Origin of the sequence: Bacillus sp. DB-2 (assembly GCF_003315125.1) — a bacterium.
In the GTDB taxonomy this organism is placed as follows: domain Bacteria; phylum Bacillota; class Bacilli; order Bacillales; family Bacillaceae_G; genus Bacillus_A; species Bacillus_A mycoides.
On sequence record NZ_QNRN01000021.1, the window covers coordinates 1 to 57,671 of the forward strand.

Sequence of the window (57,671 nt, forward strand, 5' to 3'; positions counted from 1 at the left end):
TGAACTTTCTCCGATCCCAATTTTCTCTCATTATACAAGAAATACCCTATAGAATAGACTTTTTTTTCAGTGTCTATTCTATAGGGTACATTTTAATATGCCCTTCCTCTTTTCCAAACTCAATTATTATAAAAATATTAATTAAGAATTCTTCACAGGTTTCTTTCTAAAGAAAATAAACGCCGCTGTCACCATTAATAACAAACCAACTACTGTGAATAAAACTGTTCCTATACCACCTGTTTGTGGGATAATCCAGCCGCTTTTATTGTTCTCTACTTGTAGCTCTATTTTTTGATGTTTTTCATCAATCTTAATCTCAATCGGATCTCTTAATTTTTGATATTGCTCTACTGCGCCATCTTCATCTATATACTTTGGTGCTTCTGTTTCAACAATTTGGTATTCACCGTAAGGGATTTCATTCCATGTAATAATACCATTATCATCCGTTACACCCTTTATTTCTGTTTTGTTTACTTTTATTACATTTCCCTTTTTATCTTGTAATTCGAACTTCGCACCTTGTAATTTAAGTTTGTTATCCTTACCATCGATTTTTTCAATTTTAATACTTCCCATTGTTGGTGTAACCACTACTTCATTAGATGGTTTTCCATCTTTTTCTGATGAAACATCATCTTTGTTTACAAAATCAAGTACTGCTTTGTTCGGAATTTCCACTCCAGATTGAACATCCCCTTTAATTTTCGCAGTAATTTGCAAGTGTAATTCTTTCCCTGTTACTTTCGAAAAATCTTCCACTGAAGCAATAACCTTTTGTCCAGCAACAATTACATTTACAATACTCTCATCAACTTTTTTACCATCAATCATTACAATTGGTGTTCCAACAACCTCTAAACGATCATCTAAAGCATCGGTTACAACATAATTTTGATACGTTTGAATATCCTCAGGAAGCAATGTTTTAATATCATACGTATACTCTGTTTCACGATTTATTCCCGCGTTCTTTGAACTGTCGTTAATCGTTTTTTCAATTGTAGGCTCTTTATAGTTCTTTACATCTTTTTCTAACTTAACTAGTTTACCAGTTTCTTTAATAGCAAAAGGATATTCTTCTTTACTTGTTAAATAACCTTTTGGAGCCTTTTCCTCTATAAAATAATAGCTTCCATACTCTAAAGAATCTACACTAATTTTACCATCTAATCCTGTTACTAGTGGAAGTGGTGTTTTTACTTGTGTGTTTGTGCCATCTTCATTTTTTTTGAATAAATGGAATTCCGCACCTGGTAACACACTGTCCCCTTCACCTTTTTTTATTAATTCTACTGAACCACGTTTCGTTTCATTCTTTGGATAAATATGAACATCGTAGTTTAAATCTTTACCGTCTGCACTTGTCATTGGAATATCAACAATAAAAGTACTCTTATCTAATTCAATATGGTCTGGACCTTTAACAGCTTTTACTTCATAACGTCCTAATGGAAGATTATTAAAGACTGCCATTCCATTTGCGTCTGTCACTTTTGTAATAACGCTATCCGTTACTTTATTAATATTTTCTTTTACTATTTTCCCATCAGAAGTTTGTTCAAATGATGCAATACGTTTAATTTCAAATGTTACATCTTTTAAAGGCTTTGCCCCCTCTGGAACACTTTGTCCTTCTTTGCCATTGCCCTCTACACCAGGCTTCGCATCCTTACCTTGCTCATACTTATGAATCGTTAAAGTACCTGTATTTTTTGATTCAGCACTAACCGTCATATTCATTAATGTCGAAAAAGCTAAAATACATATTAGAAATGTGCTAAAAATCTTTTTCATCAAATTCCACTCCCCTATTGTGTATACCATTTTTGCAAACTACTAATCTATTTCATAATTTTTCTTTTTCTAAAGAAGAAGAAAGATGTAATGAACATCAATATTCCACCAATTACATAAAAAATAATTGTTCCTATACCACCCGTTTCCGGGATAATCCATTCATTTTTATGATTTTCTATCTTTATTTTCTGTGCAGATGTTTCTTGCGTCACATCGATTTCAACTGGCTCTTTCAAAAGCATGTAGCCATTTGGGGCTTGTACTTCTTTCAGCGTATATTTCCCTACTAATAATGCATTAGAAATCGCTATACCATCTTTATTCGTTGTTAATTCAGACACTACAGTTCCAGCTTGATTTATCACTTGAAATACTGCACCTTCTAATTTGAGATTTTCATCCTTCGCATCTACTTTCTGAATCTCAATTTTCCCAAAAGATGGTGGTATGATTAATGCTTCATTCGATACAATTTTCTTTTGATCAAATAGTAACTCCGCTTTATTTCGTATACCACCCTTTGCAGTATAAGTTTCTAAAATATCCACACCCATACTCATATCTAGCTTTGATTTAATATGCATCGTATACGATTGATTCATAAGATATTCGTAACTGCCATCTCGCTTCGGTAGTTCAATTTTCACCTTTTTCGACTGCTCATCGACTTCTGGTATAACTTGTATCTCTTCACCATTTGCATTTACAAGTCTTACTTGTACTACTTTTAAAATATCTTCTAAATCATCTTGTAATACTATTTTTTCAACATTTGCTACGTCATTTCCAAAATTATAGTTTACATGCCATGTAAACTCTTCATTCTCACTTTGCAATGTTGCCTTTTCTACCTCTGTTTCATCTGCATCAGAAACTGTCTTTATAACCTTTGGTTCCTTCGCTTCCACTTTCGTTTTTACAGTTGGCTTTTCTGGTGGTAAATCTTCACCATCTGGTGTTTTCCCTTCCACAATCGCTATATTTTCTATTTCTTTTGTTTTTAGCGATTCCTTTGTAACTTTCACCTTGAAAGTTACAATTCTTTCTTCTGTATCAAGTACATCACCAAAGTTTACTTTAACTGTATTGTCCTCATATGATCCTGCATCTTCATCCACATTATCTGTCAATGAATTACCGTTCATTTTCAAACTACCTGCTATATACTCCACTCCGCTAGGAAGCTTATCAACAATGCGAACATCTTTTATGAGTCCATTTTCAACTTTATTTTGAAGTTTAATTTTATATTCAAGTTCATCATCTACGTGTACTTTTCCATCTACCCCACCAGTTACTTCTTTCTTTGATTCTAGTTGTCCATACAACCGATCAACCAATGTTTCGACTTCTGGCTTCTTTTGATCTGGTACACTAATAGATTCAACAACTGCTATATTTTTTATTTTCTTATTTGCCATTTCCTGTTTTATAACTACTTCAAACGTAATAACCTTCTCTTCTTCACTTTTAAGGTCACCGAAATGAGCAAATATCGTTCCATCTTTTATATGTGCCTGATCATCATCTTCTACATCCGTTTGTTCCTTTCCGTCTATCTTGATCGTATTCGGAACATATTCTACACCTTCAGGAAGTTTATCTGTAATTTTCACAGATTTTAAGATAAAATTTTGCACACTGTTTTTAGCTTTAACAGTATACTCTAGTTTTTCTCCTACTTTAAGAGTTCCACCATTTATATCTCTAGCTAATTTTTCTACTGCCAATTTTCCTTTTTGATCTATATCAGGTTTTCGGTCTGGTTTTACTTTTACGACTACTTTATTAGAATCATTCGCTTCAATACGACTCCCTGTTAACTTATCAATCCCTTGAACAACAGCGGTATTAGGAATTTCACTTTCTATTTTTTCTCCCTTTAATTTCGCTTTAAATTCAACAATTGTTTCAGGCGTTTTATCAGTATAAATTCCGCCTTTTGTGGCATTAGCACCTTCACCAATTCTTATTGTTAATTTTCTTGTCTTTACATCATAATCAACTTGATCATCCATCACTAACTCTGTTTGATCCCCCACGTTCGGGCCAGAAATAATCTTCACTGATCCAGGTATAAACTGTAAACGACGGTCTAAAACATCTTCAATTTTTGTATCAATTGAAGTTGAATTCGGCTCAACATTTTTTACATGTAAACGATATATAACCTCATCATCGGATTCATACTTTTCTTTCGGATTTAATACTTCCTTATTAATGACAAGCTCTGGCGCTGTTGCATTTACTGCAAAAGCTAGTGTATTTAATACATAATCATCACCAGATGTAGCAGCTTTTAATCGTATTTCTTTTTGTTCTGGTTTAATATATCCTGCTGGTAGCCTAATTAAATCTGCATCAATTCCTAAATTATTTTTATAATCTGGAGCAAAAGTACCTGGATACTTATCTCGCATATGCTCCTCATATTCAGAAATAGTCGAATTGAATATATTACCAGTTGGATTTAATTTATCCGTAACTTCTTTCCATGCATTATCTGTATGCACAAACAGTTTATCACCTTGCCAATATCTATCTCCTTGAACAGCGAAAACAGAAACTTTCGGATCTAGATCCCCAGCTTTTGAAGCGACAAAATTTTTCACTGTGAATTCTTTTTCACCAGAACCAGTTGCTCTTTTTAATCCACCATCATACACAGTAAACGCTTTTCTTGTTTTTGACTTATCCTTTGTGATAACTAACATGTACCATCCAGCAAAAGAATAGTATCCAGAATTATATGCAAGCTTTGTATTCGGATAAGGTATATTTGCTACAGTATAGCTTCCTCCTTTTGAATTAGAAGAATTTAAAAGCTCTGTAACATCTGCATAGTTAGAAAAATAAGTACCATCAATACCGAAACCATAAAGTAAGCCACCTCCGTAATACGTATTACTTGGTGATACTTGAAAGCTCTTCCCTACAGGAGTGGTCAACTTAACTGGTGCTACATACTGCTGTTGTGTTAATTCGTAACGTGTTGAACTCCAATATAATCCAGCCCACTCAATTTCAGCATCCTCCGGAACAGGAATATATGCCTTAGATGAATTTGTAGTCGTTGGGTCATCATCCACATCAATTAGTTCCCGTGTATAACCATTCGGTGTTGTCCCATAAATATATGTTATATCCGAATACAATGCCGTTTTCTTCTGAGCTTCAGTGGCTTTAATACCTAAATTCACATTACCGGTAGAATACATATCACCTTTATGAATAGATTGATAAGTTGGCGTATCAAAACCTTCTTCCTCTGTGATTTCTGCCTTTACCTCATCAATTGGACTCAAAAACTGTAACTGCGATAATAGTAAAAATAAACTCATAACAACTGCAAATGTATTTAATATTTTTCTATTTCCTTTCATCCTATTGTGCAAAGAGTTTACCTCCTTAATTACAGTTTTTTAGTATATTATTCGAATATACCTTATATGTATTATTCTAATATAAATCCCGCTATTTGTTAACAAAATATGTGATAAATTACTAATTTATACATTTTTATATAGAGATTTTTAGATTTATTAATCGTTAAATTGCGAATATAAAATAGAAACTTCATACCTTTTCTCTCATTTATGATGTTCTATATTACGGAAAGAAGTGCCATTGTCCGATTTCAAAAAACTACTTACAATTGACCAAATTATACAAGTAATAATGAGGGAACGTAATATTCAAAAGAAGAAAGCGCAAGTATGCTGGATTAAAATTTACAGCCTAAAAAGAAAAGAAGCCCCATGCTTCTTTTTATTACGTGCTAAAATAATTATTAAAGGGGGAAATTACATGGGAAATGCTCCACAAAAAACGAATCATTATTATGCAGTTATATTCACTTCAAATCTATCCAATGATACAACAGACTATAGTACCGTTGCTGAAAAAATGGAAGACCTTGCGAAACAGCAACCTGGATTTTTAGGTGTCGAAAGTGCACGTGATAATTCGGGACTCGGAATTACAATTTCTTATTGGGAGTCACTTGAAGCAATTGAAAATTGGAAAAGGAACGCCTTACATAAAGAAGCGAAAAAAAGAGGCCGTGAGCAATGGTATGAAAATTTCCACCTGCGCATCTGCCTTGTTGAGAAAGAATATAAGTTCCAGAGAGAAATCTTGTAAAGGAGTTTCATATGCCACTAACATTACTATTACTCATATTCATAATAATTCCCTTCATTTCAGCATTAGCTCTCATTTTTATGACGGTTAAAAAAGGAACTTTTCTAAACCGACCACACTTACAATCATTCATCGTATGCACTCTATTCTTTGCGAATTGGATATTATATTTAACAAATTTTTATTCATTACTACCTGAGAAAGTTAGTCAATTTATATTCCTACCCATTTGGTTTTTCCTTTGCGTTTTAGGTTTAATCGTTTTCACACGCGAATGGAAAAACAATCGTGTTTTTTCCATATCTATCGGTTTTCTTTCTTTTATTAGTCTTCTATTTGGATTATTGTTGTTAGTTCTTTCGGGAATGTAATTGTTGTAAAGAGGAGAAAACACCTCTTTACAACAATTTTTTTCGTTCCATAACTAAAGGAATTATTAAATAGAAAGCATAAGCAATAACCATCCAAATGGTAAATGATATGATCTGCTGTGAGGATAATTGTGAAAATATATTAGAAGAGTTATACAAGATGTAAGAATCTAAGGTTAAACCAATTACTGTACCACATATACCTAACTTAATAACTGCATATTTCGAAGTGTCCAGTTTTTGATATAGCCACATTACAAAGTATAAAGCTATAGCTGTTCCTAATTCGAGAAACGTCATTTGTAGAAAAAATTCATTTGAAGTGTATTCTAATAAAACTGAAGATCCGAAAACAATAAAAAATACTGAGGCAAAAAACCATATCCCAATAGAAAATAAAATAGTGAGCCACAGTTTATTATTCACTCCCATTACCTCCCTCTTGTAGCGCTATAAACTTTTCCATAAGCATGTGCAAATCACCATATACTTTATCTGTAGAAAAAGATGGATTGAATAAGGCTTGTAATGCCAGCCCATCAATTAATGCATTACATAAAATGCTACACGTTTCAGTTGAAATTTGTGATGTGATTGCATCCGCTATTTTTGTATCTAAAGCTCCTTTTAACTCTTGATTTTCATAATGTAACAGTTCGCCAATTTTTTCTTTCATCGCATCATTTTGTAGCCCACTAGCTACTAATTGAAAAAACAAATGATGATACATTGAATCTTTCACACATCTACTTTTAGCAGATTGTAAAGCATTTTCTAGCTGTACATCCTTTCCTATCTGTTCCCACGACTCTTTACAAAACGATTCAGTCACTTCAAGCAATAATTGATCCTTCGTTTTAAAATGATAATATACGGTACCTTGTGTAACTTTAGCATTTTCTGCGACTGCTTTTAACGTTAATTTTTCCATTCCATGCTCTGTAATACTTTCTTTTGCTGCTTCTAGTAACTTCTGCTTGTTCACAACATTCGGCTTTGCCATTTATATCACCACCTTTTAAGTTAGTTGAATAACTAACTTAAATTATACAGAAAAATCAGATAAAAAAGGAAGAAAAGCCAATATTCAACTTTTCTTCCTTCTATGTTTACCTTTAGATTTCACTGTCACTGATTCACAAGGTGTGTAATAAATTTGAGGTGTCGCCTTATCCACAAACATCATAAACGTAATAAAGCCGATAATAAAAAAAATAAACAACGTTAACAATATTGCTCCTATCGTTAAAAGTATCATAACACCACCCCTATATATTTCATGTTATTACACCTTTCGCTATTATATGAGCTGAATCCTTTTTAGAAAAATAAACGTAACAAAATAATTACAATGACTCCTGTTAATACTGTTCCTAATAAACTACGAGTATATATCGCTACGAAAAATGTAGGAATTGCCGCAATGATATAATCCCACTGCACTGTCTCATGCATAAATAATACTTGTGCTAAAAGTGCTGCTAATATCGCAATTGGTATGTAATTTAACCATTTTAAACCCCAGTCTGGAATTTGTAGTTTACTAAATACGAGAAGAGGTAAAATACGTGGTACGAGTGTGACAGCTCCGGCTGCTAGTAAAAGTAATAATACGTCCACTCTTACTTCCATTTTTCAATCACCACCCCGATTGTCGCAGCTAAAAGTGTTGCGATAATAACTGCTATACTATCTGGCATAAATAAGTGTGAAACGTATGCGATAATAATTGCTACAATTGCTACACTTAGATGAATGGCTAGTTTCGGTTTACTACTTATTAGCTGAAGTACAAATAATCCGATAAACATCGCTGGTAACGCATAATCCATTCCGTACGTATGAGGATCTGGTATCCACTCTCCAAAAAGCCCTCCGAGAACTGTAGCTAAAATCCAATTTAAATATGCTGTTACATTAAGTCCCATCATCCATTTCTCGCCTAAATGGCCTTTTTGTGCTGCTTGTTGCACTGCAACGCCGAAAGTTTCATCTGTAATTTGCGAACCAATTATTAAATTTTTAAAAAGAGGTATCTTGGTGAAGTAAGGTGCGAGTGCAGCACTCATTAATAAGTGACGTAAATTAACAAAGAACACAGTAAAAATAATTGCCGAAGCTGGGGCACCCGCTGCATACATACCCGCTAATATAAACTGAGCAGAACCTGCGTAAATTAATGTGGACATAAAAGCAATTTCTATGATCGAGAAACCTGCTGTTTTCGCAATAACACCAGCCGCTATACCGATGCTCAAATATCCAAATACAGTTGGTAAACAATCCTTTACACCTTGCTGAAATGAATCATCGCTCTGCAGTGTCATATGTGCTTGAGCTTTATTCACCATTATCTCCCTCCATTTCTTCTATAGTACGTTTTCCTGTTACGACATGAACTAAATCTATGTTTTCACGCCATAATGTATCTAATTTATCAGCTCCAAACTCCTTCGTAATCTCTTCCACCATAATGTCGTGCCGAACATATTCTGTAGCGACGAGAACTAAAGCTGGATCATACGTTGTAACGGCCCATGAAGTGCTATCATTTGAAAAGTTAGCAATTAATACTTCTTCCCCATCACGCGCGATAACAGTTAAATGACCACCCATTCTCTTTTCAACGACGTGAGGTGTCATATAATTATGGTGAAATGTCGCTCCTATTTTTGTTTCTGGAGCACCAAATAAAATTGAAAAAATATGTACGCCTTCCGCTTCCTTTTGATGAATGAATGGCTCAATCTCGTGCACTTGATCCTCCCATACAGAAATCCATAACTCTTCTTTTGCTCTATTAATTATATTGCATATTTCTTTCAAAACACGATCATTTGAGCGAATATGCGAAATTACATCAATTTGTCGCTCTTGTTCTAAACAATTTAATTTTCGGTCTAAAAATTCAAAGGACTTTTCAAAATCTTTTCGCATTCGATCCATTAATTCCGTAGCTGGCACTGGTACATATTTCACTGGTTCAGAAGGAACGATATGCACCGCTCCTTTATCCATCAACTTGCCAAGTACTTCATAAATCATTGAACGGGGTACGCCTGTTTGTTTACTCACTTCATAACCTGTTACTGGATAATGTTTTAATAGTCCAATATACGCTTTACATTCGTACTGGGAAAAACCTAACTTTTGTAACTCCTTTATTATTTCATCCATCGCTAACCCCTCACAATTTATATAGCTCTAATTTCAAAACGACGATTTCACTTTCCATTAGTAGTTATTGCTATACCTACTAATATAAAAAAGAAGCCTCTACAAGTCAACTGATAATTCCGAATTTTTATTCGAAATAAAAAGCCTTCTTTTGAAAGGCTTTTTGTGCATAATGAATTATTTCAGCTGTAGAGCATTTGATATATTACCCTCCAAATGCTCACGTAAAGTTGAACCTGTATACTCTTCTCTAAATACACCTGCTCTCACGAATAAAGGAATGACTTCACTAAAGAATAAATCCAATGATTTTGGAGGACCGCCTGGAATTGCAATAAATCCATCTAGTGTCCCTGCTTCAAATCTTTCCATAATTTGCTTACAAACATCTTGTGGTGTGCCAATAGCGACCCAATGAGCAGAACCAACAACTTCTGGTCGTTCTAGTATTTGCTCAACAGTTGGTTCATTTTTTATGATGAAATTCCGTAATAATTCGGCATGTGTTTTACTGCGTACAGCTTGATTTCTACTTGGTAGCATATGTTCAGTAACCTTACTTTCTAATGGCATCCCTCTAACGTCTAATCCGAGAACCATTTCGAGTAAAGCGTACCTCTTCTCTTTTGTAAGATGTTGATGAGCTTGCCTGTGCATTTCTAGTGCTTCTTCATATGAATCACCAATAAAGAAATATAAACCAGGCAATACACGTATATCATCTTGCTTTCGGCCATGCTTTTCTGCTCTTCTTCTTAAATCTTGACGAAGTTCGATTCCTGATTCTACATCTGGCATTGCGGCAAAAATCGCATCCGCAACAGAAGCAGCGAAATTCCGGCCTGACTCTGAAGCACCCGCTTGAAATAAAGGCATTTCCCCAGAAATATGTTGCGGAACATTAAGTGGACCTTTCACCTCAAAGTATTCATCACTATGCTCAATTGGCTGTACCATTTCTCTAATTACATCTGCGTTGTCTTCTTTCAAAACTTCATAAGGATGGCTCCTCCAAAGTTTTCTTACTAACTCTGTACATTCTGCCGCTTTCGCGTATCGTTCCTCAGATGGTGGCATCCCTGTCTCACCAAAGTTTTCAGCACCATCAATTGATGTGACAATGTTCCAACCTACTCGGCCGTTACTAATCCAATTTAAAGATTGTAGTTGCCTCGCTAGTATATATGGTGGATAAAATGATGTTGAAGCGGTCGTAACGACTCCAATTTTTTCTGTCGCATACGCAATAGCCGTAAACAATAATGTCGGATCTAAAATTACATTCCCCTTATTACGTGCAATTAAATCTGGATGTGCCACTAAATAATCCGCTTTAAAAACAAAATCTAACTTCGATTTTTCTGCTTGCTTCGCTAACTCTACTTGCTCATCAATTCCCGAATCAAATATACAATCTTCTTTCTTTCTAGAAATTAAACATAATCCAATACAAAGTTGTTTCTTTGTAGACATACACACCATCCCCTTATTTTTAATTTACCTAATTAAGCAATGTTGCTATCATTATGAAATTCCATTCTTATGAAAAAGGATAAAATGATATTGATAATCATTATCATTTTATGATGTAACTGTAATAAAAGCAATAATAAAAAAGACTTCCGCTATGGGAAGTCTCTTATCTCAATATTTCATTCGCTTCTTTTTCATAAATTTTATCAAACGAAGTCATGATGCGCTGCGATGCTTGAATCATTTTTTGATTCGTCATAAGGTCAGCCATTTCTTTCGTCATATCCACATTTGAATTTTCTAGCATATGATTACGTACTGCCCCTGTTCCATTCGGTAAATCAGCGAGGTTACCTTCTGCTAGTGTAAAACTTTTATTTTCACGTTGTACGAGGCGAGCGTTCGTTTCTACGTCTACTGTTTTCGTTTGCAGACGGGCAATATTATTTTGTGTTACTTCATCGTATAATGTACCGTCTGCTTGTACAGCTACCTTTGCTCCTTCTGGAATACGAATACGTTCATTATTCTCACCCATTACGAAAGCACCAGATGCTGTTTGTAAATAACGATCACTATTTAATGTAAAGCTACCGTCTCTCGTTAAAAATGTTTCATCATTTTTAGATGTAACGAAAAATGATGATGTGCCAGCCGCACCGTCGTCTAAAAAGAAATCTGTAGCACTATTTGTCATTTGTACATTTCCTTGTACTAAGTTCACATGCGTCGCAGCTGGTACGACAGCGTAATCGACCGAGCCGATATTTGTCGCCGATCCGTCTCCGCGGCGATATGTGTCTTGCACATCAAATACTTTAGACGTCATGTTTTCTGCTTTAAATCCTGTCGTTTGGGCATTTGCGACGTTATTCGAATGAACATTAATATGCTGCATGTAATTCATCATACCCATAGAACCTATATAAAGACCGTTCATACTCGTTTGAATAAGGCAAGTGCCTTATTCTTCACCTCTTTTCTTACGATGTTTGTAACATTTGTTTTGCTAAATGTTCAGCTGTAGCGATATGTATATGTTGCTTCACGTCTTGTCCATCTGTCATTAATACAATTGGAGCTGATGATACAGCTGGAATTTTCAACAATTCACCGCTACTCGCTGTTTCATCAAATTTCGTAAACACGATACCATCAATATGAATATCTTTAAAGTTCGTAATGATTTCAATCATGTCTTTACTTTTCATAGAAGCTGATAATGTTAAACAAATATAATCTGGCTCTACTTGTCCCATCGTCTCAATCATTTCTTCAACCGTTTCTGACGTACGATAATTCTTCCCGGCTGTATCTATTAATATATAATCGACGCGCGCTTCTTCTTTAAAATAACTGAGTGCCCTTGTCATAGCTGCTTCATCTCGCACAGCGATTACTTCTGACCCAATTGTTTTTACGTAATCTTGTAATTGCTGCACTGTTCCAATGCGAGAGTGGTCCGTCGTAATAAAACCAACTGTTTTTCTCTTAGCGTGAAACTGCCATGCCATTTTCGCAAGTGTCGTCGTTTTTCCAACGCCAGTTGGACCTATTAATGCAATCGTTTGTACTTCTTTTTCAAATACGTTTTCAGTATTGAAATGAGATCTCATATCTTCCAATATGTATCCGATGACTTCCTCTTCTGTAATCATCGTTGCATTCTCAAACTTCACTTTTAATTTTTCAGCATATGCATGAATGAAATATTGTTCCACATCGTTTTGTTCTAACATCCGAATTACTTTTTGAATAATAAATGGCACAGATTCCTGCTTTTCTTTTTTAACAACTACTTCTTCTTTCTTTACAGGAACAGCTTGTTTCACAGCAGGCTGTTTTTTCGTTACTTTCGTCGCCTCCGTATGTTTCACAACGACAATCCCTTTTTCAAACAGTTGTAATAGTTTCTCTTTTTTTCTTGCCCATTCTTCACTATTTCCTGTTTGCATCGCTGCGTACGGCATAGAAGTCGTTACGTTTTCTAAATTGTGCAGTACCGATTGAATTCCATTTGCCTTCACAATTTCTTCTGAAGGTTCATTTACAACATCCATTAATTGTTCATGAAATTGAGTTACGCCTTCGTTACTTTCTTCCTGTTTATCTTCAGGAAAAGCGACTAACATTTCATAATTCTTCTTCCAAAAAAACGGGATGTTTCGTTTTACACTTTCATCGACAACGTAGTAATAATCTGTACCATATTGGTCAAATAACTTTCGATACAATTCATTTTTCGAAGCTGCTTTTATTCGCATTAACGCTTCTTTTTTTTCTGTACTTTCCATTACTTCACCTCCTACTATTCAATATAAGCAATTTGATCTACAACAATTTCTGGTGCCAATTCACTAATACATAATACTTTAGCTTCTATTTGATAACGTTCAAGAAGTCTCACAATCGCAAACCTGAAATCTTTTCTGCGTGTTAATAATACTGGCTCTCTTCCCATTAAACGAGCTTGTTTGAAAACGCGTTGTACTTGCTCTACTACTCGCGTTTCTAAATCTAAATCCCAGTTTAATAAATAGCCTTGGTATGAATTATTAACAACATCTGCATCTAACTCGATTGAATCAGCGAAAAGTGCTGCATAAATTTTCCCATCAGGATTTTTCGCACTCTCACAAATAACTTTTGAAATACATTCACGTACAAATGCAGTGACACCATCAACATGGTTTTGATAAATTTCTTTCCCGTCAATAATACCTTCAATAATTGTCGGTAAATCACGAATTGAAATTCCTTCTTTTAGCAGTTGTTTAATAACATTTTGCACGAGTGATAAATCAATTTCTTTCTTCTTAATCTCTTCTAATAAAACGCCATTATCAGTTTCAAGCGAGTGAATCAAGTCTTTCACATGTTGACGCTGAATTAACTCATGAAGATTACGTCTAACGACAACATCTAAATGCGTAATTAATATGCTGAGTGGCTCTAACACTTGATAGCCTTTCATTTGTGCATCTTGTACCATATGCTCCAAAATCCAATATCCATCTTCGCCGAAAATTGGATCTTTCGCTGGCTCTGCATCTAAATCAGCCATTACGTTCGGTGTTTTCAGTGCTAATAAATAACCTGATTTTAAAACACCTTCAGCCGCCTTCGCACCTTTAATACGAATAATGTAACGTCCGCGTGGTCTAAAGCTCGTATTATCTTTAAAGTTAATTCCAGGAACGTTAATACCAAGGTCGGTAATAATCGACTTCCTCATTAGAACAACTTTATCACGAGCTGTTTCCCCGTTAATCTTCTGCTTTACAAGTGCCGCTAAATCTAAACCGAGCTCTACGATAATTGGATATTTATCTGTAAAGACTCCGAATGAATCTTCCACTTGCTGTAATTGCTCATCCTCGCCTTGAATCATTTCTAATTCTTTTTGAAGCTCGTCTTCTTTTTCTTTCTTTATTCGCTTTTTATTGCGAATTCCTAAGAAGATAATTGTTCCACCAACGAGAGCAAATGGTAGAAATGGTAGCGGGGTAAAAACACCCATTGCGATAAATAAACCACCGAGTGCATATACAACAACTTCATGCGCTAATAACTCTTTAAAGATTCCTTCAGTTACTGTATCTGCTGAACCGTCAAATACACGCGTTACGATAATACCTGTTGAAATCGCAAGCATTAACGAACCGATTTGGTTTACAATTCCGTCACCGACAGTTAACTGTGTATAGTGAATAGCCGCATCTGCAAAGCTCATTCCTTGTTGCATCATACCGACAATTAAACCGAAAATAATGTTTACGAATAAAATGACAATCCCGAAAATAACGTCCCCTTTAATGAACTTTCCGGCACCATCCATCGCTCCGTAAAACTCTGTTTCCATATTTAATTTTTTTCGTTTCGCCTGTGCATCTTTTTCTGTAATAAGACGCTGATTCAAGTCAGCATCGATAGACATTTGTTTCCCTGGTAAAGAATCAAGTGTAAAACGAGCTGCTACTTCAGCTGTACGAGACGCACCGTTTGCAACGATAAACTGGAATATGATTAAAACTATAAAAATAACGATACCAATTAATAAGTTCCCGCCAATTACGAACTGACCGAACTCTTCAATAACATGACCCGCATTTCCGTCTGTTAAAATCGCTCGCGTCGTCGAAACGTTAATCGATACGCGGAAAATCCCGATTAATAACAACATCGTCGGAAATGACTTTAATTCATCCCACTCGTTAATACTTGTAGCTCGCATATAAATAAGCACTGACATACTTAGTAGAAAAACGATAACGATATCAAGTATAAATGGTGGAAGTGGAATTAAGAGCGCCACAACGAATGACGCTGCTAAAAAGATAGAAAAATAGGTTCTTGCAGAATCCATCTTAAACAAAGAGATCCCCTCCAAACGCGCTATTATACTTCAAGTTCGTTCGTTTGAATTAAATAGCGCATAACTTCAATTACAGCTACGTATAAATCTTCTGGAATCGTCTCGTCTTCCTCAACTTGATAATATAAAGAACGAGCAAGCGGACGGTTTTCCACCATTGGTATTTCTTGTTCACGGGCAAGCGTTCGTATATATAATGCGAGCTCATCTTCCCCTTTTGCAACGACAATAGGCGCTGCATCAACTTGTTTATTGTAACGAAGCACAACTGAAATGTGCGTCGGGTTGTTCACAATAAACGTTGCACCATCCATCTTCTTCGCAATTGTCCCTTGCAAGATGGCATGCATAAAGTTTTTTCGTTTCCCCTTTACTTGCGGGTCCCCTTCATTATCTTTATGCTCTTGTTTCACTTCTTCTTTTTTCATTTTAATATCTTGTTCGTACTCCCATTTTTGATAAATGAAATCAATAATAGAAAGAACGATTAAAATAATTAAAATGGCTAGAAAGATAAATTTAATTTGGCTAATAATTTCAGTAAGTGACGCTGTCCAGTTAAATCCAATCATACTAACAATCTTCTCTAAATTCTTTTTAAAGAGAACGTACGAAACGTAACCGATTAATCCCATATAAAATAGTGATTTCAAAATATCTACTAAACTTTTACGACTAAACAATCTCGTAAAATAGTTTTTCGGATTAATACGTGATGCTTTCGGCTTAAGTACTTTAGAAGAAAATAAGAAACCGACTTGAATCATATAATTGAACAAATGAAAAGCATATACAAGTATTAATATAGGAGCCGATACTTTCAGAAGTAATATGCCCATTAAATAAAAATACTCGGTCGAATCTGTATTTTTTCCAATTTGATCAAACAGTACCGCTACGGAATGTGCGATCTCATAACCGAGCCAATCTCCGAAAAAGTAAACGACAACTGCTAATACAAGAATGGAAAATAAATTATTTAAATCTTTACTCCGGGCGATATTCCCTTCTTCACGCGATTTTTTACGCTTCTGCGGGGTGGCCTTTTCTGTTTTATTATCCTTTGCCATGCGCGTCCCCCTACTTCGTTAAGAAAAAGTTAAATAGTTTCGTATACTCTTCCAGTAATACGTCTGTCATATTTTTAAACACATAACCGAGCATCGGTACACTCATCGCAATAAACAAAATACCACACGTTATTTTAATTACGTACGCATTCATAAAAACGTTTAATTGCGGTGCGTTTTTTGCGATTAAAATAAGGACGAAGTTAATGATGAATAAGCTCCCCATAAGCGGCAAAGCAATTTCGACCGCTGATGTAATTGCAAATAATAACGTTGCGAGTAAACTATCTAAAAAACTAGTCGTCAACAATTTTGAAATCGCCTCTGTATATTGAAACGACTTTAAAATCGTGGCAACGAAATAGTTAATGCCGCCAAGTGAAATGAAAATAATAAGAAAAAATATATCAAAAATTGTTGATAGTAAAGTAGACTGTGATCCTGCATTTACATCAAATAAACTTGCCTGTGATAAACCGATATCAAAGTCTAAAATATGCCCTGCCATTTTCGGAATGTTCCACAGCATCTCTACAATTTTTGAAAGTGATAACCCAATCACAATTTGCGTTCCTGCATAAGCTGCTACATCCCAAACTGTCTTTATGTGAGAGACATCCACTTGATCTGCCACTGTAATCGAAAGAGCGAGTCCAAATGTAACCTTTGCCATCGCCGGAATTGATCGGCCTGAGAAAAACGGTAGAAAATATAAAAATGAAGTAATGCGACAAAACGCAAAAAACGTAGCCGCCCATAATTCCATATTCATTTCAGTTCACCTATCTTAGTACGAACGCAATAGCGATGGGATTTTATCAAATAAATCTAAAATAAGCATCGTTAACTCTTGAAACATCCACGGACCTAAAATGATAATAACGAGCACAATACTCGCCATTTTCGGTAAAAACGTCAGCGTTTGCTCTTGAATTTGCATCATCGCCATAATAACCGCGATAATAATAACGACAATCATACTTACAACGGCAATCGGCATTAAAATCATAACCCCTTTATAAAAAAAGGTTTGAAAAATATCTATAATTGGTGACGTATTCATTTATATGACTCCTATCACATAGCATCAAACGCTTCAGGCGACCGTCTTAAACATAATATCGACGATTTTTGTATATCCACCTAAATATACGAAAACGAGTATTTTAAATGGTAAACTTAAAATCATCGGCGGTACCATCATCATCCCAAGGTACATTAAAAGTGTACTAATAATTAAATCAATAAAGACAAACGCTAAATAAATGAACATCCCTGTAAGTAAACCTTTTTGAATTTGCGTTAACGTAAAGGATGGCACAAGCGTAAACAGTGAAAGATCCTTTAAATCTTTCGGCAACTCTTCTCCGCGCACTTTCAGCATCATTTTCAAATCATGCTTATACGTATGCTTTGACATATAATCTTTCATAATCGGAGCTGTCGTTTCCGCAGCTTGACTTACTGTTATTTTTTCTTTCGTCATCGGGTCCCACACATCACTCTTTAATTGACCAAGTACTGGCTGCATTGTAAACAGCGATAAAAATAATGCGAGTCCAACAAGCACTTGGTTCGGTGGTAAATTCATAACCCCAAGCCCTTGACGAGTAATCCCAAGAACAATCATAAAATAAGTAAAATGCGTAAATAAAAGAACGATAGAAGAAGATAATGATAGAAGGGTAACGAGCGCGAATAGTTGTACACTTGAATTACTCGTAAACTCTTTTCCATTTTCGAAATTAATAAAGCCGTTCGGGGCCGCATACGCTGGATTTACAAAAACAAATGAAAAAATAATAGAAAATGCGAAAATAACGGCAAATAACGATAACTGTTTCTTTATTCTCATGATGGATCCTCTACTTTTTTCGTTTCACTCTTCACCGCGTCTTCTAACGCTTGTTGAAACTGATTTCCTGTTCCTGTTAACTGCACAGATTGTACACCGTTATTACTAATAACAGTGAACACTTGCTTTCCGTCCACTTCAAATAAAAAGGCGCTCGTTTGATGATTTAAATAAACACCGTCTTTCACTTGAATGTGTCCATTTTCACCTTGCTTAAAAAACTGCTGTTTGCGCGTCTTTTTTGTCATATAATATGCACCATAGCCGAGCGCACCAAACAGTAAAACGACTTGAAATAAGGTCGTCATATACGACATATGACTCCTCCTCTACTCTTTATCCTGCATTTGATTTTGTGCCTTCATTAGCGCTGCATGTTTCTTATCAGCTTCAATTTCAGAAATAATAATGCCAAACTTCTCGTCCATTACGATTGCCTCACCAATACCGACTTTCATATCACTTAAATATACATCTACTTTATGTCCTAAATTTTTCTCTACTTCAAGAACATCGCCAACTTTTAACTGCTTCACATCACCAAGCGTAATAGATGACTTCCCAAGCTTTACTCCAAGTTCAATCGAAATGTCTGAAACGGTATCAATATGTGCCTTCCCCGATTCATTTCGCTTCCCTGCAAATTCTTCTAATCCCATTAATGACACAGGAGATACTTCATGCTTCATATGGATCCTCCTACTCTATAAAACTTTTAAATAGGAGCGCCTTACGCGTTCCATCTTTCCCGATAAAACAATTAAATTTATGCTTTCCATCTACATAACCACGTAGTTGGTCTGAAACCTTTGTATGAAGCGGAATAATATCGCCTTCTTCAATTTGCTCAATCTCGCCCATTGTCATCTTCTGCTCACCAATTGCAACATGGACAGGTTTATACACTTGATTTACTTTCACTTCTACTTCAGACGTATACTTTTTACGCTTATCCGAAGAATGTTCGACAATATTTTCAGACGTTAACTTATCCATAATTTCTTCAACAGATAAGAACGGAATACCGATACGAACTGTCGTATTCCAAAACTCCGTTTTCATATTTACATTCAGTAATGAAATAATATCGCTTGCCGTTGTAATCTTCAGCGCATTCGGATCTGTCTCCGTCGTTACAAACTTCGGTTCAATCGCAACAACGCTTTCAAATGATTGCTCTAAATTTTTACAAAGAAGCAAGAATATATTATCAAGCGTTAAAAACTCAAACGCCGTTAACGGTCTACGCATCGTAAAATTACGCTTACTATCTCCACCAAGCCAGCATTCATGAATATATATAACGAACGCTAAATCAATCTCAATAACAATTTCTCCAAGCTCTGGTAAACCTAGATCTATCACGCAATATAAATAATAATCTTTCGGCATTTTCTCTACATACTCACTCGTAAATGGAACTTGCTCAACCGTTGAAGGCTCTAGTTCAATTGGAATACGCATACGAGCTGACAACGTCTGTGACGTCTGCTTTCCAAATGTAGACGCAATCGCCTGCAAACTACGTAAATGTTCAACACCAAACTTCTCTGGTCTATTAAAATCATACTCTTGAAATTTATCTTGCTTCCCTGCTTCTTGTGCGAAAGCTGGCATTTCCTCGCCTTCATTCACCGCCTTCAGCAGGGCATCAATTTGCTCTTGGCTTAATTTATCGCTACTCATGACAATCCCCTTCCCTACCTTTTCAATTCAACGATTTCAACGTACATTTTCCCATTCTTCGTCAAAATCTTTCCGGTTCCAATCTCTTCATTCTCAAGCATAAGACGCACCGTATTTTTCGTTGAATTTTCAAGACGATACAATGTACCTTTCGTAATATGAAGCAGATCTTCAATTTTCTTTTTCGTATTTCCGATTTCAAAATAAATTGTTAACGGAATATCATCTTGTAATTTCAAATCTAGCCAACTCCCATATCATGTTCACAAAAATTTCATGTTCTCTATTTATATAATGAAATTTTCTATTTCGAAACGTCTATATTCAATATTTTCTTTATATATCCTTGCGTTTCTTTAAATGGCGGTACGCCTCCGTACTTTCTCACATTACCAGGACCAGCATTATAAGAAGCAAGCGCTAGTACGAGATCACCGTTATTTTTCTTTAAATAACCGCTTAACTCTTTCACACCGCCTTCAATACTTTCAGCTGGTGAAAATGGATTTTTTATACCCATCTCTTTCACATTTGCTGGCATAAGCTGCATAAGCCCCATCGCTCCTGCATGTGACACCGTTTTCGGATTAAAATTAGACTCTACTTCAATCATTTTTTGAATTAACATTTTCGGAATTCCATATGTATTACTTACGCGATCAATAATATCCTCATACTTACCTTCATTTGAAGAACGTATTTTCTGAATATTATATTTATTCGTTAATCCCCACGTATCAGCAGACTCATTTTTCGTTTCTGGGAAACGTCGCTCAAACTCTTTTTGCGCGACTTGCACTTCATCCACTTTCTTCGTTTCAGCTTTCTCCTCAGGCTTACTCGTTTCCTCTACTTTATTAATAGGTTCTTCCGGTTTATTAACAACCGTTTCTATTTTCGTAGATTGTACCGGCTGACTCATATCTTCTACTTTTGCCATTTGCGGAGTAACCTTCGTCTCCTTCGCAGGTTCACTCTGCAATTGATCTTGAAAACGACTACTAACGAACGCCTGCGGACTACTTAACTTTTGTTGCATTTGTCCTTTTTTATATGCAAGAACCTCTTTTACTATATTTCCAACTACCATAATATCACCTTTTCGGTAAACAAAGATAATCTAATATTAGAGTTTTTTAAAAAAGTTTGCAATAATCCTTTTAATAATATTTTAATAAAAAATGAATATATTGTTAAACTGTTATTTTTTTATATTTATTAATTCGAATTTTTAGTTGACACCCGTTATAGCAAGGCTTACAATAAATCTCGAAATCGATTTTTTCGCATATTACCGTTTTTCGATTTGCAGAAAAGTCAATATAAAAAAATGGGGGTTCTTAACATGAGAATTAATACAAACATTAATAGCATGCGTACTCAAGAGTACATGCGCCAAAACCAAGCAAAAATGAGCAACGCTATGGACCGTTTATCAAGCGGTAAACGTATCAACAACGCTTCTGACGATGCAGCAGGTCTTGCAATCGCAACTCGTATGCGTTCACGTGAAAGTGGCTTAAACGTTGCAGCAAACAACACACAGGACGGTATGTCATTAATCCGTACAGCTGACTCAGCGATGAATTCAGTATCAAACATCTTACTTCGTATGCGCGATTTAGCAAACCAAGCGGCTAACGAAACAAATACGAAAGACAACGCTTTGGCTTTAAACAAAGAATTTACTCAATTAAAAGAACAAATTACTTATATCGCTGAAAACACACAATTTAATGACAAAAACTTATTAAAAGATGATAGTATCGTTAAAATCCAAACACTTGATTCTAATGATCCTAATAAACAAATTAACATTGACTTAAAAGGTGTTACACTTGATAAATTAAAGATTAATGACTTAAACCTTGGATCTGAAGCCCTAACACAAAAAGATTTAGATCTTGTAACTGCAGCTATGGAGCGTCTAAAATCACCAAGTAAAACAGAGACAGTTAGAGACAATGATGTTCAAGCAGCTAAAGAAGCATTTGATAAAGTAAAAGGCTTTATTACAGATAAAGCTCAACTTACAGATGTTGAAAATGCCATTGCATCATATGCTACCGCAGCAGATAAAGACGCAGCAGCTAAAGCGATTCAAACTACTTTTGAGGCTGCTAAAACACTTCCTGCAGCTGGAGCAGCTACAGGTGCAAGCCCATTAGATGCAGTTAAAAAAATTGATGATGCATTAACAATGGTAGCTTCTAATCGTGCGACTCTAGGTGCTACATTAAATCGTCTTGACTTTAACGTAAACAACCTGAAGAGCCAATCTGCTAGCATGGCTGCAGCAGCTTCTCAAATCGAAGACGCTGACATGGCGAAAGAAATGTCTGAAATGACTAAGTTCAAAATCTTGAACGAAGCTGGTATTAGCATGCTTTCTCAAGCAAACCAAACTCCACAAATGGTTTCTAAATTATTACAATAAGCCATTTGAATTAGTTTCATGAAAGAACCTCTCTATTTATCAAGAGGTTCTTTTTTTCTATATAGATAGATGAATCGTAATGAATTTCCTTTTTTTACTTAGATAGAAACTCCAGCCATGCTTAGAATCAGGTCGTGTCTACTTTCCCCTCCTCTAGTAAAAGCCTAATCAAACTTCCATTTTTGTTTTCATATCCTTTTAATAAATTTAAAACAATGACTATATCGATTTATAAAGAGGATATTCGTCGGTCATAGTATACGAATGAAAGAATGCGTATTTAATTGTTCTTAACATAGTTTCATAAGCGCATCCAATTCCATAAATCGTTTCTAACTCACTACCAACCGTAAACACTTCATAATTATTGTAATCATTCATAAAAGACAAAAGAAAAATACATATACACTATGTATCTCTCTTCTTATTTTATATACTAGTCTTCATAATAAATAATATCCTCCGCTAAAGACGCAAAAATCTCCCCAACGAGCGAGTCTTCATCATACACACATGATCTATTTTCTTCACGCTTCGCAAACGGTATTTGAACGATTACTTCTGTTTGCAGTTGTTCTGCTAACATTTCACCGCCACCTCTTCCGAAGAGATAGTTTCTTGAGCCGTCTTGTTCTTCGTAATATGCCATGTTTTCAACGATACCTAAAATGTCGTGTTTCGTATGCTTTGCCATGACTCCTACTCTAGATGCAACAAATGAAGCTACGTTATGAGGCGTCGTAACGATAATTTCCTTCGCTTGTGGAATCATTGCAGCGACATCTATCGCAACGTCTCCTGTTCCAGGTGGTAAATCAAGAAGAAGATAGTCTAGTTCTCCCCAGTGCGTGTTCACAAGGAAGTTTTGAATCCATTTGTTTAACATCGGTCCGCGCCACATAACTGGGTTATTTCCTTCTGTGAAGAATCCCATCGACATAATTTTAACACCGTGACTAACGACTGGAATTGCTGTTTGATCAATCATTGTTGGTTTTTCATTCGTTTCCATCATAGCTGGGATGCTAAATCCATATATGTCTGCATCTAAAATCCCAACCTTTTTCCCCATACGAGCTAACGCAGTAGCAAGGTTAATCGTCACAGTTGATTTACCGACTCCCCCTTTTCCACTCGTTACAGTAATAAAACGTACTCCTGAATCAGGTCGAAGCATACTAGGCATGCCTGTTTCTGTTCTAGCTTCTTTCTTTAAAGACGCTGTTAATACCGCGCGTTCTTCTGGTGTCATTGAGCCAAATGTTAAGGAAACTTTCGATGCTCCAATGTTTCGAAGTGAGTCTTCAATATCTTGTTGAATTTTTGCTTTCAACGGACAACCTTGAATTGTTAAAACTACTTCTAGCCCAACCTCTGTACCATCAATTTGTATATTTCTTACCATGTTTAATTCCACAATACTTTTGTGTAATTCTGGATCTTCTACATGGCTTAAAGCGTTCATAATCTGTTCGTGAGTAATCATCATTCACATTCCTTCCATTGTAATTATTTTATCTTGTGAAAAAAGTCTCCGCTTTTCCCACCCGTTTTTTGTACTAAATATGTTTCTTTCATAACCATCGTTTTATCAACAGCTTTGCACATATCGTAAAAAGTAAGAGCTGCAATCGATACAGCAGTTAATGCTTCCATTTCTACACCTGTTTTACCGCTGCATTTTACTGTAGCTCGTATCATTAACTCATACCCATCAGTTTTCTTTTCATAATGGAACGTAAAATCTGTCCCTTGTATTAATATCGGATGACACATCGGAATAATATCGGCTGTTTTTTTAGCACCGATTATGCCAGCAACTTGCGCTACTTGGAGCGGGTCTCCTTTTTTCAATCCACCACTTTGAATTTCCTCAAATAATTCATTTGATAAAGAAATCGTACTTTGCGCAACAGCTGTACGTGTTGAAATATCTTTTTGAGAGATATCAACCATTTTGGCTCTGCCCTCTTCATTCCAGTGCGAAAATTCACCCATAATGATCCTCCTTAACGTATGAAAATTTTGATACTCGAATAGAAAAAATTAACCTCCACTTACAGGCGGGATAAACGCGACAGTATCTCCAGCTCTTACAATATTTTCGTCCGTTACAAATTCTTCATTGATTGCTACCATAACTTTTTCTAGCGTCTGTAAGTGATAGTTTTCTTTCAACCATTTTTTCAATTGATGAACGTTCATCTCTCGTTTTTCTATTATTGCTAACCTCTCTGACCCGACTTCTTCTCGCAAATTTGCGAACAGTAAAATTGTAATCATTTTCTCATTCTTCTTTCTTTGGCTTTCCTTCTGGATACGGAGTATTTTCAAGTTGATCTCCAATCCATTCCGTTCCATCTTCCCAAAATTCTTTTTTCCAAATTGGGACGATTCTCTTTATACGTTCAATTGCGTATTCATTCGCTTCGTACGCTACTTTACGATGCGGTGACGATACTGCAATGACAACGGCGATATCCATTATTTCTAATCGTCCTACTCGGTGCGTGATTGCTATTTTCGCATCCGGCCACTTTTTCTTAATTTCTTCTCCAATTGCAGTAAGCTTTTTTACTGCCATCGGTTTATATGCTTCATACTCAAGATGTAACGTTCGTTTTCCTTTCGTTAATTCTCTAACCGTTCCTATAAAAGTTGTAATTGCTCCTGTTTCTCGTCTTGCTACTTTATTCGTTACTTCTTCAACTACAATCGGATTATCGACAATTTCAAATCGTGCTTGTCCCATCAAAACCTCTCCCCACTTTACGGAATGTCCAAGGCCATTCACTACCTTCGTTATCTTCTAATAAAAGAATGTCTACAAACATCCCTTTCTTATATCCTCTCGTTCCGCCTAGCAATACGATAAAAACGTTTGATTCTGCTAATGAAGAAACGGAACTAGATTTATCAAATCCTGATGGATAAGCGATTAGTTGTCCTTCGTTATACTGAAGCTTACCTCGTACAAATCTTGTAAATGGATTCGGTTTTAGAAAATCTTCTCCGAGCATTGATTTTTCTCGTTTTACATGTGGTTTTTCGCTAAACATATACGCACGAATGCTAGGTTTTACGAATAATTCAAAACCTACATAGCAAGCAGATGGATTACCTGATAATCCAAATAATAATTTTCCGTTTAATTGCGCTACAGTCGTGACGCTACCCGGTCGCATAGCAACTTTATTAAAGAGAACTGATGCACCTAATTTTTCATATATTGCTGGCAAATAGTCATAGTCCCCTACTGAAACACCACCAGTTGTAATTAACATATCAACTTCGCTTAACGCTCTTTTCACTGCTTCGTAGCACGTATGAAAATCGTCACTAAACTTCCCAAAGTATTTTACTCTTCCACCTGCTCTTCGAATTTGAGACGATACCATATACGTATTACTATTTCGAATTCTCCCAGGCTGTAGTTCTTCAGTTACATCGAGAAGCTCACTCCCAGTCGCTAATAGTCCAATGACAGGCTTTTTCGCTACTGGCACTTCACTATAACCGAATGTAGCAAGAAGAGCAGAAATACCTGGATTAATGTAACAACCCCTTTTTGCGAGAACGGTTCCTTTACGTGCATCTTCACCTTGAAAGGATATATTGTCCCCTTCTTTAAATGAGCGCCTCACTTCCATATAGCTTTTTCCGATATTCTCATATTGACGATGACGAGTCAGTTCTAGCATGACGACCACATTACATCCTTTCGGAATTTGTGCCCCTGTCATAATTCGAACTGCTTGAAACGCTCCTACTTCTGTAGGAAATACGGAACCTGCTCCAATTTCACCAATTACTTCAAATACGATCGGATTCTCACGACTTGCTCGCAAAGTATCTTCTGCCCTAATAGCAAATCCATCATATGGCGAGCGATTGAAAGAAGGCACATCGTGATCCGCCACTAAATCTTCTGCTAACGTACGCCCATATGCTAATTCCAGTGGTACTAGTTCTTTTACACCACAATTAGCAAATGCCATCACTTTACGAACAGCCTCTTCAACTGTAATCGGTACTCTTCTTTCCATCATTACCAATCCCTCTCTATTATCCTAATAACCGATAGTATAGTTGTTTCGCTTTTTGAATTTCATTCGTGCCATGAATAAATACACGACCATCATGAAAAATGACGATCCGATACTCTTCTAATTGGCAAGAGAGCAAATACGGATTCCGATCAACTTTCCCGTGGTTCTTTAATACTTTTTCTAACTCATCAAAGTTGTAATGTCTATTATGCGCCGGTCTAATTTGAACTGTATTTCTTCCGCATAAAACAGCTGTCTTCGTTTGATTTTCGTATGATAAATAAGGATAAGTTCTATTTGTTCCGCACGAAGGACAGTCTTCCGTTTTGATTTTTCCTAGTTTGATAGAATGATATTGATTACTCCATATATCAAACATTAAAAAAGTTTTCCGAACTGCTTCATAGTCTTCTACTAAAATTTTGAATGCTTCTGCCACTTGGTACGCTGCAACGATTTGAACAGCTGGACTAATAATTCCAACTGTGTCACACGTCGCCCCTGTAACAGGAACACTTTTCAGTACACAATGTAAGCACGGTGTTTTCTTCGGAATAATTGTATAGCTCATGCCATAACTTCCAACACAAGAACCGTAAATCCAAGGGATATTATGTTTTTGTGATATATCATTGATTACAAAACGAATATCGAAATTATCTGTGGCATCAATAATGACATCGACACCACCTAATAAAGCTTCCATATTATCTACTCTTGCATCCATTACTAGCGCCTGAATTTGCACGTCTGAATTAATTTGTTTGAGACGATTCTGCGCTGCGATTGCTTTTGGCAACTTTTCTATCGCATCTTGTTCAGCGTAAAGTTGTTGCCGCTGTAAATTACTCCATTCTACGTAATCGCGATCAATAATCGTTAATTTCCCGATACCTGCACGTACAAAGCTTTCTGCACATGCACTTCCTAATGCACCTGCCCCTACTATTAATACATGCTTATTTCTAATCTTCTCTTGCCCTTCTTTTCCAATAGGAGTGAACAACTGTTGTCGTGAATACCGCTCTATCATGAAGTGCCTTCCTTTCATATACTGTTATTTTTTCATTACATCTTCTTCGGTAGCACTTTGTTTCTGATAACAAGAAAAATAAGCGAATCCAACAAATCCAGCTCCGCCAATTACATTTCCGATAAAGACTGGCACAAAGTTTTTCGCAAGATCCATCCACGTAAGGTGACCCGCAAAAATAACTGCTGAAATGACAAACATATTTGCTACTACTTGCTGAAACCCAATTACGACAAATGCCATAATCGGAATCCAAATCCCAACAATCTTTCCGATTAAATCGTTCGTTCCATACGCTAACCAAATTGCAAGGCAAACGAGCCAGTTACAACCAATTGCCAAAATTAAAGTTCTTCCGAAAGATTCATGTAATTTATCTTGAGCTATCGCTATCGTTTTATTTAAATAGGCACCTTCAGTTAACCCGCCAAGGTGACCGAAACAATACGCTACGAAAAGTGCACCTGCGAAGTTAGTTAAAGTGATCCACGCCCAATTGTTTAACACATGTTTCAATGAAATTTTCCGTGCATACAGTGCCATGGCCATCGACATCATGTTTCCCGTAATTAATTCTCCTCCTGCTAAAACAACGAGCATAAGTCCAATAGGAAAAACCGCTCCTCCTATAAAATTGACTAAACTTCCCCACTGCTCCGGTAGATTACCTAGAACACGAATATTAAGTAAAAATCCTAATGAAATGAATGCTCCTCCTAAAAAACCAAGAATAAGCATCGCTGATAGCGGTTGCCCCACCTTTTGAACACCGGATTCAATCACAAGCGCAGCAATTTGTTCCGGTTTATGAAATGCCATAACCAATTCCTCCATTTTTCTCATCTAAAAAAAGCAGCACCAAAAACCCTTAACATCGTAAGGATTTTTGAATGCTGCTTAATCTCTCTGCATATCTCTTACAGAAATATCAATCATCATTTTTACTATACTCATAGAAAGTGTACAAAACTTGCACATTTCCCACTATTTACGTTAACAAAGAGAATCTACATTCTTAGTAACTTCTCAGCCACCGATATGCGACATTTCAATTTTCGGCATTGCTTTTTTATTTGTATTGCTTAACCGTTCGTCTGAATAACGGTCTGAACGATTATTCCAAATGTCACGAATAACATTAGTAATCTCCTCATCCGTATATCCAAAGCGAAGTAATTCTTTAAGATTGTTTCCTTTAGAAGCAAACAAACATGTATACAATTTTCCTTCTGCAGAAATACGCGCTCTTGTACATGATGAGCAGAACGAATCCGTTACAGATGAAATAATTCCTATTTCTTCTTCGCTACCAACATAACGATAACGTGTTGCAACTTCACCAGGATAGTTCGCTTCAATATGTTCAAGCGGCATCACTTTATGAATCATCTCTACTATTTCCTGCTTAGAAACTACTTCACCTAATTCCCAGCCGTTAAAATTTCCGACATCCATATATTCAATAAACCGAAGGATATGCTTATTCTCTTTAAAGTACTCTGCCATCTGAACGATGTCTTCTTCATTTTTCCCTTTTTGGACAACCATGTTCATTTTAATTTTCATTCCGGCTTCCGCTGCAGCCTGTATTCCAGCAAGAACCGTTTTTACTTTACTTCTATTCCCATTTAAATAAGAGAATCGTTCTTCATTTAACGAGTCTAAACTAACTGTTACACGAGATAAACCCGCCTTATATAAATCTGGAGCAAACTTTTTAAGTAATGATCCATTTGTCGTTAAACCAATATCCTCTACTCCATCAATTTCGTTTAACCGCTGTATGAGTTCAGGTAAGTCTTTTCGAAGTAAAGGCTCTCCTCCTGTAATACGTAACTTTCTTACACCTAAAGAAACGAAAATACGTGTAATCCTTTCAATTTCATCAAAAGATAAAATTTTATCATTAGACAAAAAAGAATAATCACGACCAAATATTTCTTCTGGCATACAATATCGACAGCGAAAATTACAGCGATCAGTAACAGAAATACGTAAATCCTTTAAAGGACGATCTAATTTGTCTAATGTAACAGATTTCATGATTATTGCCTCGTTTCTACTTATTTTATATTTATAATCCGCTCTGGATGCGTATATACATTTAAAGATTTATTACGAATGAAGCCTATTGTAGTAATCCCTAACTGCTCCGCTAGTTCTAATGCTAACTCAGTTGGAGCTGATTTTGACAATATTACTTCACAGCCAATTTTCGCAACTTTTAATAGAATTTCAGAAGAGATACGTCCACTAAAAACAATAATTTTATCACCAATCGAAATGTTATTTTTTAAACAATAGCCGTAAATTTTGTCTAAAGCGTTATGTCTTCCTATATCCATGCGGCTTAAAACAATTCCACTCACATTACATAAAGCTGCATTATGAACGCCGCCTGTATGTTGAAACGTAGACGCAGATTGCTGCATATTATTCATTAACCGAAAACAATCCTCGGGAGAGATCTTTACGCGAATATCATTCATTTCTTTCGCAGTCAGCGCATCGTTCGCAAAAACAAACCCTTGCCTACTCATTCCACAGCACGAAGTAATATAACGTTTGTTTTGTATGTCACGATAATAAGGATTGATTTCCGTCGTTTTTACATGTACATAGCCTTCTTTTTCTTGCATCCATATTTCATCAATATCTTCATACTTTCGGATAATGCCTTCAGAGGCTAAAAAGCCAATTACCATATCTTCAATATACTCTGGAGTACTAACCATTGTAACAAATTCCTGGCCGTTAATTTTAACCGTAACAGGAAACTCTGTTACAATGCTGTCCTCTATATGTTTAAATTCCCCTTGCTCATATTTAAAAATTTTCCGTTCCACCTGAATCGATTTCACGATGAGCATCCTTCTCTCACGTTATATTTTTATCAAAAACAAACACGGAAACTGCAATATCCTCATCTACTTTCATATCAGAAAACAGATGAACTAACTTCGCACCAACAAGTTCTTCTAAATGTTCATGAGGATTAGCCACATACACTTCTTGAATCATTTTCGTTCGAGCCATATGAACCATTTCCGCCCCATCCGTAGTTCCCGAAATAAATTTCTCAGTAGGTGTTAAATTCCCATAAAGTGTTGCAATCGCCATGTTCTCGGTAAATACAGTATGAATTCTTTCCGGCCCTTTCCCGAACAACTCTTTTCGAAGCTTTCGGATCATATCATTAAATTCATGTACCATTTTTGACATACTCTCATTCCTTCCTAGTTATTCCATCACAACTATTTTAACAAAATGACCATTTCGCCTAAACTATTTAATAATGAGAAGAAATGGATCACCTTTTACAATTATCTCAAGTACGCAAACAACATATGAAATACTATTATTGTTGCTTATCTATTCTTCTTTTAACCCTTTACCCATACCTTTTAAGAAATGAAGACCAAATCCAATAGCACGATTAATATCTGGATCCTTCAGTACTTTCATAAGGTCTAATATTCCTACTTTTTTATTGCTTTGCAGATGCTGGTTTCCTTCATCCATACCTGTCAATACGCTACCTATAAGCTTTTTCGTAAGTTCCGGATCAAGTTCTGTTAAAGCTCCTGCAGCGCCCATCATATTATTAATTAAATTTGTAACTGGTTCACGAGTGACTTGGCCTAGAACGATTTTTGCGATTGGTTCTTTCGCTTTCAACATAGAATTTGCTGCTTCCAGCATCCCAATGTCATTTAATTCACCTACTATATTAAACATTTGATTTAAAGCATCTTCATTATTAGCTAGCAGTTCTTTTAAAGCTTCGAGTTTTTGTTGTTTAAGTTCTTCCTCAGTTAGCTCCTGCTTCTGGACCGCTTGAATAGGTGCTGCCATATTCTTTTCTCCCCTTTAGTTATCCGTTAAATGTACGTATCCTGGACGAGCCCACTTACGATTTACCTCAATACCGTTTTGAGGATGACGCTTTTTATTACGCGGGTTCGTTTTTGGCATCGGATTTTCGCCATCAACTTCTAACACTTCCATACGTACTTTCGTTTGCTTATATGCCGGCGTGTTTGTACGCAAGTCAACGGCAGGACCTGTTAAGAAATTAATTGCCGATTCTTTATCCGTCGAGTTCATCGGTAAATACAGTTCATTCGCTTTTACACGATCCGTTACAAGTGCACGTAATTTAAGTGCTCCAAATGGAGAAATAAGGCGTACTAACGAACCAGTTTTCACTCCACGTTCCCTTGCAAGTTCTGGAGAAACTTCGACGAAAACACCTGGTACTTTCGATTGAATACCAGTTGATTTATTTGTCATGTTCCCTTCATGGAAATGTTCAAGCATACGGCCGTTATTAATGTGAAGATCGTATTCTGCTGGGAATGCAGCAGGACGTACCCAATCAGCTATCGCAAAACGAGCCTTTTTGTCCGGGAAGTTAAATCCATCTTTGAATAGAAGCGGTGTATTCGTTCCATCAAAACTTCCCCAGTGGAAACTGTTCCATCCTTCAAGCACTTCATAGTTTGCGTGTGCAAATAGTGGTGATAAGCTTGCCATTTCAGCAAAGATTTCACTTGGGTGATTATAGCTCCAGTTTGCACCTAATTTATTAGCAATTGCCTGCACGATCCACCAGTCTGGTTTCGCATCTCCTAGCGTTGGAAGCACTTGATATAATCTTTGTACACGACGCTCTGTATTTGTAAAAGTACCTTCTTTCTCAAGAGACGGCGCTGCTGGTAATACTACATCAGCGTATTGAGCTGTTTTAGAAAGGAACACATCTTGAACGACAAAGAATTCAAGGCTTGATAACACTTCATGTACGTGATTTGCGTTAGAGTCTACAAGAGCCATATCTTCTCCAACAAGATACATAGCTTTCATTTTTCCTTCATCAATTGCGTGAAGCATTTCAATGTTATTAAGACCTGGTTTGTTATCAATTTTTACTCCGTAAGCTATTTCAAATTTCGCACGTTCTACATCGTCAGTAACGTGCTGATATCCTGGAAGCCAACCTGGAAGTGTTCCCATATCACAAGCACCTTGTACGTTATTATGACCTCGAAGCGGATATGCACCAGCACCTGGACGGCGATAGTTTCCTGTTGCAAGAAGTAAGTTTGAAATTGCAGCGGAAGTATCTGAACCACCAGTATTTTGCGTTACCCCCATTCCCCAAAGAATACACGTACCATCTGCATCACGAATCATTTCTGCCATTTTAACGAGCATTTCTTTTGAAATACCTGTAATCTCTTCTGCATATTCAAGCGTATATTCCGCGAGACTATCTTTGAAATCATCAAAGAAGTTTACATTCTCATCGATGAACTGCTGATCGTGCCAACCTTGATCAATCATATATTTCGTAACAGCCATTAACCATACTTGGTCTGTTCCTTGCTTTGGACTAATAAAGATATCCGAACGCTCTGCCATTTCAGTTTTACGAAGATCTGCAACAATTAGTTTTTGACCGTGAAGTTTATGCGCACGTTTCACACGAGTTGCTAATACTGGGTGACCTTCTGTTGGATTACAACCGACGATAATAACAAGACCCGATTGTGCGATATCTTTAATCGTCCCTGCATCTCCGCCCATACCAATTGTACGGAACAATCCATCCGTCGCTGGTGATTGACAATAACGTGAGCAGTTATCAACGTTATTCGTTTCGAACACTTGACGCGCTAATTTTTGAATAACATAATTATCTTCATTCGTAATTTTAGAAGAAGAAATAAAGCCGATAGAGCCTTTACCGTACTCTTCTTTAATAGAGCCCAATTTATTCGCCACTACATGAAGCGCTTCTTCCCAAGTCGATTCAACGAACACTCCATTTTTACGAATTAAAGGTTTCGTAAGTCGTTTTTCAGAATTAACGAAATCCCAACCGAATTTTCCTTTTACACAAGTAGAAATTGCATTAACTGGTGCCTCAGAAGTTGGTTGCACCTTTAAAATTTTGCGCCCTTTCGTCCATACTTCAAATGAACAACCTACACCACAAAACGTACATACTGTTTTCGTCTTCTTCGTACGAGTGTCGCGCATCGCAGCTTCTACTTCTGACACAGCGAAAATACCGCTATATCCAGGTTCAACCTCTTTAATAAGATCGACCATAGGTTCAAGAATATCCGGCTTCAGCCCAGTCATAAATCCAGCTTCACCGAGCATCGATTTCTCCATTAATGCATTACAAGGACAAATCGTTACACATTGACCGCAGCTTACACATGAAGAATCGTTAATATCTACTCCTTCATCCCAAATAACACGTGGGCGCTCTGCCTCCCAATCAATAGATAACGTTTCATTAACTTGTAAGTTTTGACACACCTCTACACATTGACCGCACGCGATACATTGATTCGGATCATAGCGATAAAATGGATGAGACATATCAACTTCGCTTGCATCAACTTTTGGCTCATAAGGATATTTTTGATGCTCAATTTCCATTAATTCTGCCGTATTATGCAGTTTACAATTCCCGTTATTGTTGTCACAAACCGTACAGTAAAGTAAATGATTTTCTAGTAAACGGTCCATCGCCTCATGTTGTGCTGCCTTCGCACTAGTAGAGGACAGCTCAATATTCATACCGCTCGTCACTACAGTAGAACAGGATCGCACAAGCTTTCCGTTAACTTCTACAATACAAGTATCACACGTTTGAATAGGATCCACTTCCGGCACATAACAAATTTGTGGATGTTCAATTCCGTTCTCATTAATAATGCCCAGTATAGTTGAACCAGGCTCAGCATTATACTCTTTGCCGTTAATTGTAATATGAACCATGCTGTCGTTCATGGTTACTCCCCCTTTTTGAGAATAAAAAAAACTCCACCACGAAAATATACGCACCACATTTTTGGCACGTTATCATCATGGTGGAGTAGTTTATTAGCACATCTTGCTAAAATACCAATCCATTTATTCATAAATAAAATGATAGATTCATAACAGGTCATATCACGATTCCATCTTTAACACTGTAATTATAGCGTTAAATCGAAAAATACACAATATAATTATCATTACAAAGGACAAAGCACATAATGCTCTGACCTTTGTATTACATTTCAGGATTATTCTGAGATGACTTACTTCCCGGTGCAAACCAACCAATTAGTGCAATAGCAACTAATACTCCGTAGAAGATTAAAGTCCAAGTTGTACTGTGCGGGAAATCATGGTCTAAAATACCGATATCCTCATGGGCAAGTGTAATTACAGCAAGTTTGACGCCGACCCAGGCAACAATTGCATACGCTGTTGTTTCCAGTGCTGGGCGTTTCTCCAGTAATTGTACAAACCAAGTTGCCGCAAATTTAATTAAAATAAGTCCAGCTATCCCTCCGAGAAGTACAACGATGAACTGTCCTCCATCCATACCACCGAAATCTTCTAGCGGTGAATCCGGAAGACCGAGGGCAAGAGCAACTGCGGCTAATATTGAATCAATCGCAAAGGCAAGGTCAGCTAATGCAATCTTTCCTACTGTGAACCAGTAGCTTTTTCCTGCTGCTTCCTTTTCATCTTCCTTGTGAATATTTTGATTATTTTTTCCGAATTGCGCCTGAATGACATGCTTTAATCCTAAGTAAAGAAGATAAGCTGCTCCTATCGCCTGTATTTGCCAAACATTTGCAATAAATGATATAGCAAAAAGGGCTGCGAATCGAAAAACAAAGGCCATAATAATTCCGTAATTTATAGCTCTTTTTTTCTCTTCTTCGGGTAAATGCTTGGCTATAACTGCTAGTACAAGGGCATTGTCAGCCGATAACAATCCTTCTAATCCGATTAAAATTAACAATGCCCAAGCATACTCTAGCCATATTGAATCCATCCGCTTCTCTCCTTTCTAAAACTAAAATCAGATAAGGTCTTTGCTCATTAGAATTTCCTATTAAGCCAAATTAAATGCTAAAACATTTTGACAGTTACTTTGCTGTCCTCTATTTGTTATAATTTCAACAAAAAACAAATCTAGATTGTGGTTCCCTTAGAAAAGGTGACGCGACATTGTGCTTAAAAACTTGATGAATTCATCTTCACTTACAGGTTTACTGTAGTAATAGCCCTGAATTAGATAACATGCATTACGTTGTAACACTGTTAATTGTTCCTTCGTTTCCACCCCTTCTGCGATCACTTTCATGTTTAAAGTATGCGCTAGTGAAATAATGGTATGAATAATTTCATTTCCATCAGTAGAATTTCCGATCCTATTAACAAATTCTCTTGGAATTTTCAAGGTATCAATTGGATACAAAGGGAGATATGCTAATGAAGAATACCCTGTCCCAAAATCGTCAATTGATAAATGTACACCATATGATTTTAATGCTTTTAACTTCGATAAGGTTTCTTTTTCATCTACCATTGCTATTCTCTCTGTTAATTCTAAATCAATCGAACTAGCAGGTACCCCTACTTCTTCTATGGTAGATATGATTGCTTGAACAAAATCTTTCTGTTCAAACTCTATAGCTGATAAATTTATCCCCATTTTTAGATTTGCATAGCCTGCAGAATGCCACTTTTTCAGTTGTCGACACGCTTCCTGTAACGTCCATTTCCCAATTGGAATAATTTCCGACGTTTCTTCCGCGATAGGTATAAATTCAAAAGGAGAAATAAGTCCCAGTTTTGGATGTTGCCAACGAATTAAAGCCTCTGCACCAATAACCATACCAGTCTTACTGTCAACTTGTGGTTGATATAATAAAAACAACTCATTATTTTCTAATGCCTTCGGTAAATCCTGTTCTAATCGTAATCGTCTTGTTATTTTTTTTGATAATGTCTCGTCATACATGCAAACAGCATTATTACCTTTTTCCTTTGCACTATACATAGCAATATCAGCATGTTGTAAAAGTGTAGTAGTATTTATTCCTCCAAACGGATACACCGCTATTCCTATACTAAGAGATAAATAAAAACTATGTTGATTAACTACAAATGCTTCTTCAGTTATACGAAATAGAGTTTCACACAAATCCAATAGCTGTTGCTCTGTGTGGTTATGGACTATGATCGCAAACTCATCTCCCCCTATTCTCGCTAGAGGAATAGCCGGTGACAGACATGTCCTAAAACGTTTAGCAACTTCTTTTAAAACACTGTCACCAATTGAATGTCCCAGTGTATCGTTAATGGTTTTAAAACGATTTAAATCTATATACAAGAGTCCAAATTCACCCTGCATTTTTCGTGCACGCTCAATGGATTTTTCTAATTCTTTTTGGAAGAATATTCGATTTCCAATCTCCGTCACTGTATCATGGAATGCTAGATAGTTTATCTCATCTTGTTGTTTCTTCATTCTCGTAATGTCTTTTACCATTACATAACTCCCAAAAGTTTGTCCTTCTATCATAATAGGAACAATGGTGACGTACCAAAAATGAATGTCCTTCTCATTATTATTTTTCACACGTAATTGTAACGAAGCCGAACTGCATCGTTTCCCTTCCTGTAGAGCTGCTTCCAATTCAGATCTATCTTCGTCTAAAAAAATCGAGAAGCACTCTTTACCTATTAATTCATCACTGTTTTTTCCTAATAACATACTTCCAGCCTGGTTTATATTTAACACAGTACCATTTGAATTAATCGTTAAAATAGGATCTGGATGATACTCATATAATGACTTAAATCTCTCTTGATTTTTGACCAAGTCATTGGATTTGTTTATTAAATCTTCTGTTCTTTGAGATACTTTTTGTTCTAATTGATTATTAAACACTTTTAACATTTCGGTTAAATCTCTGTTTTGCATTCGTACGATAGTATGACGAATCAGCACAAATACAAATGCAATACAATTCCCAGTAATAAGTGTAGCCGAGGAAGTTTGCTCTTTTAAAGTAAAGCCAATTAATACCGCAACTGCAAGATAAGGAAATATAACAAGAAGTTTCTTCCCAAATGTGGGATCGATAATGAAATAATTCCTTCTAGAAGATGCATTCTTTGAGATCGAAGCAGCAATAGCGATAAATAATAGGAAAACTCTATACAAACACCTTAATAATATAAGTGAACGATCTGACAAATCATCTTGTAAGTAAAAATACAAGTAGTCCGTAATAGCCAATCCAGTTAATACGAGAATAAAAATAAATAATTTACTTTTCGCATTAAAAATAGCTGGTCGAAAGATTAGACTAACTCCTAATAAAAGAAGTAATAAATCTATAATCGGAAAAATAAATGAGAGAAAAACATCTCCAATTGATAAGAATAAGATATTTGCAGAAGGTTTATTAAACAGGTACCACTCTAATGTAAAAATGGCAGTAACAACAATACATAAATCACAAATTAAATACGCTTTTTCCCACTTGTTACATTCCATAATGATTTTATAAAAGAATGCAAAGAGAAAGAAGAATAAGAAAAACAACAAAAACACATCAGAGATATTAAAATTTTGTATCGGCAATTCTACATTAAGTACTTGAAAAGCGGATATAAAATTCCCAATCAAGAAACACCCTATTGCAATAGTAATGCAAACCCAGAATACTCCTAACTTAATTTTTCCGGATAATATAGAATAAAGTAATGAGATAAATACAGTAGTTTCAACAACTAAGGATGATAGTCGGATATTAAAATCTGATACAAAATAATGATTCGGAAAAACAAATAAAAATATAAAACAAAAGCTTATATAGAATATTAGAGCTATTGTTAATAAGATAAATTGCAAATGTGAATGTTTAAGCAATATATTCACCTTCTTAAGTCTTTCATCATTTTTTCAAAAATTTGTTTCTAATTATTATTCATATTATGGCCATTTCAAAAGATTTCTTTCAAAATAAAGCAGCCTTACATTAAACCTATAAATATTTAACAATTCCATAACAGGAATTACAAAAAAATATGAACAGCTATGTCCTTAACACTATCAATTATTGTTATACGAACTATTTATGTAACAAGTTTATTTAATAGCTAATGAGTTCAAAGAATGTTTTCTTTGAACTCATTGTATACTGCCCATCTGAATCATATAACTTAACTATTTTTAAATTAAAATTTCACGTAAAAATAATGAATGTAGGTGTATGCCCCTATCTATTTATCTTTTTTTCTTCATAACTTCTATAGTATTCATTAAGTACGCTAACTTAAACACCGACTTATTTATAATCCTTAATAAGTCGGCGCCAGTATACACTATAAAACTAAAACACATTACAAATAACAAAATTATACTTTAGCAATTTATAAATTACTTATTCCTAGAATTACTAAATTCCCTTTTACTTATTTCAACCTATATTCAGATACATTATTTCCTTTCCATTCATAATAATCTAAAATCCCTTCATAAATGGCTTGTGCTGCAATCTGTCTACCGTTTGCCGTAGATAGTTTACTGTAATCGATACCATTATCTATAAAAGCCAGTTCCGTTAACACAGCTGGCATGCCGTTTTCTCTTATAACATGAAGATCTCCATGTTTAACGCCTCTATCACGTGTTTGAAGGGCCTCTACTAAACGTGCTTGGATTTTTTCCGCTAACACATGACTTTCTTCCACATGAGGATTTGTTTTTTCGGATTCAGAAGATTTATAATAGTATGTTTCCGTTCCTTTTGCATTACCATTATAAGCATTTGCATGAATACTTATAAAGATATCCCCCTGATTTTGCTTAGCAAATTTAACACGTTCCTGTAAAGAGCTTTTTTGATCATGTCCAGGTCTAGTATCAGATTCACGAGTTAATAAAACTGTAAATGGTGTATGTTTTTCAAGCAATTGTTGTAGGCGTAAGGAAGTGTCTAATACAATTTTACTTTCAGGCAATCCCTTTGTGGCTTTTCCAGGATCTTCGCCACCATGTCCAGGATCAATAATGATTGTTTTATTTTCTAAAGGATTTTTCGGACTGGATTGAAGGTTATCTGTTTTGGCAGTAAGTTGTGCGGCTTCTGCACGTGTTATGAATTTATTTGGTTGCCAGCCGTTATCTGTACCAACTGAAATTTTTAAATCAATTAAAATATTGGCGAATTTTTCACCCCAATGCCCTTTTAAATCTTCAAATTTACTTTGTCCATTGCTAGTGCTTATATTTTGTAATTTATATGCATTCACTAGCATGGTAGCCATAGCAGCACGAGTAACTTTTCCAGAAGGATTAAATATTCCATTTCCTTCACCTTTAATTATTCCTGCTTTTTCAGCTGCGGCAATGTATGGCGTTCCCCAGTGGTTTTGTGAATCTGTAAAAGATGGTTTTGCATTTAAGTCAATATGTATACCAAGGGCCTTTGTCATAATTGTTGCCGCAGAAGCCCTATCTAATGTATCGCTTGAACCAAAAGTTCCATCTGGATAACCACTCAATACTTTTTTATCAACTAAATAATTAACGGATTTGTCAGCCCATGCAGGAACATCTGGGAATTTATGAGTATTTGCAAATGTACTAGATGAATAGGATAGTAGACTTCCAGCAAGAATTCCTGTAGCAATTAATTTGTATTTCAAAATGTAACACCTCTAAAAAATTATTACAACTTGGTAAATATATCATTTATAGTTAATCTTTAAATAATACGACCTAGAATAAAGAATAGATTAAATACGTATTATCACTATATTAAATATAATAAATACAAATCGAACTATTATTCCGAAAAGAATCCTGAGACATACACTTATAGATAGAGACTATTAAATATATTAACCAACGTCGTGTAACCAGTATAGTTACTTATGTGTACGAGTGTCAATTAAAAAAACCTTACATTTTTGTAAGATAACCATGTTAATTATGTAGTAAGTAATTATTATATAATATGAATAATTACTCGGTATAATAAAATAATAATCTTATATTTTAAACAAATATTGATTATTTTGGTAGGCAAATAACTTATAACAGCCACCTTTTTGGCTATGCTTTGGAATCCTACTTTACTCTTCAATTCTCCGTATTAAAAGTTTGTTGATGAAATGTAATAACAACTGTACGATTATACAACTTATTCACCTCAATTAAATCAGTTAAATCTTGATGAAGAGTCGGTTTATCTTTAAAATCATTATGTATTAAGTCCTTTCACAGTGACAATACGCATATTCCCAGTATTTTTCTGATGACAATACTACAAAGTATGACCTAGCTCCTTCCTTTTGTAAAAATTTTTGATTTACTAAAATTAATTGTAACTTTTCCTCTGTCCGAAACAATTCCATACAAAACAAAAGGGAAATACATATACACTATGTATCTCCCTTTTATTTTGTACCCAATTTTTTTATTGTGTTACGGTCATAACTTGTCCACTACGGTCAACCATAATTTTCATTTTTCCGTCTTGAGCGTTATATAACCCTAGCTTATGTAGATCTTGTTTGCATTCTTTTACGAAGTAAGGCAATGTACGAATTTGATCGATATCAGAGCTCGTAATAAAATGAATTAAATGATGCGTCATCTCTTTAATATCATGAACGAGTTCTTCCTTCTCTCGTTTTAATCTTTCATTTTCAGCTCGTAATGAATGTAATTCGCCTTCAAGACCACGTGCATTCTTTTCATCTTTTGAACGCTCTGCCGCCATACTAGAAAGCTTATAGATTCCCTCCATGAACTGATGCAATTCGTGTTCTCTCTTTTCACTACATTGACTAATTGTTTCAAAGTTATCCACGATGCCAGACATAACTGTTACGAGGCTTTTTTCATCTTCTTCATTTCGAACGTCTTCATTTACTTCCTGCTTGCTTTCTTGTTTTGTTTCAACAATTGTCTCTTTTACAGGTGTATACTTACGTTTTCGCCCCGGCTTTTGTTTTTCAATATTTTCAAACGGCATCTCTTGTTTTTTTAATTTATAATACGTGTTTTGCAATTGACTTTCCGTTTTTCGGAAAAGATTCAGTTCATTTTTACTAACATATTTTGAAATATTTGCGATGTTTAACCCATGACGTTGACAAAATTGATACACTTCATACAATAGTTCTAGTTCAGACTTCAACCAAGTAATCGCTGATTTTTCATATACTCGCATACCGCCATTTTTTTCTATATCTATTTGAAATAATACCATTCTATTATATAAATCGATTAGCTCTTCATACCTGACTTGGAATTGTTTCTCTATTTTTTTAAATTCCGCCTCTAATTTCATATCGTTCGTTTTATTATTTGACATGTTTTGTAAAAGACTTAATACATTGATTGCTGTGTGGTGATACATAATATGTGTCACTCCCCCTCATCCTTTCACAATTCTCATATGACTCCCATGCCCTTTAAGAAAATAGAAATTTTTACATATCCATATTATAACATTTCGAAATTATCTGTCAAATAATTAACATATAAAAAGGTATAAAAAGTATCGAAATAAAAAATGATTTTTAACAAATATTAAAAAATAAAAAATAGCTAAGCAAAATATTATATCAGAAAAATTCTACTTAATTATATTATATGGTATTCCTAATATATTTTCACCGAAAAAGTTTGCGCCACCACGAAATCTTATAGATGAAATAATTGAACATCATGTAAGAAAACCCTCACCTTTACTATAAAGGTGAGGGTTTTACACAACGCTAATTAATTAACCGAAAGAATGACCATTATTACCACGGTGGCTACAGAAAAACAAAAATATCTCAGAAACACTCTACCTTTCTGTCTTTACACACATGGCTGGCTCCTCTCTTCCAACTAAAAGAAGCTTTATAGTACTAACTTATCAACTAGCCCGATTAATTCTTGGATATCTGGCTTACTCACTTGAGCATTCGCTCCTACCGCTTCACCTTTATGGAATAATTCATTTGTAATTAATGAAGAGAAAATAATGACTGGTAATTGATTCATTACTTCACTATCTTTAATTACTTTCGTTAAATGGTGTCCATCCATTTTCGGCATTTCAATATCTGTAATAAGCAGGTGAATATGTTCATACATTTTTTCACCTTGCTCTTTTGCTAATTTTTCGATTTGAGCTAATGCTTCTGCACCATTACTGAAGAAGTTCATTTTCGTATATCCAGCTGATGATAATGTTTCTTCTAGTATTTGACGAAGCATCGCTGAATCTTCTGCAATATAAATAACTTTTTCAGCTCGATCTGTTTTTTGCTCTAATCCTGCAAGTGATTTATTGTCATAACCAGTACCGCTAATTTCACATACAATTTTTTCATAATCTAATAGTAAAATGATTTTCCCATCTAGTTTTACAATACCAGATGTCGTTTCTTCTAGTCCCATAGATAATGAAGCTGGTTCATCAATTTGTTCCCATGAAATACGTTGAATACGATGCACTTCATCAACACGGAAAATAACTTTCATTTGGTTTAATTCTGAAATGATAAATTTCGTTTGATCAAGTGGTTTTATAGATTTTAAATTAAGAGCCGTTGCTAAGTTAATAACAGGTAAAATTTCACCACGTACTTGAACAACACCTTCAACTGCATGATGAGATTCTGGCACAGTTGTAACTGGGAATGGGTTAATGATTTCACGTACTTTCATTACATTAATACTAAATAGGTTTTCACCAACAGTGTACGTTACGATTTCTAATTCGTTTGTTCCGCTTTCTAATAAAATACTTTGTGCTTGTGACATAAAGGTGTCGCTCCCCTTCCATTAATTCCGTATATCTAATTATTAAGCTTTATCAAAACCGAAAAGTCAACTACCTACATAAAAAATATAGATAGTCGAACGATTCATTTATTATAAAAAACACTTAATCTTGTATAAACGAAGCAAGTGCCTCTAATAACACCTCTTGTGCCCCTACAATTTCTGTCGGCATTGCTTCCCATTTTTTCGAAAGTTCCGTTTCCACTCTTATTCTTAGCTCCGGATTCATTTCTCCTAGCACATATTCCTTTGTCGCTATATCAACATCAAGTAGCGCAAGTGCATATAACTCCGGATCGTTTATTTTTTTAAATACTTGTTTCAATACCGCCGGTGCTATATGTTTTAACTTTTCAATGTGAATTTCCTTATCAGAAAATAGTAACTCATATTGAATATACGTAACATTTTCTTTAATAACTTTAAAATAGCAATTATTTTTTTTATCATTTACAAAATAACCGTTCGGATCTGCAATAATACTCTCTACTTGACGTATTAAATTAGGTAAACTACTCGCCGCCATTACAGTACGTTGCTCAATCTCACTTGGCGAAATGAATGTAACGCGATACTTATTCTGCGCCATCCTCCTCACCTCTCCTTTTATATAAACTTAGTCTAATTGTACAATATAGCACAACTATCTTAAATTAATCTAACTCTATTTCAAATCATTGCTCCTAGAATCAGAGAAATCCTCTCTCCAAAAAGTGAAGAGGCACCACCTAAACACTTGGATTACAGCCTCTCCAACTACCTTAGAACTACTCCATATCTCTACAACATGCGAGCCACTCATAAGCACTGTCGCTACTACAATCCGGTGAGCCTACCAATCTCATTCATGGCTCCCAGCCTCTTCAACTAACCTAGAACCACTCCATATCTCTGGTATTACAACATGCGAGACACTCCATATGCACTGACCGCTACTAAACATCGCTGGGCCCTCTCTCAAAACCTAAAAGAAAGCTTTTAAGCCCCTTTCAACAACTCAATGTTATTGAACCAAAAAGCAAGCTGCTGATCCGTAATATCCGGCAACATAACGAAAAACTCACGGCACTTCATCTCATCTTTAAACATTTGATACTTCCAAACACCACTACTACCAATACTTACGAAGTAAAACTCGTGTATACGGCCAATGATTGCTTGTTTTTCACCAAACGAATATGGAGGCACTTGTTTGATTTCAAATTGATCCGGTAAATATACATGCTCTTCTCGTTCTATTTTTAACACTTGCTCAGCAAGCTCACGTTTATTTTCGAAAAAAGGCAATTGTAAAATTCGCTCTTGTCTTGTCATACGAATATAAAACCCTTCCTACTACGTTACAATTTTTCTTTACGATTTATTATCGAATTAAGTTCACAACTTCATTTAATACTTCATCTGAAATTTTGATTACTTTCGCATTTCCTTGGAATCCGCGTTGGTATAACATTAAATCAACGAATTCTACAGATAAATCTACGTTTGCACCTTCTTGTGCACTACCGCGTACTTTTCCTGCACCATTTTGACCAGATACACCCATTGCTAAAATACCAGTTGTATTTGTCGCTGTGTAGTTACCATTACCATTTTTCATTAAGCCGCCTTCGTTCGGGAACATCGCAACAGCTAATTGACCCGCAGCTTTCATACTTCCATCAGAATATTTTACCATCACATATCCACCGTCAGCAATAAAGCAATCTTTAACAGTCGCTGCCGCTCTACCATCTACGTCTGTTACTGCTAATGTTTTCTCTGTCGGATGATTTGTTAATTTACTAAAATCTAAATTTACTGTTCCGCCATTAAATGGAATAGACGCTCCAGGGTTTTGCTGATTTGGCTTTCCTACCGCATCGAATGTTACATCACCGCCTGCGCCTTGAACCTCTTTAAACTCTGTTTCTTTTTTCGAGTCGTTACGCATATGTACTGTATATTTATAATTATGTTCACTAGTTTGTGTAAATTCTACACGCATTGTCCATGTATTACCGGCATCATCGTACGCAGGCAATTCTTGCGTAATCTGTTTTGCATCGGCTGGAATATTCCCTCCAACAACTCCTTTTGATGTTCGAATACCACCGATTGCTGATCCCATTGGAATTTGCAACGGTCCTGGAATACCAGATAAATCAACTTCACCAGTTGCTGCATTTGCAGGATATGCAAATACATATTGTCCTTCTGTATTCGTAATATAGTAATCTGAAGATATTCCAAATGTACCTTTACGCGTAAATTCCGTGTTGCCGCCTTTGGAATCGCCAACCACGAAGAAACCATTACCTTCCATTGCTGCTTGTGTTTTACCACCAGTTAGCGTAATTGTACCATCGCTATAATCCGTAACTGTTCCGCTCATTTTCACACCGTTACCGATACTTTTCGGGTTCGTCCCTGCGTATTTATCGTCGCCTTTTGAACCAATTGAATTGTTATACAGTAAATCATCAAACATTGCTTTTTGTTTTTTATAACCAACTGTTTGTGCATTGGCAATATTATTTGAAGTTACACTTAATGCATTTTGTGTTGCATTCATCCCTGTAATACTTGTATATAACGCTTTAATCATAACGTATGTACACTCCTTATGAATTTGTAGTTTTTACTTCTTCAGTTACTTTTTGATCGTCGTTCTTTGCATCTTCTGGATTCGTTTCTCCAATCGGTTTATCAGACACCCTCTCAACAAAGCGAAGGGATACAATCTTATTATCAATAACGAGCTGTACATCATTATTTTCCGCAAGGCGAACTGTCTCTACTTGACCAGTTACTTTTTTACCGTCACCGTCGATCCCTCTTACGTATTTCCCTAAAAACTTCATTCCGCCATCAAGCGCTGTCGAATACATCGTCGTTCTTAAAGAATCAACTGCTTTTGTCATATTTTGCACTTGTTCCATAAGAGATAACTGCGCTGTTTGGTTCATCATTTGATTCATATCCATCGCATTAAATGGATCTTGGTGCTGGAAACTCGATAAAAACAATTTTAGGAAATCATCTTTCCCCATTACACCAGGAGTCTTTTGCTCTCCTGCTGAAACTCCATTTGTTTGTTGAACTGGCGATTGTACACCGTTAACAGGTACATTACTTTTTTGCGCTCCTGCTTGTAACGGAATATGATTTGTACTCGTTGTATTTAATCCAACTGTTGGCACGCTTTATTCCTCCAATAATCCCGCAAATTCTTTTGATTGTTGTTTCTCATGTTTCGTATTTGCAAATTTTTGTTTTTGCCTTTGCTCTTGTTCTCGCTGTTCTTTACGTTGTTCATCTTTTTCTGAATAACTTATTTGAATATTAATTTCTTTTTCTTTTAATTTCAGCTTCAATTCGTCAAAAATTATTTCAACACGCTTTTTCGCATCGTGTTTTTCCATTTCTACATGGACTTCAATTTGATCTCCATGCTTTTTCATAAATACAGTTAATGAACCAAGTTTCTCTGGATTTAGCTGGAATAAAACACGTTCTTGTTTCACTACAAACTTTTGCAGAGCCTCTACTTGTGCTTCCATTTTCTTGCCTAAGTCAGGTAATGTAACCTTTTCAGCTCCACTATTTTGTTTTCCTATTTGATCAGTCCCCGTTGCCTTATTTAATAATTCAGCTCCGGCCGAACTTGAATCGTTTAATTGATCGACTTCTGGTAACTCTAACTTCACATCATCGCTTTCAGCTTTCTGGAGTTCTACTTCCTTAGACTCCTCTTGTTTCTTTGCGATATTACAAGTTTCTGATTCTACGGCTTTTAATACTTGCAACGTTTGCTCTGGCATCGTCACCTTGTCTAGCGCCATTTGCATTGTATCTTCTAAACATATGGCATTTTTAATATTCATATTAGAAAAAAGCTCTTGTAATTGCTGTAATTCAGCTGCGGGCAATTCATTCATTTTAATATTTCCGTATTCTTTATATAACGCCTGTATTTTTTGTATGTATTGATATAACAATTCTGGCTGCACACGCAATTGCTCAATTGCAACCATCTGCTCAGATACAGCTAACAATAACTGTTCTGTCTCTTTCTTTTCTTCTTTCTTTACAATCGGCTCTTCTTTCGTTACCGTTTTTTTTGCGAGATTATATTCTTTCTTCTCTTCTTCTGGTGCTTCTTCTCGTTTCGTTTTCTCCGTTTTCGGCTGTTTTTTATTTTCAATTCTCATTGCATTATCGAATGAAGAATTTTCATTTTTCGATTGTACTTCTAGCCCTTTTTCTTTTTGCGGAGGTAAACTTTGCTGCACCGGTAATACAAACTGTATCACTACATCCACCTCATCCGTTCATACACATTTTTAAATCAAGAAGCATTTTTTCTTCCAGCTTTTCTTTTACTTTCGCAAGCTTCTTACAATCTTCTTCATACATTTCATCAATGACACGTTCTTTTTCTTTTATTTGCTCTAAAAAGCTTTCGTTTTTTTGAATAAAACCTTCTGTTTTTTTAATTTTTCGATTCCATTCTTCTATTCTTTCAGGTGAAAATGTATGTGATGAAAGCATACCAGCCATAATACGTTGTCCCGTTTGTACAACCTTATTGCGTGATTTCACAACATATAGATCATATTCTTTTTTTTGTTCTATTTTTCTTTTTTCAGCTGTTAGTTCGTACACTTCTTTCAAGATATGTTCTTTCTCTTGATTAATCTGCAATTTAATCGTGTCGTACTGCTGCTTATCCACCCGTTTTCATAGCCCCTTCCTATTATAACGTTACCTTTTTCTATTATATAGTTTTTTTACAAAAAAATCTGTGAAATATTAAAATCAAAAAAATAAGACCTCAAAGGGCGAGGTCCTATACAATATGGTGCATCGCTTGGACAATATCTTCAAAATGAAAACTATCCGTTCGACCTTGTTTTAAAAACGTATTTATAGCTTCTACTTTATTTTTACATTCAAAAATATAAGCATTTTCTTCATTCTCTTGAATTGTTCCTAGTTTAAAATACAATTCATTCTCTTTATAAATAGATAAAATTTTTCTCATTTCATTTGCAAGTCGCCAATGATTCGGCGATACGATTTCTTCCATAATCCTACTTACCGAATCTAATACCGAAATGGCAGGGTAATGACTAAGAGTTGCGAGCTCACGTTTTAATACAATATGTCCATCTAAAATACCACGAGCTAAATCTGGTACAGGACCATTTAAATCATCACCATCAACTAACACTGTATAAATACCTGTTATTGACCCTTTTTTCGTTTTTCCTGATCGTTCTAATAACTTTTTCATATAACTTTCCATTAACAGTGTTTTACCACCGATCGGTAATTCCTTTACCGCAATATCAACACTTCGGCGTGCATCAGCAAAACGAGTAACAGAATCCATCATAAGTAGTACGTTATTACCTTGGTCACGGAAATATTCAGCAATAGATGTTGCAAGCTTAGCCGCACGAAGTTGCATAAGGTGACTTTCATCTGACGTTGCTACAACAACGACACTTTTTTTCATACCTTCTTCGCCTAATTCTTTTCGAATAAAGTCTTTTACTTCTCGGCCACGTTCTCCTACTAAACTAATAACGTTAATATCAGCTTTTGCGTTTTTCGCAATCATTCCAAGCAAGGTAGATTTACCAACACCCGATCCTGCGAAAATACCAATCTTTTGACCAATCCCAACCGTTAACATGGAATCAATCGATTTAATTCCCGTTTCAAATACATCTGTAATTTCTTCACGCTCAAATGCATGAATCGGCGGTGCATCTAATTTTATTTTTTGTAGTGGAATGTTTTCAGTGTTCTCATTTAACACTTCACCATTCGCACTTAACACTTTCCCAAGTAAATGATTACCACGAGGTACAACAACATCTTCTTCAATTAATGTAACTGCATCTCCGTAACATACTTTTTCTGTCTGTCCAAATGGAAGTAGCATATTATTTTCTTTTTCAATCGCAATTACTTCACATAAGACACTATGTTCTCCAACGAGACAAACATCTCCAATCTTTGCTTTCGGACCTTTCGCTACAAAAAACTGCTCTTGTACACTATGAACTTTGCCAACTTTCGTATAAAACGGTCTTTCAATAAATGTATTCCATTTATTATGTTCATTCATTAGCTCGTTGTTCATACATTTTGCTCCTCAAATAACTTCTCTTCTTCCCACTTATGACGAAGCTTCGCAAATATAGGCGCAAATTTAAACTCAAAAAACTCTTTCTCTTCTTCCAGAACAAATTCGCCAAACTGTAAAGAAAAATCATACTTCCATTCTACTAATTGTAGTAGCCAATACTCTTTCGTATTTTCTTTCTCTTCTTGTATACGTTCAAATGTTTCTGGATGAACCGTTATAATTAATTTTTCAAATGAAGTAGGCAATGTTTGCACGATGCCTGTTAAAATCGGCAAAACGTCTAATAAGCGCGAATCTACCGCTTGATTCACTACTTTTTCTGCTAACTGAAAAGATTGATTCCATAATAGCTCTGTCCATTCGTATGCTGTTTCTTGTTGTTCTTTTTGAAACTGTATACGCGCTGCTTCCATCTGTTCCATTTGTTCATGAATATGCATTTGAAACTGTTCTTTATCTTGCAACAACTGCTGACGCTCTCGTTCTAGCATTTGCTGCTGCTGCCTTAGCTGATTCATTTCAATATGTAATGCATCTTGCTGTGCAAGAAGTTCTGCATGATCCACTTGTCTCTCTTCTTCAATGTGAACTGATACTGGTTTCGGAAATTGTAATTCATACGTTTCTTCAGAAAAAGAAACAGAATTCTTCGGAATTCTGTTTTTAAATAAGGACATCATCTTCACCTCTTTGAACGATAATTCTTCCTTCTTTTTCTAACTTTTTCACCGTACCTGTAATCGTTTGTTGTGCTTTTTCAGCATCCGTCATCTTAAGCGGCCCTAAGCCATCTAACTCTTCAAGAATCATCTCTCTACGGTTTGAAGACATACATGTAAATAGTTTCTCTTTAATTTCTTCTTTTGCAATTTTAAGTGCTTTCGCGATAACACCGTTATCTGTAATTTCCTCTAATACACGGCGAAGCGCAAGATCCTCAAGACCAAGTAAGTCTTCAAAGACAAACATATTTTCTTTAATTTTCTCAGATAACGCATAATCGACTTCATCCAGCTTTTGAAAGACTGTTTTTTCAACACCTCGTGAAACATTATTTAAAATGTTCACTATTGTTTTCAATCCATCTGTTTTATTAATAGCACTAAATGCCATATTATTTAATTTTGCTTTTAATAACTCACCAATTTGATTAATTAATTCACCATCTACTTGTTCAAGCTTTGCAATACCCATTACCGTCTCTACACGTTTATGATCTGGTAATCTCTCAATTAATTGAGAAGCAAGTTGCGGCTTAATATAAGAAGCAATAATCGCTATCGTTTGTGGCGATTCATCATTAAGCACTGTAAGAAGTGGCTCTAAATCTGTAAGTGAATTTAAGAATTCAAATGGATTATCTTTGTTATACCAAAGGTCTTCCAATAATTTTTCCAACTCGTCTTCTGGCATATTTTTAAATATACGACGAATGTATTCTTTATCTGGAGTTACTAAATTCAACTCTTTTACATTTAGTTCGTACAAAAACTCCCCTAGTACATTTTCTAACGTTTCTGGTTTATATACACGAAACTTCGCGATTTCGCGAAGTAACACTTCTTTTTCCTCAGCCGTCATATATTCAATGACTTTTGCTGCCACCTCTTCGTTTAATGTACGAATGAGGATGGCAGCTTTCTCTTTGGAGGAGATTTCATCTAACATTGTTTTTCCTCCCTTACTGTCCGTTTAACCATTTTTTAATTACTTTTGCAGTACCTTCTACATGCTCTTTCGTCGCTTCCTGCACTTGATCATCTAATGTAGGTTCTGATGGTTCTACCGGTTCTGGCTTTGGCTCTGGTACTATTTTTTCTTCAGGAATTTCCAGGATACTTTCATTACTTGCAGCAATTTCTTCTTCTGCTAAGTATTCTTCATATTCCTCTTCCTCTCTCTTTTTCTTACGTCTTGCTAAGAAGAACCATACTAGGCCAATTAGTGCTAGCAAGCCAGCTGTAATTCCACCGAATAACCACCAGTTCATACCACTTTTTTCTGGCTCTTTCTCTTTTTCAACTTTCGGCTGGTCGAACTGAACAGTTACAACGTTAACTTGACCGTTTGTAAAGTTTCCATTCGGATCAGCTTGCAGCCCAGCTGCTGTGCCAATCGCTTCTTTAAATGTTGTCATATCAATTTTTCGTTTTACTAACGTATCGTTATCTACCCATACAACAACATTTGTTTTTGTTAATTCCGGATGTTTCTTAATTGTTTCAACTGTTTTATCTATTTCATAGTTTTCAATTTTGTTACCATTTTTATTATCGTAGACAACTTTACCGTTTTGATTATTGTTCGTACCGTAGTTCGGCACTTCACCGTTCGCTGTAATACCCGCACCTTGCTTCGTATCTGCTCCTTCTTGCGCAGTAGAACTTTCCTCTTGCTCTTGTTTACTGCGAAGTACACCTTTATCGCCATATTTTTCTGACTGACGTGTAACTTCATCGTAGTTTACAGACACTTTCGTATTCACTTTATATTCATTTGATTTAAACATCGTCATTAACGTTGCGTCAATATCTTGCTTTAATTTACCTTCAATTTGATGCTGCATCTCTACTTCTTTTTCATAAGAAGAGGAACTGTTAGAATGCGCTTCATCTGTTCCTTTTGAGATGATACCTTTTTTACTATCAATAACACTTACTTCTTCTGCTTTCACCCCAGGAACTGCAGCACTTATCATTTGCTGTATACCCGCAACTTGATCAGCTGTTAATAGTTGTCCACGTTTCACACCAACAGTTATCGCCGCTGTTCCTTTTGCTTTTTCTTCATCAAAAATTGTTTCTTTTTCAGGTAATGTAATTTGCACATTTGCCGTTTCAACTGTCGCGAAGTTTCGTACAATATCTTGCTCCAATTGCTTTTTCGTGCCGACAATCTGCTTCATTTTCTTATCTTGTTCACTTGAACCGAGTGAGCTTTCTAATAGAATTTCCTCACCGCTTTTTGAATTAAACGGCAAGCCCATTCCATTCATTTCTTTTCGAACCCATGGAGCATCGTTCTTTTGCACTCGAATCGAACCATCGGCTGCTAATTGGTAATCAACACCTAGCTTCGATAATTCTGCTGTAATCTCTTGCTTATCTGTATCATTTAAATTTTGATATACAACAACATATTTATCTGGCAAGGTGAAGTATAAAAGTGCTCCTGTTGCAATCGCTAAAAGCGCAGCACCAATCACTAACTTATGCCACGTTTTCAACGATTGGAAAACATTTTTTATCTTTTCCATTTAAATACACCCGTCCATTTTCCTAAATTTGCATATTAATTAGTGACTTATAATTTTCAATAAGATTATCGCGTACGAGAGCAGCTGTTTTCATTTGTGATTCAGCTTTCTTCTGCTGAATTAAAACGTCATGCGTTTCTCCTACCCCTTTTGTCAGTAAATCATATACTGCTGTTTGGGCATTATTTTGCGTTTGATTCATATCTTCCAATAAATCAATAAACTTTTTGCCTTCAACTACAGATGTTTCTGAAGTTTTCTGTGTGCCAATCGGCTGAATCGCTCCAAATGGCTGTGTATTTAACATTGGTTGAATTTTCATATTTCCCCTCTTCCCTCTTATCCTCGGCCGATTTCTAAATCTTTATCGAGCATTTTTTTGTTCGCATTTAATACGCTTGTATTTGCTTCATACATTTTTTGAGCAACCATTACATTCGTCATCTCAGCTGTCACATCAATGTTCGGATAACGTACATATCCTTCTTCATTTGCATGCGGATGCGTCGGATCATACACAAGATTTTCATTTCGATCCGTTTCAATACTTTTTATTTTCACTCCGTTAGTAGGAGCTCCATCTAGCATACTTGCAAAACTATTATTTGATTCTAATACTACACTTCGACGGTGATACGGCTCTGCACCCGGTGCTCCCGTCGTATTTACATTTACGATATTGTTAGAAGTAACTTCCATCCATTTTCTCGCTGTAGTTAGCCCTGAACCACTTGCATTAATTGCCTGAAACATCTTTGTCTCTCCTTTTACTATTAACGTCCACGTGCTGCTTGGTTAATAGCGTATTGCGTATTAATTGCATTAATTGAAACACCGTATAATTGGTTTGTCTTCATTAAATCTAGCATTTCTGTCGTTACATCAACACTGTTTCCATCTTTATTCGTTTGCATTGATTTCGTTTGAATCTTTGCGTATGTATTTTTCGTATTTGCTGTCGGTAAGTGCATTACATTCGTTTGATATAAATCTGGATTACTCTTTAAATCCGCAGCATTTTTTTTGTATAATGCACTGCTCATATTCATTTGCTCAGCAAATGTTACATCTTGTGCTTTATAGCCAGGTGTATTCGCATTTGCAATATTACTAGAAACCGTATTTCGCTTCGTTACTAAATAGTTCATATAATGACTTACATCACTAACTAAATCTGGCATATTCCACACCCTTCCTTTTCCATCATGCTCGTTTAGCGCATGATCATCCACTGATGGAAGTTTCACTTTATTATTCATTTTCCTATATGTATTTATTTATTAAAATATTATCTATTTTGTACCCTTACATATTTTATTCCATTTTTCCATTGTTGTCTTTAGAAAAATACAAAAATATAAAAAAGAATATAAAAAACTGTATACGCGTAGTAATCCATGTAACATTTTGATATATAAACAATAAAAAAGAGCTTCCATACACTTCTCTCCATAAAATAAAGACATCTTATTTTTCATTGTTTGGATTATTACCATTCTTTTTATTACAGTCATAAAGTGAAACCTCAATCAGCGGAACGCTTTATTCAAACAATGGAATGGATCCCCTTTTAAAAGGGGTATCCATTTCCATACTTTCCTATTAAAATTTACCGTAAAACGAATTCGCTTTCATTCGTCCATCATTTGTCATAATCATTTCTTCCAAAATCTTTTGCTTATCTCGAATATGCTGTGCTGCCTTAATTATTAATGGACTCACTTCCGCTGCAACATCTGCGCGCGTCTCTTCATCCAATGTCATCATCCAGCGATTTAACATTGCACTCTTCTCAGCAAATTCCCCATCTGATACTTGCAATTCTCCGATTTCATTAAAACAGCCGACAAACGCTCGATAAATATCATTGTTCATTTTCAAGTGCTCCGCGGTAACCGTCTATTAAATCTTGTAACACTTGCACAATCGCATCCATGTCTTTTACTTCACGCGTTACTTTCATCGTCTGAATTTGAATGCTAATCCAATCGTATAAACCAAATAGACTATCATATAAATCTTTAGTGATCTCTGGATTTAATTGAAGCTTTAACTCTTCAAAAATACGTTCTAATTTTTCAAGAAGCGCGTCTCCTTCTTGCAATTTAAAACTATTTAAAAGTTCTTCTAAATTACGAAACTCAACGATACATCTTTCATAAATAAAAATTGTGTTTTTAATTGGATTACTCGTCATAATATCATTTTGCATATAACGTTGCCATGCTTGCATACAATCACTTCCTTAACTTTCATTAATCATCACTTTTTTGTTTTGTCATTGCTTTAATTGTTTTCAGCTGGCTATCAAGCGCCGCTAATGTACTTTCTAATTTTTGATACTTTTTCACAATTTCATCTTGCTTTTGCAAGTTTTGCTTCTCAATATCTCTAATCTTTTTATCTAAATCACTTACACGTGAGTCAATGTTCTTTACTCGCTCTCCGACTACACCTTTATCACCAAATAGTCTTTCAAGTGGCTCTTCCATCATTTTACCTAAACCGTTAGAACCAAAGAAAAATTGCTTCGCTGCATCTGGTTTTTCTTTTAGTGCTTGTGTTAATTTTTCTTCATTAACTTCCATCGTCCCATCTTGCTTTAATTGGATACCAAATGAAAATAAATAATTATCATCTTGCGAGAATGTCACGACGTTATTCAACGCTTGACGTACGCTTTGCATAATTACCTGTCCTTGGAAAACTCCATCTTTCCCAGCAAAAAGATCCACTGTAGAAACTGCTTTATTATACTCTGCTACCATCTTTTTAATAATATTGGCTGCGTCTGTTACGTTGGAATCACTTACCGTAAATTTTAATTCTACACCTTTTGCTTTTGGATCTGTTGTTGTACCTGCATCTGGTGTTCCTTCTACTTTCGGCTCAGTCACCTTTAACAATTCAATTTTCACGCCCGGAAGAGCTTCAATTGTATTTGTAAAACTTTCAGCTCCAATACCATTAATACTATATTTGGCATTTTGTGCTTCATTAATTGTATTGACTGCTGTCCCATCCGCCTTAACTAAACCAATATCTTGAAACAGTGTAGATGTGTTCCCTGAAAAATCAATTTTCCCATCTGTTCCTTCTTTTTTCGAGGACATAAAAATTTTATCTCCAAGTGTATAAGCCGATACGCCATAATCTCCATCATTAATTTTATTTATTAAATCTTTATATGTCATATCAGTTGTTACTTTTAGATCTTTACCGCCTAGTTTTAATGTTTCATCTTTAGGAAGTTTTGCATTTATATCAGCAATCTTATTAGAAGCTATTTGATGACGCTGCGCAAGCTGTGTAATCGTCATATTAAAAGTCCCTGCAATCGCTCCACCATCAGCTTTTACATTAATGTAACCGTCTTGTGTCGTTGTAACTTTTTTCTCATTCCCTTTAAAAGCTGCTAAATCTTTAAACACTTGAGTAAAAGGGGTAAATTGTGTCTTTAAACTTGCATATACTTGTTTATCTTGCGTAAGTTGTTGCTTCTCAGTAGTATATGGTGTTTTTCTCATATCTAATGCTTGCATTTCTAATTCTACAAAGTTAGATGTATCGATCATATTATTTCCGAGGTTCCAAATCTGTTGTCTACCACCAATACCTGTTAACGTCCCTGCCATATTTCTCACTCCTTATTGTTTACATGTAATCTAAAATGCTCGTTTTACTCATCGTACTAACTGCTTTAAGCGTTGCTTCATAAGTTGCATTAATATAAGCTAGGTCAGAAATTGCTACCGCTAAATCAACATCTTCAATTTCTTTACGATTTTCTTGAAGCGCTAAATTTTGCTCGCTTAAAATCGTTTTAAACGTCTCCATTGTGTTCATTGTTGAACCAACTTCAGTTGTGCGGTTAATGATGCTATCTAAGTTTTTCTTATTTTCGCCTAATAATGGTTGCAAAGCTTTTTGATCACCGTTATTCAGCGCTTCACTCATCTGTTTTAACGTTTTTATAACTGGTGATAATAATTCTTCTCCGTTACGAAATGCTTTTAATTCATAGCCATCATTTAGTTGCCAGTTCACATCATTTTTTCCACCTTGATACGTACCATCCTCTGTGAATGGAACTTGTTCAGCGCTATCACCACCGAAAATATAACGGCCTTGCTCTTTCGTATTCGCTAAATACACAACTTGTTTTAAAATTTGATCAATCTCTGCACCGATTGCCTTCAATTCTTTTTCGCTATTCGTTCCATTTAACGCTTGTACTGTTAATTGATCCGCTCTTGTTAAAGATTTAAAAACACCTTGTAAAGTATTTTCAGTTTGTGTTAATACATTTTTCGAATCCGCTAAATCTTTTTGCATTTGTTCAATATTTGCTAACGAATGCTGAATCGCAAATGATTTACTTGCCGCAAGTGGGTCTTCGCTCATAAGAAGATTTTTCTTCCCAGAAGTTACTTGATTTCGATGATATTGCTGTTGCACATTCAAATCCATCATCTGATTCTTTGCCCAGTTTGCATTTTGAAATGTAGATACTCTCATCTTTACCTTCTCCTTTATCTATATTTGAATTGGCGCGAAGAAGAAACCGCACCTATATAAAGCTATCCTCTTCCCTCATAAAAAAAGACTTTTTCGTTTTCATTTAATTTACATGGGGGAGGACGCTTGCTAAACATGGCTATTCTCCCCCTTAACTTCCCATTCAACCATCACATATCTCTGGTCTAACATGGCTTGGTCCACTAAAAGGCTCTGTCCGCTTCTACCCTGCGCCGGACCCTCTCTTCCATCACAAAAAAAGCTTTTTCGATCCTTCTACATGTTATCTAATAATCGAAAACAAACTATCAAACACTTCATTCATCGTCGTAATAGCTTTAGAGTTTGCGACAAAATATTTTTGGAAAGCCATTAAATTAACCATTTCTTCTTCCATATTTACGCCTTCAATACTCATTTTTTCTTGTTGAATACCTTCTAATAAATCTTTATGAATATTTTGATAAGCATTCACTGCACTTTTATCAGAAGCTACACCAACTATAAATTGGTCTAATGCTTGTTTATAAGAAAGACCTTCTTTATAATCTCCATCTGTAATTCCTGCTAGTTTATTTGCTGTTTCAGCGGAGATTTTCATTTTCGAAACATCTTT

General features: G+C 35.6%; 59 protein-coding genes and 2 pseudogenes (1 of these 61 running past the window's edge). 3 read left to right on the forward strand and 58 right to left on the reverse strand.

The window, feature by feature from the left end; all coding sequences use genetic code 11:
- Positions 1-141: 141 nt before the first annotated feature.
- Entirely contained in the window at positions 142-1,800 is a 1,659-nt protein-coding gene (locus DET63_RS27185; RefSeq protein ID WP_113938401.1) for a SpaA isopeptide-forming pilin-related protein, read from the reverse strand.
- Between the two features lie 47 nt (positions 1,801-1,847).
- A complete protein-coding gene (locus DET63_RS27190) occupies positions 1,848-5,186 on the reverse strand; it encodes an isopeptide-forming domain-containing fimbrial protein (RefSeq protein ID WP_113938402.1) in 3,339 nt (1,112 codons plus the stop codon).
- A gap of 424 nt (positions 5,187-5,610) precedes the next feature.
- Between DET63_RS27190 and DET63_RS27195 the strand changes: the two genes are divergently transcribed.
- Both DET63_RS27195 and DET63_RS27200 read left to right on the forward strand, forming a co-directional pair.
- Positions 5,611-5,946, forward strand: coding sequence for an antibiotic biosynthesis monooxygenase family protein (locus DET63_RS27195; protein WP_061675770.1), 336 nt, complete (start codon positions 5,611-5,613; stop codon positions 5,944-5,946).
- An 11-nt stretch (positions 5,947-5,957) separates the two neighbouring features.
- Positions 5,958-6,317 carry a hypothetical protein gene (locus tag DET63_RS27200; protein WP_113938403.1) on the forward strand — a complete coding sequence of 120 codons (360 nt, stop codon included), beginning with the start codon at positions 5,958-5,960 and terminating at the stop codon, positions 6,315-6,317.
- Positions 6,318-6,344: 27 nt separating this feature from the next.
- Here the strand turns inward: DET63_RS27200 and DET63_RS27205 are convergent, their stop codons facing one another.
- The 19 genes from DET63_RS27205 to DET63_RS27295 all read right to left on the reverse strand — a co-directional run bounded on the left by DET63_RS27205 (position 6,345) and on the right by DET63_RS27295 (position 21,043).
- Positions 6,345-6,743: a DUF5367 family protein gene (locus tag DET63_RS27205; protein ID WP_113938442.1), complete on the reverse strand. Its 399-nt coding sequence runs from the start codon at positions 6,741-6,743 to the stop codon at positions 6,345-6,347.
- On the reverse strand, positions 6,736-7,320 hold the full coding sequence (locus tag DET63_RS27210) for a TetR/AcrR family transcriptional regulator (RefSeq protein ID WP_113938404.1): 585 nt from the start codon (positions 7,318-7,320) through the stop codon (positions 6,736-6,738). The genes DET63_RS27205 and DET63_RS27210 overlap by 8 nt, the downstream gene beginning before the upstream one ends.
- 84 nt (positions 7,321-7,404) lie before the next feature.
- Positions 7,405-7,575 carry a DUF3951 domain-containing protein gene (locus DET63_RS27215; RefSeq protein WP_016088508.1) on the reverse strand — a complete coding sequence of 57 codons (171 nt, stop codon included), beginning with the start codon at positions 7,573-7,575 and terminating at the stop codon, positions 7,405-7,407.
- A gap of 62 nt (positions 7,576-7,637) precedes the next feature.
- Entirely contained in the window at positions 7,638-7,949 is a 312-nt protein-coding gene (locus DET63_RS27220; RefSeq protein ID WP_002168712.1) for an AzlD domain-containing protein, read from the reverse strand.
- Positions 7,940-8,668 carry an AzlC family ABC transporter permease gene (locus DET63_RS27225; protein WP_002126646.1) on the reverse strand — a complete coding sequence of 243 codons (729 nt, stop codon included), beginning with the start codon at positions 8,666-8,668 and terminating at the stop codon, positions 7,940-7,942. The genes DET63_RS27220 and DET63_RS27225 overlap by 10 nt, the downstream gene beginning before the upstream one ends.
- Positions 8,658-9,494, reverse strand: a complete 837-nt coding sequence (locus DET63_RS27230; protein WP_002168713.1) for a TrmB family transcriptional regulator — start codon at positions 9,492-9,494, stop codon at positions 8,658-8,660. Before DET63_RS27230 ends, DET63_RS27225 begins: the two co-directional genes overlap by 11 nt.
- 177 nt (positions 9,495-9,671) lie before the next feature.
- Positions 9,672-10,967 (reverse strand): NtaA/DmoA family FMN-dependent monooxygenase, encoded by a 1,296-nt coding sequence (locus DET63_RS27235; RefSeq protein ID WP_113938405.1) that lies wholly within the window; start codon positions 10,965-10,967, stop codon positions 9,672-9,674.
- A gap of 166 nt (positions 10,968-11,133) precedes the next feature.
- A complete protein-coding gene (locus DET63_RS27240) occupies positions 11,134-11,907 on the reverse strand; it encodes a flagellar basal-body rod protein FlgG (RefSeq protein WP_113938406.1) in 774 nt (257 codons plus the stop codon).
- A gap of 43 nt (positions 11,908-11,950) precedes the next feature.
- Positions 11,951-13,261, reverse strand: coding sequence for a flagellar biosynthesis GTPase FlhF (flhF, locus tag DET63_RS27245; protein WP_002193128.1), 1,311 nt, complete (start codon positions 13,259-13,261; stop codon positions 11,951-11,953).
- Between the two features lie 14 nt (positions 13,262-13,275).
- A complete protein-coding gene (flhA, locus tag DET63_RS27250; RefSeq protein WP_113938407.1) occupies positions 13,276-15,342 on the reverse strand; it encodes a flagellar biosynthesis protein FlhA in 2,067 nt (688 codons plus the stop codon).
- A gap of 23 nt (positions 15,343-15,365) precedes the next feature.
- A complete protein-coding gene (flhB, locus tag DET63_RS27255) occupies positions 15,366-16,412 on the reverse strand; it encodes a flagellar type III secretion system protein FlhB (RefSeq protein WP_002193129.1) in 1,047 nt (348 codons plus the stop codon).
- A gap of 10 nt (positions 16,413-16,422) precedes the next feature.
- Entirely contained in the window at positions 16,423-17,184 is a 762-nt protein-coding gene (locus DET63_RS27260; RefSeq protein WP_001055697.1) for a flagellar biosynthetic protein FliR, read from the reverse strand.
- Positions 17,185-17,199: 15 nt separating this feature from the next.
- Positions 17,200-17,475, reverse strand: a complete 276-nt coding sequence (locus tag DET63_RS27265; protein WP_002011993.1) for a flagellar biosynthetic protein FliQ — start codon at positions 17,473-17,475, stop codon at positions 17,200-17,202.
- Between the two features lie 33 nt (positions 17,476-17,508).
- Positions 17,509-18,267 carry a flagellar type III secretion system pore protein FliP gene (locus DET63_RS27270; RefSeq protein ID WP_002126633.1) on the reverse strand — a complete coding sequence of 253 codons (759 nt, stop codon included), beginning with the start codon at positions 18,265-18,267 and terminating at the stop codon, positions 17,509-17,511.
- On the reverse strand, positions 18,264-18,584 hold the full coding sequence (locus DET63_RS27275; protein WP_000121176.1) for a hypothetical protein: 321 nt from the start codon (positions 18,582-18,584) through the stop codon (positions 18,264-18,266). Before DET63_RS27275 ends, DET63_RS27270 begins: the two co-directional genes overlap by 4 nt.
- A gap of 12 nt (positions 18,585-18,596) precedes the next feature.
- Positions 18,597-18,956: a flagellar motor switch protein FliN gene (gene fliN, locus DET63_RS27280; protein ID WP_113938408.1), complete on the reverse strand. Its 360-nt coding sequence runs from the start codon at positions 18,954-18,956 to the stop codon at positions 18,597-18,599.
- Positions 18,957-18,966: 10 nt separating this feature from the next.
- Entirely contained in the window at positions 18,967-19,953 is a 987-nt protein-coding gene (fliM, locus tag DET63_RS27285) for a flagellar motor switch protein FliM (protein WP_113938409.1), read from the reverse strand.
- Positions 19,954-19,967: 14 nt separating this feature from the next.
- A complete protein-coding gene (locus tag DET63_RS27290) occupies positions 19,968-20,192 on the reverse strand; it encodes a flagellar motor switch protein FliN (RefSeq protein WP_000775712.1) in 225 nt (74 codons plus the stop codon).
- A 65-nt stretch (positions 20,193-20,257) separates the two neighbouring features.
- Positions 20,258-21,043, reverse strand: coding sequence for a lytic transglycosylase domain-containing protein (locus DET63_RS27295; RefSeq protein WP_113938410.1), 786 nt, complete (start codon positions 21,041-21,043; stop codon positions 20,258-20,260).
- A 255-nt stretch (positions 21,044-21,298) separates the two neighbouring features.
- Here DET63_RS27295 and DET63_RS27300 point away from each other — a divergent pair, with 255 nt between their 5' ends.
- A complete protein-coding gene (locus DET63_RS27300) occupies positions 21,299-22,390 on the forward strand; it encodes a flagellin N-terminal helical domain-containing protein (protein ID WP_113938411.1) in 1,092 nt (363 codons plus the stop codon).
- 436 nt (positions 22,391-22,826) lie between these two features.
- On the opposite strand, the gene DET63_RS27305 is transcribed toward DET63_RS27300, so the two are convergent.
- The 37 genes and pseudogenes from DET63_RS27305 to flgK all read right to left on the reverse strand — a co-directional run.
- Positions 22,827-23,879, reverse strand: coding sequence for a P-loop NTPase (locus DET63_RS27305; protein ID WP_113938412.1), 1,053 nt, complete (start codon positions 23,877-23,879; stop codon positions 22,827-22,829).
- Positions 23,880-23,899: 20 nt separating this feature from the next.
- On the reverse strand, positions 23,900-24,388 hold the full coding sequence (gene moaC / locus DET63_RS27310) for a cyclic pyranopterin monophosphate synthase MoaC (RefSeq protein ID WP_113938413.1): 489 nt from the start codon (positions 24,386-24,388) through the stop codon (positions 23,900-23,902).
- A 48-nt stretch (positions 24,389-24,436) separates the two neighbouring features.
- Positions 24,437-24,673, reverse strand: coding sequence for a molybdopterin converting factor subunit 1 (moaD, locus tag DET63_RS27315; RefSeq protein ID WP_113938414.1), 237 nt, complete (start codon positions 24,671-24,673; stop codon positions 24,437-24,439).
- A 4-nt stretch (positions 24,674-24,677) separates the two neighbouring features.
- On the reverse strand, positions 24,678-25,142 hold the full coding sequence (locus DET63_RS27320) for a molybdenum cofactor biosynthesis protein MoaE (protein WP_113938415.1): 465 nt from the start codon (positions 25,140-25,142) through the stop codon (positions 24,678-24,680).
- A complete protein-coding gene (locus DET63_RS27325; protein ID WP_142675693.1) occupies positions 25,123-26,436 on the reverse strand; it encodes a molybdopterin molybdotransferase MoeA in 1,314 nt (437 codons plus the stop codon). The genes DET63_RS27320 and DET63_RS27325 overlap by 20 nt, the downstream gene beginning before the upstream one ends.
- A gap of 19 nt (positions 26,437-26,455) precedes the next feature.
- Positions 26,456-27,472, reverse strand: a complete 1,017-nt coding sequence (locus DET63_RS27330; RefSeq protein WP_113938417.1) for a molybdopterin-synthase adenylyltransferase MoeB — start codon at positions 27,470-27,472, stop codon at positions 26,456-26,458.
- A gap of 24 nt (positions 27,473-27,496) precedes the next feature.
- Positions 27,497-28,291 carry a formate channel gene (locus DET63_RS27335; RefSeq protein WP_113938418.1) on the reverse strand — a complete coding sequence of 265 codons (795 nt, stop codon included), beginning with the start codon at positions 28,289-28,291 and terminating at the stop codon, positions 27,497-27,499.
- Positions 28,292-28,498: 207 nt separating this feature from the next.
- Positions 28,499-29,515, reverse strand: a complete 1,017-nt coding sequence (gene moaA / locus DET63_RS27340; protein WP_113770043.1) for a GTP 3',8-cyclase MoaA — start codon at positions 29,513-29,515, stop codon at positions 28,499-28,501.
- Positions 29,516-29,535: 20 nt separating this feature from the next.
- The gene (gene fdhD, locus DET63_RS27345) at positions 29,536-30,333 is read right to left on the reverse strand and encodes a formate dehydrogenase accessory sulfurtransferase FdhD (RefSeq protein WP_113938419.1); all 798 of its coding nucleotides are present in this window, start codon (positions 30,331-30,333) and stop codon (positions 29,536-29,538) included.
- Positions 30,334-30,349: 16 nt separating this feature from the next.
- Positions 30,350-30,694: a Na-translocating system protein MpsC family protein gene (locus tag DET63_RS27350; RefSeq protein WP_002012015.1), complete on the reverse strand. Its 345-nt coding sequence runs from the start codon at positions 30,692-30,694 to the stop codon at positions 30,350-30,352.
- 150 nt (positions 30,695-30,844) lie between these two features.
- Entirely contained in the window at positions 30,845-31,327 is a 483-nt protein-coding gene (locus DET63_RS27355) for a helical membrane plugin domain-containing protein (RefSeq protein ID WP_098636164.1), read from the reverse strand.
- Positions 31,328-31,342: 15 nt separating this feature from the next.
- Complete coding sequence (gene fdhF, locus DET63_RS27360; RefSeq protein ID WP_113938420.1) at positions 31,343-34,282, reverse strand: formate dehydrogenase subunit alpha; 2,940 nt, start codon at positions 34,280-34,282, stop codon at positions 31,343-31,345.
- A pseudogene (locus tag DET63_RS27365) lies at positions 34,251-34,443 on the reverse strand (hypothetical protein). The gene fdhF and the pseudogene DET63_RS27365 overlap by 32 nt, the downstream one beginning before the upstream one ends.
- A gap of 104 nt (positions 34,444-34,547) precedes the next feature.
- A complete protein-coding gene (locus tag DET63_RS27370) occupies positions 34,548-35,324 on the reverse strand; it encodes a TerC family protein (protein WP_113938421.1) in 777 nt (258 codons plus the stop codon).
- 156 nt (positions 35,325-35,480) lie between these two features.
- Entirely contained in the window at positions 35,481-38,216 is a 2,736-nt protein-coding gene (locus DET63_RS27375; protein ID WP_113938422.1) for a sensor domain-containing protein, read from the reverse strand.
- Positions 38,217-38,761: 545 nt separating this feature from the next.
- Positions 38,762-39,997, reverse strand: a complete 1,236-nt coding sequence (locus DET63_RS27380; protein WP_113938423.1) for an N-acetylmuramoyl-L-alanine amidase — start codon at positions 39,995-39,997, stop codon at positions 38,762-38,764.
- 448 nt (positions 39,998-40,445) lie between these two features.
- Positions 40,446-40,687 (reverse strand): annotated as a pseudogene (locus tag DET63_RS30865) (Ger(x)C family spore germination protein); the annotation flags it as partial.
- Between the two features lie 83 nt (positions 40,688-40,770).
- Positions 40,771-41,718 (reverse strand): DNA-binding domain-containing protein, encoded by a 948-nt coding sequence (locus tag DET63_RS27390; RefSeq protein WP_002086473.1) that lies wholly within the window; start codon positions 41,716-41,718, stop codon positions 40,771-40,773.
- Between the two features lie 491 nt (positions 41,719-42,209).
- Positions 42,210-43,118: a chemotaxis protein gene (locus DET63_RS27395; RefSeq protein WP_002030950.1), complete on the reverse strand. Its 909-nt coding sequence runs from the start codon at positions 43,116-43,118 to the stop codon at positions 42,210-42,212.
- Positions 43,119-43,242: 124 nt separating this feature from the next.
- Positions 43,243-43,728: a LysR family transcriptional regulator gene (locus tag DET63_RS27400; RefSeq protein WP_113938424.1), complete on the reverse strand. Its 486-nt coding sequence runs from the start codon at positions 43,726-43,728 to the stop codon at positions 43,243-43,245.
- A gap of 389 nt (positions 43,729-44,117) precedes the next feature.
- Complete coding sequence (locus DET63_RS27405) at positions 44,118-44,453, reverse strand: DUF3964 family protein (RefSeq protein WP_113938425.1); 336 nt, start codon at positions 44,451-44,453, stop codon at positions 44,118-44,120.
- A 49-nt stretch (positions 44,454-44,502) separates the two neighbouring features.
- Positions 44,503-45,726, reverse strand: coding sequence for a flagellar hook protein FlgE (locus DET63_RS27410; protein ID WP_002126594.1), 1,224 nt, complete (start codon positions 45,724-45,726; stop codon positions 44,503-44,505).
- Positions 45,727-45,742: 16 nt separating this feature from the next.
- Complete coding sequence (locus DET63_RS27415; protein ID WP_113938426.1) at positions 45,743-46,321, reverse strand: flagellar hook assembly protein FlgD; 579 nt, start codon at positions 46,319-46,321, stop codon at positions 45,743-45,745.
- A gap of 3 nt (positions 46,322-46,324) precedes the next feature.
- Entirely contained in the window at positions 46,325-47,434 is a 1,110-nt protein-coding gene (locus DET63_RS27420) for a flagellar hook-length control protein FliK (RefSeq protein WP_113938427.1), read from the reverse strand.
- A 10-nt stretch (positions 47,435-47,444) separates the two neighbouring features.
- On the reverse strand, positions 47,445-47,855 hold the full coding sequence (locus DET63_RS27425; RefSeq protein ID WP_002012036.1) for a hypothetical protein: 411 nt from the start codon (positions 47,853-47,855) through the stop codon (positions 47,445-47,447).
- A gap of 115 nt (positions 47,856-47,970) precedes the next feature.
- Positions 47,971-49,275, reverse strand: a complete 1,305-nt coding sequence (gene fliI, locus DET63_RS27430; protein WP_113938428.1) for a flagellar protein export ATPase FliI — start codon at positions 49,273-49,275, stop codon at positions 47,971-47,973.
- Positions 49,272-49,958: a FliH/SctL family protein gene (locus DET63_RS27435; protein WP_113938429.1), complete on the reverse strand. Its 687-nt coding sequence runs from the start codon at positions 49,956-49,958 to the stop codon at positions 49,272-49,274. The genes fliI and DET63_RS27435 overlap by 4 nt, the downstream gene beginning before the upstream one ends.
- A complete protein-coding gene (gene fliG, locus DET63_RS27440; protein ID WP_002030936.1) occupies positions 49,945-50,949 on the reverse strand; it encodes a flagellar motor switch protein FliG in 1,005 nt (334 codons plus the stop codon). The genes DET63_RS27435 and fliG overlap by 14 nt, the downstream gene beginning before the upstream one ends.
- A gap of 13 nt (positions 50,950-50,962) precedes the next feature.
- The gene (gene fliF / locus DET63_RS27445) at positions 50,963-52,537 is read right to left on the reverse strand and encodes a flagellar basal-body MS-ring/collar protein FliF (RefSeq protein ID WP_085310191.1); all 1,575 of its coding nucleotides are present in this window, start codon (positions 52,535-52,537) and stop codon (positions 50,963-50,965) included.
- 22 nt (positions 52,538-52,559) lie between these two features.
- Complete coding sequence (gene fliE, locus DET63_RS27450) at positions 52,560-52,859, reverse strand: flagellar hook-basal body complex protein FliE (RefSeq protein ID WP_002064631.1); 300 nt, start codon at positions 52,857-52,859, stop codon at positions 52,560-52,562.
- Between the two features lie 17 nt (positions 52,860-52,876).
- Positions 52,877-53,290 carry a flagellar basal body rod protein FlgC gene (gene flgC, locus DET63_RS27455; protein ID WP_113938430.1) on the reverse strand — a complete coding sequence of 138 codons (414 nt, stop codon included), beginning with the start codon at positions 53,288-53,290 and terminating at the stop codon, positions 52,877-52,879.
- Between the two features lie 20 nt (positions 53,291-53,310).
- Entirely contained in the window at positions 53,311-53,796 is a 486-nt protein-coding gene (flgB, locus tag DET63_RS27460) for a flagellar basal body rod protein FlgB (protein ID WP_002012047.1), read from the reverse strand.
- Between the two features lie 343 nt (positions 53,797-54,139).
- Positions 54,140-54,412 (reverse strand): hypothetical protein, encoded by a 273-nt coding sequence (locus DET63_RS27470; protein WP_002086494.1) that lies wholly within the window; start codon positions 54,410-54,412, stop codon positions 54,140-54,142.
- Positions 54,402-54,770: a flagellar export chaperone FliS gene (locus DET63_RS27475; protein WP_002086495.1), complete on the reverse strand. Its 369-nt coding sequence runs from the start codon at positions 54,768-54,770 to the stop codon at positions 54,402-54,404. The genes DET63_RS27470 and DET63_RS27475 overlap by 11 nt, the downstream gene beginning before the upstream one ends.
- A gap of 22 nt (positions 54,771-54,792) precedes the next feature.
- Complete coding sequence (locus DET63_RS27480) at positions 54,793-56,172, reverse strand: flagellar hook-associated protein 2 (protein WP_002086496.1); 1,380 nt, start codon at positions 56,170-56,172, stop codon at positions 54,793-54,795.
- Positions 56,173-56,191: 19 nt separating this feature from the next.
- Positions 56,192-57,055, reverse strand: a complete 864-nt coding sequence (locus DET63_RS27485; protein ID WP_002149158.1) for a flagellar hook-associated protein 3 — start codon at positions 57,053-57,055, stop codon at positions 56,192-56,194.
- 283 nt (positions 57,056-57,338) lie between these two features.
- Positions 57,339-57,671: the final stretch of a flagellar hook-associated protein FlgK gene (flgK, locus tag DET63_RS27490; protein WP_002141110.1), read on the reverse strand. It continues 966 nt past the right edge of the window; only the last 333 of its 1,299 coding nucleotides appear in the window; its start codon lies beyond the right edge, outside the window — the gene reads right to left on this strand; it ends in the stop codon at positions 57,339-57,341.

Coding starts and splice junctions, on each gene's coding strand:
- DET63_RS27335 (WP_113938418.1), bottom strand. CDS start 28,291: ATGGCATTTCATAAACCGGAACAAATTGCTGCGCTTGTGATTGAATCC.
- DET63_RS27485 (WP_002149158.1), bottom strand. CDS start 57,055: ATGAGAGTATCTACATTTCAAAATGCAAACTGGGCAAAGAATCAGATG.
- moaC (WP_113938413.1), bottom strand. CDS start 24,388: ATGGGTGAATTTTCGCACTGGAATGAAGAGGGCAGAGCCAAAATGGTT.
- fliN (WP_113938408.1), bottom strand. CDS start 18,956: ATGAAGCATGAAGTATCTCCTGTGTCATTAATGGGATTAGAAGAATTT.
- DET63_RS27305 (WP_113938412.1), bottom strand. CDS start 23,879: ATGATGATTACTCACGAACAGATTATGAACGCTTTAAGCCATGTAGAA.
- DET63_RS27475 (WP_002086495.1), bottom strand. CDS start 54,770: ATGCAAGCATGGCAACGTTATATGCAAAATGATATTATGACGAGTAAT.
- DET63_RS27390 (WP_002086473.1), bottom strand. CDS start 41,718: ATGTATCACCACACAGCAATCAATGTATTAAGTCTTTTACAAAACATG.
- DET63_RS27300 (WP_113938411.1), top strand. CDS start 21,299: ATGAGAATTAATACAAACATTAATAGCATGCGTACTCAAGAGTACATG.
- DET63_RS27295 (WP_113938410.1), bottom strand. CDS start 21,043: ATGGTAGTTGGAAATATAGTAAAAGAGGTTCTTGCATATAAAAAAGGA.
- DET63_RS27395 (WP_002030950.1), bottom strand. CDS start 43,118: ATGTCACAAGCACAAAGTATTTTATTAGAAAGCGGAACAAACGAATTA.
- flgC (WP_113938430.1), bottom strand. CDS start 53,290: ATGTTTCAGGCAATTAATGCAAGTGGTTCAGGGCTAACTACAGCGAGA.
- DET63_RS27275 (WP_000121176.1), bottom strand. CDS start 18,584: ATGTCGTATATGACGACCTTATTTCAAGTCGTTTTACTGTTTGGTGCG.
- DET63_RS27240 (WP_113938406.1), bottom strand. CDS start 11,907: ATGAACGGTCTTTATATAGGTTCTATGGGTATGATGAATTACATGCAG.
- DET63_RS27325 (WP_142675693.1), bottom strand. CDS start 26,436: ATGGAAAGAAGAGTACCGATTACAGTTGAAGAGGCTGTTCGTAAAGTG.
- DET63_RS27355 (WP_098636164.1), bottom strand. CDS start 31,327: ATGGCAGCACCTATTCAAGCGGTCCAGAAGCAGGAGCTAACTGAGGAA.
- DET63_RS27265 (WP_002011993.1), bottom strand. CDS start 17,475: ATGAATACGTCACCAATTATAGATATTTTTCAAACCTTTTTTTATAAA.
- flhF (WP_002193128.1), bottom strand. CDS start 13,261: ATGGAAAGTACAGAAAAAAAAGAAGCGTTAATGCGAATAAAAGCAGCT.
- DET63_RS27215 (WP_016088508.1), bottom strand. CDS start 7,575: ATGATACTTTTAACGATAGGAGCAATATTGTTAACGTTGTTTATTTTT.
- DET63_RS27405 (WP_113938425.1), bottom strand. CDS start 44,453: ATGACAAGACAAGAGCGAATTTTACAATTGCCTTTTTTCGAAAATAAA.
- DET63_RS27210 (WP_113938404.1), bottom strand. CDS start 7,320: ATGGCAAAGCCGAATGTTGTGAACAAGCAGAAGTTACTAGAAGCAGCA.
- fliE (WP_002064631.1), bottom strand. CDS start 52,859: ATGAAAATTCAACCAATGTTAAATACACAGCCATTTGGAGCGATTCAG.
- DET63_RS27470 (WP_002086494.1), bottom strand. CDS start 54,412: ATGAACAATGATATTTATCGAGCGTTTGTCGGCTGTTTTAATGAAATC.
- DET63_RS27370 (WP_113938421.1), bottom strand. CDS start 35,324: ATGGATTCAATATGGCTAGAGTATGCTTGGGCATTGTTAATTTTAATC.
- DET63_RS27185 (WP_113938401.1), bottom strand. CDS start 1,800: ATGAAAAAGATTTTTAGCACATTTCTAATATGTATTTTAGCTTTTTCG.
- DET63_RS27220 (WP_002168712.1), bottom strand. CDS start 7,949: ATGGAAGTAAGAGTGGACGTATTATTACTTTTACTAGCAGCCGGAGCT.
- DET63_RS27350 (WP_002012015.1), bottom strand. CDS start 30,694: ATGTCAAAAATGGTACATGAATTTAATGATATGATCCGAAAGCTTCGA.
- fdhF (WP_113938420.1), bottom strand. CDS start 34,282: ATGAACGACAGCATGGTTCATATTACAATTAACGGCAAAGAGTATAAT.
- fliM (WP_113938409.1), bottom strand. CDS start 19,953: ATGAGTAGCGATAAATTAAGCCAAGAGCAAATTGATGCCCTGCTGAAG.
- DET63_RS27435 (WP_113938429.1), bottom strand. CDS start 49,958: ATGTCCTTATTTAAAAACAGAATTCCGAAGAATTCTGTTTCTTTTTCT.
- DET63_RS27235 (WP_113938405.1), bottom strand. CDS start 10,967: ATGTCTACAAAGAAACAACTTTGTATTGGATTATGTTTAATTTCTAGA.
- DET63_RS27320 (WP_113938415.1), bottom strand. CDS start 25,142: ATGGGACAAGCACGATTTGAAATTGTCGATAATCCGATTGTAGTTGAA.
- DET63_RS27260 (WP_001055697.1), bottom strand. CDS start 17,184: ATGAATATGGAATTATGGGCGGCTACGTTTTTTGCGTTTTGTCGCATT.
- flgB (WP_002012047.1), bottom strand. CDS start 53,796: ATGAATAATAAAGTGAAACTTCCATCAGTGGATGATCATGCGCTAAAC.
- DET63_RS27330 (WP_113938417.1), bottom strand. CDS start 27,472: ATGATAGAGCGGTATTCACGACAACAGTTGTTCACTCCTATTGGAAAA.
- DET63_RS27410 (WP_002126594.1), bottom strand. CDS start 45,726: ATGATTAAAGCGTTATATACAAGTATTACAGGGATGAATGCAACACAA.
- moaA (WP_113770043.1), bottom strand. CDS start 29,515: ATGAAATCTGTTACATTAGACAAATTAGATCGTCCTTTAAAGGATTTA.
- DET63_RS27270 (WP_002126633.1), bottom strand. CDS start 18,267: ATGAGAATAAAGAAACAGTTATCGTTATTTGCCGTTATTTTCGCATTT.
- fliF (WP_085310191.1), bottom strand. CDS start 52,537: ATGGAAAAGATAAAAAATGTTTTCCAATCGTTGAAAACGTGGCATAAG.
- fliG (WP_002030936.1), bottom strand. CDS start 50,949: ATGTTAGATGAAATCTCCTCCAAAGAGAAAGCTGCCATCCTCATTCGT.
- DET63_RS27400 (WP_113938424.1), bottom strand. CDS start 43,728: ATGGCGCAGAATAAGTATCGCGTTACATTCATTTCGCCAAGTGAGATT.
- DET63_RS27195 (WP_061675770.1), top strand. CDS start 5,611: ATGGGAAATGCTCCACAAAAAACGAATCATTATTATGCAGTTATATTC.
- DET63_RS27190 (WP_113938402.1), bottom strand. CDS start 5,186: ATGAAAGGAAATAGAAAAATATTAAATACATTTGCAGTTGTTATGAGT.
- DET63_RS27480 (WP_002086496.1), bottom strand. CDS start 56,172: ATGGCAGGGACGTTAACAGGTATTGGTGGTAGACAACAGATTTGGAAC.
- fliI (WP_113938428.1), bottom strand. CDS start 49,275: ATGAACAACGAGCTAATGAATGAACATAATAAATGGAATACATTTATT.
- moaD (WP_113938414.1), bottom strand. CDS start 24,673: ATGATTACAATTTTACTGTTCGCAAATTTGCGAGAAGAAGTCGGGTCA.
- flhB (WP_002193129.1), bottom strand. CDS start 16,412: ATGGCAAAGGATAATAAAACAGAAAAGGCCACCCCGCAGAAGCGTAAA.
- DET63_RS27225 (WP_002126646.1), bottom strand. CDS start 8,668: ATGGTGAATAAAGCTCAAGCACATATGACACTGCAGAGCGATGATTCA.
- DET63_RS27200 (WP_113938403.1), top strand. CDS start 5,958: ATGCCACTAACATTACTATTACTCATATTCATAATAATTCCCTTCATT.
- DET63_RS27230 (WP_002168713.1), bottom strand. CDS start 9,494: ATGGATGAAATAATAAAGGAGTTACAAAAGTTAGGTTTTTCCCAGTAC.